General features: G+C 69.5%; 52 protein-coding genes and 3 tRNA genes (2 of these 55 only partly in view). 25 read left to right on the top strand and 30 right to left on the bottom strand.

Annotation, left to right across the window (positions count from 1 at the left end):
* The 8 genes from DEJ05_RS01425 to rpmH all read right to left on the bottom strand — a co-directional run.
* Positions 1–767, bottom strand: the 5' portion of a protein-coding gene (locus tag DEJ05_RS01425) for a ParB/RepB/Spo0J family partition protein (protein ID WP_111109536.1). It extends 202 nt beyond the left edge of the window; only the first 767 of its 969 coding nucleotides appear in the window; it begins with the start codon at positions 765–767; its stop codon lies beyond the left edge, outside the window.
* Positions 767–1660 (bottom strand): ParA family protein, encoded by an 894-nt coding sequence (locus DEJ05_RS01430; protein WP_269149421.1) that lies wholly within the window; start codon positions 1658–1660, stop codon positions 767–769. Before DEJ05_RS01430 ends, DEJ05_RS01425 begins: the two co-directional genes overlap by 1 nt.
* A gap of 81 nt (positions 1661–1741) precedes the next feature.
* Positions 1742–2401 (bottom strand): 16S rRNA (guanine(527)-N(7))-methyltransferase RsmG, encoded by a 660-nt coding sequence (rsmG, locus tag DEJ05_RS01435; RefSeq protein WP_111109537.1) that lies wholly within the window; start codon positions 2399–2401, stop codon positions 1742–1744.
* Positions 2398–2898, bottom strand: a complete 501-nt coding sequence (locus DEJ05_RS01440; RefSeq protein WP_071248630.1) for a R3H domain-containing nucleic acid-binding protein — start codon at positions 2896–2898, stop codon at positions 2398–2400. The genes rsmG and DEJ05_RS01440 overlap by 4 nt, the downstream gene beginning before the upstream one ends.
* Positions 2899–3867: a membrane protein insertase YidC gene (yidC, locus tag DEJ05_RS01445; protein ID WP_111038690.1), complete on the bottom strand. Its 969-nt coding sequence runs from the start codon at positions 3865–3867 to the stop codon at positions 2899–2901.
* A gap of 8 nt (positions 3868–3875) precedes the next feature.
* Entirely contained in the window at positions 3876–4256 is a 381-nt protein-coding gene (yidD, locus tag DEJ05_RS01450) for a membrane protein insertion efficiency factor YidD (RefSeq protein ID WP_017887819.1), read from the bottom strand.
* Complete coding sequence (rnpA, locus tag DEJ05_RS01455; RefSeq protein ID WP_071404131.1) at positions 4253–4603, bottom strand: ribonuclease P protein component; 351 nt, start codon at positions 4601–4603, stop codon at positions 4253–4255. Before rnpA ends, yidD begins: the two co-directional genes overlap by 4 nt.
* Positions 4604–4650: 47 nt before the next feature.
* On the bottom strand, positions 4651–4788 hold the full coding sequence (gene rpmH, locus DEJ05_RS01460; RefSeq protein ID WP_022889115.1) for a 50S ribosomal protein L34: 138 nt from the start codon (positions 4786–4788) through the stop codon (positions 4651–4653).
* Positions 4789–5302: 514 nt separating this feature from the next.
* On the opposite strand from rpmH, the gene dnaA reads away from it, so the two are divergent.
* From dnaA to DEJ05_RS01510, 10 genes are all read left to right on the top strand, one after another.
* Complete coding sequence (gene dnaA, locus DEJ05_RS01465) at positions 5303–6757, top strand: chromosomal replication initiator protein DnaA (protein WP_071404155.1); 1455 nt, start codon at positions 5303–5305, stop codon at positions 6755–6757.
* Between the two features lie 407 nt (positions 6758–7164).
* A complete protein-coding gene (dnaN, locus tag DEJ05_RS01470; protein ID WP_027466916.1) occupies positions 7165–8310 on the top strand; it encodes a DNA polymerase III subunit beta in 1146 nt (381 codons plus the stop codon).
* A 71-nt stretch (positions 8311–8381) separates the two neighbouring features.
* Entirely contained in the window at positions 8382–9269 is an 888-nt protein-coding gene (gnd, locus tag DEJ05_RS01475) for a phosphogluconate dehydrogenase (NAD(+)-dependent, decarboxylating) (protein ID WP_071404132.1), read from the top strand.
* Between the two features lie 31 nt (positions 9270–9300).
* On the top strand, positions 9301–10596 hold the full coding sequence (gene recF / locus DEJ05_RS01480) for a DNA replication/repair protein RecF (protein ID WP_111109538.1): 1296 nt from the start codon (positions 9301–9303) through the stop codon (positions 10594–10596).
* Positions 10596–11096: a DUF721 domain-containing protein gene (locus DEJ05_RS01485; RefSeq protein ID WP_027466919.1), complete on the top strand. Its 501-nt coding sequence runs from the start codon at positions 10596–10598 to the stop codon at positions 11094–11096. The genes recF and DEJ05_RS01485 overlap by 1 nt, the downstream gene beginning before the upstream one ends.
* A 133-nt stretch (positions 11097–11229) precedes the next feature.
* The gene (gene gyrB / locus DEJ05_RS01490) at positions 11230–13233 is read left to right on the top strand and encodes a DNA topoisomerase (ATP-hydrolyzing) subunit B (protein WP_071404134.1); all 2004 of its coding nucleotides are present in this window, start codon (positions 11230–11232) and stop codon (positions 13231–13233) included.
* Between the two features lie 114 nt (positions 13234–13347).
* The gene (gene gyrA, locus DEJ05_RS01495; RefSeq protein ID WP_111109539.1) at positions 13348–16005 is read left to right on the top strand and encodes a DNA gyrase subunit A; all 2658 of its coding nucleotides are present in this window, start codon (positions 13348–13350) and stop codon (positions 16003–16005) included.
* Positions 15998–16405 (top strand): DUF3566 domain-containing protein, encoded by a 408-nt coding sequence (locus DEJ05_RS01500; protein ID WP_027466922.1) that lies wholly within the window; start codon positions 15998–16000, stop codon positions 16403–16405. The genes gyrA and DEJ05_RS01500 overlap by 8 nt, the downstream gene beginning before the upstream one ends.
* 75 nt (positions 16406–16480) lie before the next feature.
* Positions 16481–16557: transfer RNA gene (locus DEJ05_RS01505), tRNA-Ile, on the top strand.
* A 56-nt stretch (positions 16558–16613) separates the two neighbouring features.
* Positions 16614–16686 (top strand) — tRNA-Ala (locus DEJ05_RS01510).
* Positions 16687–17097: 411 nt separating this feature from the next.
* Here the strand turns inward: DEJ05_RS01510 and DEJ05_RS01515 are convergent.
* On the bottom strand, positions 17098–17673 hold the full coding sequence (locus tag DEJ05_RS01515) for a hypothetical protein (RefSeq protein ID WP_051597033.1): 576 nt from the start codon (positions 17671–17673) through the stop codon (positions 17098–17100).
* Positions 17674–17788: 115 nt separating this feature from the next.
* Here DEJ05_RS01515 and DEJ05_RS01520 point away from each other — a divergent pair, with 115 nt between their 5' ends.
* Together DEJ05_RS01520 and DEJ05_RS01525 are read left to right on the top strand one after the other, a co-directional pair.
* Positions 17789–18328, top strand: coding sequence for a peptidylprolyl isomerase (locus DEJ05_RS01520; protein WP_027466924.1), 540 nt, complete (start codon positions 17789–17791; stop codon positions 18326–18328).
* Between the two features lie 7 nt (positions 18329–18335).
* Complete coding sequence (locus DEJ05_RS01525) at positions 18336–19190, top strand: rhomboid family intramembrane serine protease (RefSeq protein ID WP_111109540.1); 855 nt, start codon at positions 18336–18338, stop codon at positions 19188–19190.
* A 349-nt stretch (positions 19191–19539) separates the two neighbouring features.
* On the opposite strand, the gene DEJ05_RS01530 is transcribed toward DEJ05_RS01525, so the two are convergent.
* Positions 19540–19794 carry a cell division protein CrgA gene (locus tag DEJ05_RS01530; protein WP_071404137.1) on the bottom strand — a complete coding sequence of 85 codons (255 nt, stop codon included), beginning with the start codon at positions 19792–19794 and terminating at the stop codon, positions 19540–19542.
* 81 nt (positions 19795–19875) lie between these two features.
* On the opposite strand from DEJ05_RS01530, the gene DEJ05_RS01535 reads away from it, so the two are divergent.
* Positions 19876–20520 (top strand): aminodeoxychorismate/anthranilate synthase component II, encoded by a 645-nt coding sequence (locus DEJ05_RS01535; RefSeq protein ID WP_111022494.1) that lies wholly within the window; start codon positions 19876–19878, stop codon positions 20518–20520.
* Between the two features lie 270 nt (positions 20521–20790).
* Here DEJ05_RS01535 and pknB read toward each other — a convergent pair whose 3' ends face one another.
* From pknB to DEJ05_RS01570, 7 genes are all read right to left on the bottom strand, one after another.
* Entirely contained in the window at positions 20791–22608 is a 1818-nt protein-coding gene (pknB, locus tag DEJ05_RS01540) for a Stk1 family PASTA domain-containing Ser/Thr kinase (RefSeq protein WP_258376062.1), read from the bottom strand.
* 121 nt (positions 22609–22729) lie between these two features.
* On the bottom strand, positions 22730–24496 hold the full coding sequence (locus DEJ05_RS01545; RefSeq protein ID WP_111109542.1) for a serine/threonine-protein kinase: 1767 nt from the start codon (positions 24494–24496) through the stop codon (positions 22730–22732).
* Positions 24493–25947: a penicillin-binding protein 2 gene (locus DEJ05_RS01550; protein ID WP_111109543.1), complete on the bottom strand. Its 1455-nt coding sequence runs from the start codon at positions 25945–25947 to the stop codon at positions 24493–24495. Before DEJ05_RS01550 ends, DEJ05_RS01545 begins: the two co-directional genes overlap by 4 nt.
* On the bottom strand, positions 25944–27389 hold the full coding sequence (locus DEJ05_RS01555) for an FtsW/RodA/SpoVE family cell cycle protein (RefSeq protein ID WP_071404142.1): 1446 nt from the start codon (positions 27387–27389) through the stop codon (positions 25944–25946). Before DEJ05_RS01555 ends, DEJ05_RS01550 begins: the two co-directional genes overlap by 4 nt.
* The gene (locus DEJ05_RS01560) at positions 27386–28738 is read right to left on the bottom strand and encodes a Stp1/IreP family PP2C-type Ser/Thr phosphatase (protein WP_071404143.1); all 1353 of its coding nucleotides are present in this window, start codon (positions 28736–28738) and stop codon (positions 27386–27388) included. Before DEJ05_RS01560 ends, DEJ05_RS01555 begins: the two co-directional genes overlap by 4 nt.
* Positions 28739–28744: 6 nt before the next feature.
* A complete protein-coding gene (locus tag DEJ05_RS01565) occupies positions 28745–29296 on the bottom strand; it encodes an FHA domain-containing protein (RefSeq protein WP_071404144.1) in 552 nt (183 codons plus the stop codon).
* On the bottom strand, positions 29293–29973 hold the full coding sequence (locus DEJ05_RS01570; protein WP_017887797.1) for a DUF3662 and FHA domain-containing protein: 681 nt from the start codon (positions 29971–29973) through the stop codon (positions 29293–29295). Before DEJ05_RS01570 ends, DEJ05_RS01565 begins: the two co-directional genes overlap by 4 nt.
* A gap of 86 nt (positions 29974–30059) precedes the next feature.
* On the opposite strand from DEJ05_RS01570, the gene DEJ05_RS01575 reads away from it, so the two are divergent.
* Positions 30060–30146, top strand: a tRNA-Leu gene (locus DEJ05_RS01575).
* A gap of 85 nt (positions 30147–30231) precedes the next feature.
* Here the strand turns inward: DEJ05_RS01575 and DEJ05_RS01580 are convergent.
* Positions 30232–30711, bottom strand: coding sequence for a hypothetical protein (locus DEJ05_RS01580; protein ID WP_071404146.1), 480 nt, complete (start codon positions 30709–30711; stop codon positions 30232–30234).
* Between the two features lie 90 nt (positions 30712–30801).
* On the opposite strand from DEJ05_RS01580, the gene DEJ05_RS01585 reads away from it, so the two are divergent.
* Complete coding sequence (locus DEJ05_RS01585) at positions 30802–31503, top strand: NUDIX domain-containing protein (RefSeq protein ID WP_111102876.1); 702 nt, start codon at positions 30802–30804, stop codon at positions 31501–31503.
* On the opposite strand, the gene DEJ05_RS01590 is transcribed toward DEJ05_RS01585, so the two are convergent.
* Positions 31486–32103 carry a TetR/AcrR family transcriptional regulator gene (locus DEJ05_RS01590; protein ID WP_181440621.1) on the bottom strand — a complete coding sequence of 206 codons (618 nt, stop codon included), beginning with the start codon at positions 32101–32103 and terminating at the stop codon, positions 31486–31488. The genes DEJ05_RS01585 and DEJ05_RS01590 overlap by 18 nt on opposite strands.
* A gap of 20 nt (positions 32104–32123) precedes the next feature.
* A complete protein-coding gene (locus DEJ05_RS01595) occupies positions 32124–33659 on the bottom strand; it encodes a PucR family transcriptional regulator (RefSeq protein ID WP_111109545.1) in 1536 nt (511 codons plus the stop codon).
* Positions 33660–33751: 92 nt separating this feature from the next.
* Between DEJ05_RS01595 and gabT the strand changes: the two genes are divergently transcribed.
* From gabT to DEJ05_RS17945, 4 genes are all read left to right on the top strand, one after another.
* Positions 33752–35113, top strand: coding sequence for a 4-aminobutyrate--2-oxoglutarate transaminase (gene gabT / locus DEJ05_RS01600; protein WP_111109546.1), 1362 nt, complete (start codon positions 33752–33754; stop codon positions 35111–35113).
* A 68-nt stretch (positions 35114–35181) separates the two neighbouring features.
* Positions 35182–36669 carry an NAD-dependent succinate-semialdehyde dehydrogenase gene (locus DEJ05_RS01605; RefSeq protein ID WP_111109614.1) on the top strand — a complete coding sequence of 496 codons (1488 nt, stop codon included), beginning with the start codon at positions 35182–35184 and terminating at the stop codon, positions 36667–36669.
* Entirely contained in the window at positions 36666–38036 is a 1371-nt protein-coding gene (locus DEJ05_RS01610) for an NAD(P)/FAD-dependent oxidoreductase (RefSeq protein ID WP_111109547.1), read from the top strand. Before DEJ05_RS01605 ends, DEJ05_RS01610 begins: the two co-directional genes overlap by 4 nt.
* Before the next feature lie 76 nt (positions 38037–38112).
* Positions 38113–38271, top strand: coding sequence for a hypothetical protein (locus DEJ05_RS17945; RefSeq protein ID WP_155896911.1), 159 nt, complete (start codon positions 38113–38115; stop codon positions 38269–38271).
* Between the two features lie 332 nt (positions 38272–38603).
* Here DEJ05_RS17945 and DEJ05_RS01615 read toward each other — a convergent pair whose 3' ends face one another.
* The 10 genes from DEJ05_RS01615 to DEJ05_RS01660 all read right to left on the bottom strand — a co-directional run bounded on the left by DEJ05_RS01615 (position 38604) and on the right by DEJ05_RS01660 (position 49892).
* Entirely contained in the window at positions 38604–39968 is a 1365-nt protein-coding gene (locus tag DEJ05_RS01615) for an NAD-dependent succinate-semialdehyde dehydrogenase (protein WP_111109548.1), read from the bottom strand.
* Positions 39969–39990: 22 nt separating this feature from the next.
* Positions 39991–41403 carry an APC family permease gene (locus DEJ05_RS01620; protein WP_111028824.1) on the bottom strand — a complete coding sequence of 471 codons (1413 nt, stop codon included), beginning with the start codon at positions 41401–41403 and terminating at the stop codon, positions 39991–39993.
* Positions 41404–41536: 133 nt separating this feature from the next.
* On the bottom strand, positions 41537–42547 hold the full coding sequence (locus DEJ05_RS01625; RefSeq protein ID WP_111109549.1) for an agmatine/peptidylarginine deiminase: 1011 nt from the start codon (positions 42545–42547) through the stop codon (positions 41537–41539).
* Positions 42544–43578: a nitrilase-related carbon-nitrogen hydrolase gene (locus DEJ05_RS01630; protein WP_111109550.1), complete on the bottom strand. Its 1035-nt coding sequence runs from the start codon at positions 43576–43578 to the stop codon at positions 42544–42546. The genes DEJ05_RS01625 and DEJ05_RS01630 overlap by 4 nt, the downstream gene beginning before the upstream one ends.
* 39 nt (positions 43579–43617) lie before the next feature.
* Complete coding sequence (locus DEJ05_RS01635) at positions 43618–44328, bottom strand: Abi family protein (RefSeq protein WP_181433006.1); 711 nt, start codon at positions 44326–44328, stop codon at positions 43618–43620.
* Positions 44329–44549: 221 nt separating this feature from the next.
* Complete coding sequence (locus DEJ05_RS01640; RefSeq protein WP_111109551.1) at positions 44550–45203, bottom strand: DUF1345 domain-containing protein; 654 nt, start codon at positions 45201–45203, stop codon at positions 44550–44552.
* A gap of 42 nt (positions 45204–45245) precedes the next feature.
* Positions 45246–46589, bottom strand: a complete 1344-nt coding sequence (locus tag DEJ05_RS01645) for an NAD(P)/FAD-dependent oxidoreductase (RefSeq protein ID WP_111109552.1) — start codon at positions 46587–46589, stop codon at positions 45246–45248.
* Positions 46589–47953, bottom strand: a complete 1365-nt coding sequence (locus DEJ05_RS01650; RefSeq protein WP_111109553.1) for an FAD-binding oxidoreductase — start codon at positions 47951–47953, stop codon at positions 46589–46591. Before DEJ05_RS01650 ends, DEJ05_RS01645 begins: the two co-directional genes overlap by 1 nt.
* 2 nt (positions 47954–47955) lie before the next feature.
* Entirely contained in the window at positions 47956–49413 is a 1458-nt protein-coding gene (locus DEJ05_RS01655; RefSeq protein WP_084740608.1) for an aspartate aminotransferase family protein, read from the bottom strand.
* Positions 49410–49892: an Lrp/AsnC family transcriptional regulator gene (locus tag DEJ05_RS01660; RefSeq protein ID WP_035809531.1), complete on the bottom strand. Its 483-nt coding sequence runs from the start codon at positions 49890–49892 to the stop codon at positions 49410–49412. The genes DEJ05_RS01655 and DEJ05_RS01660 overlap by 4 nt, the downstream gene beginning before the upstream one ends.
* A 133-nt stretch (positions 49893–50025) precedes the next feature.
* On the opposite strand from DEJ05_RS01660, the gene DEJ05_RS01665 reads away from it, so the two are divergent.
* From DEJ05_RS01665 to DEJ05_RS01690, 6 genes are all read left to right on the top strand, one after another.
* The gene (locus DEJ05_RS01665; RefSeq protein ID WP_111109554.1) at positions 50026–51480 is read left to right on the top strand and encodes an aminobutyraldehyde dehydrogenase; all 1455 of its coding nucleotides are present in this window, start codon (positions 50026–50028) and stop codon (positions 51478–51480) included.
* A gap of 24 nt (positions 51481–51504) precedes the next feature.
* Positions 51505–52692, top strand: coding sequence for an ABC transporter ATP-binding protein (locus DEJ05_RS01670; protein WP_111028815.1), 1188 nt, complete (start codon positions 51505–51507; stop codon positions 52690–52692).
* Positions 52689–53909: a PotD/PotF family extracellular solute-binding protein gene (locus DEJ05_RS01675; protein ID WP_220036989.1), complete on the top strand. Its 1221-nt coding sequence runs from the start codon at positions 52689–52691 to the stop codon at positions 53907–53909. Before DEJ05_RS01670 ends, DEJ05_RS01675 begins: the two co-directional genes overlap by 4 nt.
* A gap of 74 nt (positions 53910–53983) precedes the next feature.
* Positions 53984–54856 (top strand): ABC transporter permease, encoded by an 873-nt coding sequence (locus tag DEJ05_RS01680; RefSeq protein WP_071404408.1) that lies wholly within the window; start codon positions 53984–53986, stop codon positions 54854–54856.
* Complete coding sequence (locus DEJ05_RS01685; protein ID WP_111109556.1) at positions 54853–55731, top strand: ABC transporter permease; 879 nt, start codon at positions 54853–54855, stop codon at positions 55729–55731. The genes DEJ05_RS01680 and DEJ05_RS01685 overlap by 4 nt, the downstream gene beginning before the upstream one ends.
* A gap of 787 nt (positions 55732–56518) precedes the next feature.
* On the top strand, positions 56519–57433 hold the beginning of the coding sequence (locus DEJ05_RS01690) for a carboxylate--amine ligase/circularly permuted type 2 ATP-grasp protein (RefSeq protein WP_258376063.1). The gene runs 1692 nt beyond the window's last position; the window shows 915 of its 2607 coding nt (coding positions 1–915); the start codon lies at positions 56519–56521; its stop codon lies beyond the right edge, outside the window.

Consider the following 57433-nt stretch of genomic DNA (forward strand, 5'->3'; position numbering starts at 1 on the left):
GTCTTCGCGGAGAGTTGCTGCGCGATCGCCTCGGCAGCACGGACAGACAGGTCCTCGTTGACGATCTTCTCGGCCAGGTACTCCATCGCCTCGGCGTCCGGAGCGGCGAGGATGGCGCGCGCGTGTCCGGCAGAGAGGACGCCTGCGGCCACCCGCCGCTGCACGGGGGAGGGGAGGCGCAGGAGTCGGATGGTGTTCGTGATCTGCGGGCGCGATCGACCGATGCGCTGCCCGAGCTGTTCCTGGGTGATCCCGAAGTCGGCGAGGAGCTGCTGGTACGCCGATGCCTCTTCCAAGGGGTTGAGCTGCGCCCGGTGGAGGTTCTCGAGCAGCGCGTCGCGCAGCATCGCGTCGTCGGGGGTGTCCTTCACGATCGCCGGGATCGTGCTCAGGCCGAGTTCCTTCGTGGCCCGCAGACGGCGCTCACCCATGATGAGCTCGTACTGGGGCTCGGTGCCCGTCGCGTCAGGGATCGGCCGGACGACGATGGGCTGCAGGACACCGATCTCGCGGATCGAGTGCACGAGCTCCTGGAGCTCCTCCTCGCGGAACTCCTTCCGCGGCTGTTGCGCGTTCGGGATCACGTCCAGCGGATTGAGGTTTGCGAGTCGGGCTCCCGGCACGGCCACCAGCTCGTCTGCCGTTGGAGCGGATGCCGGCGATCCACCGGTCGGGAAGAACACGTCGACGGGACGGTCCTGCTGATCGGTCGCCGTCGGGATCAGGGCGCCGATGCCTCGGCCGAGTCCGGTTCGCTTCGGTGCCATCAGTGCTTCGCTCCTCGTGCTGCGATCTCGGCGGCCGCTTCCAGGTAGGACAGCGACCCGGTGGAGTTCACGTCGTACGCGACGACGCTCTGGCCGTAGCTCGGTGCTTCGCTCACGCGGACGGAGCGGGGGATCATCGCCTTGAGGACCTGGTCACCAAAGTGCTCCCGGACGTCGTTCGCCACCTGGTTCGCCAGGTTCGTGCGGCCGTCGTACATGGTCAGCAGGATCGTGGAGACCCGGAGGTTCGGATTGAGGTGTCGCTCGATCAACTCGATGTTCCGCAGCAGCTGGCTCAGTCCTTCGAGCGCGTAGTACTCGCATTGAATCGGGATGAGTACCTCCTGCGCGGCAACGAAGGCGTTGATCGTCAACAAGCCCAGCGACGGCGGGCAGTCGATGAAGACGTAGTGGTACGGCTCGTCCAGCGACTGCAGGTACATGTCGAGCGCGGTCCGGAGACGCTGCTCACGTGCCACCAGTGACACGAGCTCGATCTCGGCGCCGGCGAGGTGAATGGTGGCCGGCACACACCAGAGGGTGTCCGACTCGGGGGAGGCCTGCACGGTGTCGGCCATGGGTGCCTCGTCGACGATCACGTCGTAGATGCTCGCGACCTCGGCCTGGTGATCGACACCCAGCGCGGTCGAGGCATTGCCCTGCGGGTCCAAGTCGATGACGAGGACACGAGCGCCGCCATGGGCGAGGCCAGCGGCCAGGTTGACGGTCGTCGTCGTCTTGCCGACGCCACCCTTCTGGTTCGAGACGGTGATGATCCGTGTCTCAGAAGGGAGCGGGAACTGCTGCGTGGCGATCGCGCGCCGGCGGCGATTCAGGTCGGCGATCTCCCGAGCGAGCGGTGTCGACGCGTCGTAGTCGGTCGATGAACTCAACGAGTGCCTCTTCCCCGGTTCGATGTTTCACGTGAAACGCGGAGCCACTGGCGGCCGGATGACCCGGCCCGAGCCGCAGCGTCAGTCAACTGTAGCCCGGAAGACGCGGGTGGTCTCGTCGACCACACCTTCTCCGAGCTCGAGCACCTCGACATCAGAGAGGCGCTTCCGAAGGATGACCTTGCGGGCCTTCTCGATCTCTTCGTCGACCCGCGCACCCTTCATCAGGATGAGCTGGCCGCCGGAGCGAACCAGCGGCACGGTGAGAGGGATGAGCTTCGACAGGGCACTCACGGCGCGTGCGGTGACCTGGTCAACCACGACGTCGTCGGCTACGTCCTCAGCACGGCCGCGGAGCACCGTGACGTTCTGCAAGCCAAGCCGGTCAGACTCAGCGCGAAGCCAATCCGTCCGGCGCTCCATCGGCTCGATGAGGACGAACTCGACGTCCGGACGGGCGATCGCGAGCACGAGACCCGGCAACCCTGCACCGGAACCGACGTCGGCAACGCGACCCCGGGCCTCCAGGAGGGGTGCGAGCAACGCGGAGTTGAGGATGTGTCGCGTCCAGAGGCGGGGCAATTCGAGCGGGCCAATCAGGCCCAGCTCCTCACCCCGCCGCGCGAGCTCGTTGGTGAACGAGCGCGCGACCTCGATTTGGTCACCGAAGAGTGCTGCAGCCGCCGCGGGCTCAGCCTCGAGCACCGGTGCTGCCTCGGTCGGGACGGGTGCGTCCGTCATCGGGTGACGACCGTGTGGCGGTCCCGACCCTCACCCTCGGACTCCGAGTGGAAGCCCTTCTCAGCGACCAGGTCGTGCACGAGCTTGCGTTCGTACGACGACATCGGGGGGAGCGCAGCCGACGACGAACCGGCTTCGATGCGCTCGACAGCGGTGTCCACGAGCCGCTGCAGCTCGTCAGCACGGGCATCCCGCGAGCCACCGACGTCGAGGATGAGCCGGCTGAACTCGCCGGTCTCCGCCTGCACGGCGATCCGGGTGAGCTCCTGCAGCGCCGTCACGGTGTCGGGCTTCGACAGCACGCGGAGCGCCTCGCCGTCATCGGTGACCGACAGGTACACGCGACCGGCGCGTTCCTCGATCTCGATGTCGCCGTCGAGGTCGCAGATGTCGAGGAGTTCCTCGATGTAGTCCGCTGCGATGTCCGCTTCGTCGCGGGCATCCTCGGTCTCGGTGTCCGTCGTCTCGACGGCGCCTGCGGTGTCCTGCTCGGTCACTTACTTCTTCCCGTTCTTCTTCTGGCGCTGCTTGCCGACCGGCTGCTGACGCTGGGTGGTGACGCGCACGGGCTCGATCTCCGTCGCACCGGCGCCGGCACCGGCCTCGGCCAGGACCGGGGTGGCGGTGCCGCGACGCTGTGCCTTCTTGGCCAGGCGGGCTTCACGAGCCAGAGCGGCTTCGGAGCCGGGGGTCGGCATGCTGCGGATGACGAAGTACTGCTGCGCCATCGTCCAGAGGTTCGAGGCCAGCCAGTAGAACATGACGCCGAGGGGGAAGCTCAGACCCGAGATCACGAAGACCAGCGGGAGGATGTACAGCATCATCTTCTGCTGGCGGTACATCGGAGACTCCTTGGTCTCCGGCGACATGTTCTTGGCGACGAGCTGCAGCTGCGTGATGAACTGCGACGCCGTCATCACGACGATCATGAAGCCCGCGATCGCACGGACCTCCCACCCGGAGGCGTTCGTGAACGTCTCGTGCAGGGGCGCACCGAACAGGGCCGCGTTGCCGAACGACGCCGCGAGGTCGTTCGTCAGCAGGCCGATGCCCTTCTGGTTGATCTGGGCCTCGTGCAGCACCGAGTACAGCGAGAAGAAGATCGGCATCTGCAGCAGCAGCGGCAGGCAGGAGCTGAGCGGGTTGGTCCCGGTCTCCTTGTAGAGCGCCATCGTCTCGCGGCTCATGGCCTCACGCGAGAACTGGTCCTTCTTGCCCTTGTACTTGTCCTGGATCTTCTTCAGCTGCGGCGCGACCTCGAGCATGCGGCGCTGCGACTTGATCTGCCGGACGAAGATCGGGATCAGCGCTGCGCGCACCACGAACGTCAGGAAGATGATCGAGAGCACCCACGTGATGCCCTCGTTCGGGTCCATGCCGATGTTCTCGAAGATCCAGTGGAAGCCGACGAGGATGGCCGAGACCACCCATTTGAGCGGCCAGAGGACGAATCCGATGATGTCCATGGGGACGGCTACGCCTTTCGAGTGCGCTGGGGGAGCAGGACCGGCCGGGCCGTTCCGACCGCGGGGTGCGGCTGCTGCGGGATCGGCGCGAGGACGAACCCGAACCGGTTGACGACGAACGGGTGACGGCGTTCCTTGACGTCGTCGATGCCACCAGCAGCCCAGGGGTTGCAACGGGCGATGCGCCAGGCGCCCATGGCGGATCCGCGGACGACGCCGTACTGCTGGATCGCGTCGAGGGCGTACCGAGAGCACGACGGGTGGTAGCGGCAGACGTTGCCGTACAGCGGGGAGATCACCGCACGGTAGGCCCGGAGCACGACGACGCACGCGTTGCGTGGGAGCAACGCGATGACCCAGGCAAGCCGGGTCCACAGAGTGCGGTTCATGCTGCCTTCTCCACCCCGCGCGCGAAGGAGCGCGTGACGTCTTCGAGCAGGGTAGGCCATCCGGCCTGCGATGCGGCTGGCAGTACACGGACCACCACGTCGAAGCCCTGGGGGGTCTCGGCGAGCAGGTCGTGCGCGATCGCCTTGAGCCGCCGCCTGATCAGGTTCCGGGTCACGGCATTCCCCACCGTCTTCGCGACGATGAAGCCGAACCGCGTCGGTCCGTTGCGGTCGACCGGCTGACGGACCACGGACACGACGACGTGCGCCGTGGCGCTCTTGCGACCACGACGCACGACGTTCCGGTAGTCATCCCCGCGCACGATGCGGTTGGCGCTGGCCAACACTGCGACGCCGGGGTCAGACCGAGGACCGGATCAGGCGATGAGCCTGATCAGGCCGAGAGCTCGGTACGGCCCTTGGCGCGGCGCGCCGACAGGATGGCGCGGCCGGCACGCGTCCGCATGCGGAGGCGGAAGCCGTGCTTCTTGGCGCGGCGGCGGTTGTTCGGCTGGAAGGTGCGCTTGCTCATGATGTTCTCCACACGGCTGCTCGCGGCGAGCCGTCACGTATGTGTAGCCGTCCGGGTGTCGAACGACGCAGATGGGCGCGACCAAAGGGCCGCAGTCAACTGGTTAACGGTACGTGACAGCGGCGAGCAGGTCAAACCCCGCCCGGACCGGTTGCGTCGGCGCCGTCGGGTCTGCCGCTGCTCGAGCCCATTCTCCACATTGGGGACAACTTCCGTTCGGTGGGACTCGGTCCGGTCCTTTACAGTGGTGTGATCGATCGCCCCGATGGCCGGTACGACAGGGAAGTACTCCTGTCGCACGGCTCGAGGTGGTCGTGGACAACACTGTGGACAACCCTGTGGGAACCTCCGCGGCAACGAGGCGTCGACGAAGCCCCCGGAGCCACCGACGATCCGCCGGCGACGACCTGGTCCCGAGTGCGGTCGCCGAGGACGCCACGGCATGTCCGACCCCGCAGGACGCACTCTCGTCCGACAGCGAACGCACGACACGACCCCTGGAGACGAGCGCGACATGACGATGCCGGCCGACCCCGTCGAGGACCTCTGGTCATCCGTACTCGGACTCCTCGCCGAGGACCCCCGCATCACGCCGCAGCTCCACGGGTTCCTGAACCTGGTCGAGCCGAAGGGCGTGCTCGCCGGCACCCTGTACCTCGAGGTCCCGAACGACCTGACCCGGGGCATGCTCGAACAGCGCATCAGGATCCCGATCACGGAGGCGGTCGGTCGCATCGGTGACGACTCGGTCGCGAACTTCGCCATCACCGTCAACCCGGACATGGCGTCGGAGCCGCGGGTGGACCCGAACGTCCCCGAGTACGCCGAGCCCGTGCAGGAAGCCGTCGAGCAGAGTGCCGCACCGCGCCAGTACATCGAGGCGCCGTTCGTCCCGAGCCAGATCGACTCTCCCGGCACCAGCGGTCGGCCCGAGTCTCGACTCAACCCGAAGTACAACTTCGACAACTTCGTCATCGGGTCGTCGAACCGGTTCGCCCACGCCGCAGCGGTGGCCGTGGCCGAGGCACCGGCCAAGGCCTACAACCCGCTCTTCATCTACGGGGACTCCGGGCTGGGCAAGACCCACCTGCTCCACGCCATCGGGCACTACGCCGAGAGCCTCTACCCGGGGATCCGCGTCCGGTACGTGTCGAGCGAGGAGTTCACCAACGACTTCATCAACTCGATCGCGAACAACCGCTCGAACCAGTTCCAGCAGCGGTACCGCGACATCGACATCCTGCTGATCGACGACATCCAGTTCCTGCAGGGGAAGGACTCCACGCAGGAGGCCTTCTTCCACACGTTCAACACGCTGCACGACCACAACAAGCAGGTCGTCATCACGTCCGACGTCGCGCCGAAGCACCTGACCGGGTTCGAGGACCGGATGCGATCGCGCTTCGAGTGGGGCCTGATCACCGACGTGCAGGCGCCCGAGCTCGAGACGCGCATCGCGATCCTCCGCAAGAAGGCACAGTCCGACCACCTGCAGGTGCCCGACGACATCCTCGAGTTCATGGCGTCGAAGGTGTCGAGCAACATCCGCGAGCTCGAGGGCACCCTGATCCGGGTCACGGCGTTCGCCAGCCTGAACCGGACGGCCGTGGACATGGCCCTGGTGCAGACGGTCCTCAAGGACCTGATCACCCTCGACGAGGACAACGTCGTCGCGCCGACGGACATCATCAACCACACCGCGGAGTACTTCAAGCTCTCCGTCGACGACCTGTACGGGTCGTCCCGCTCCCAGGCGATCGCCACGGCACGACAGATCGCGATGTACCTGTGCCGTGAGCTGACGAGCCTGTCCCTGCCCAAGATCGGGCAGCTGTTCGGCAACCGCGACCACACCACGGTGATGTACGCGAACAAGAAGATCACCGAGCTGATGAAGGAGCGTCGGTCGATCTACAACCAGGTCACCGAGCTCACCAGCCGCATCAAGCAGGACCGCCGTTACCGCTGAGATCGGCCCGTTCCCGGCCCCATCCACCATCTGAGACGGTTCCATGGGCCGGACTTCTCACAGTGTGGATAGCCTGTGGATAACTGTGGAGGACACGCCGCCCGGTTGTACACAGGTGGGGGGTCACCTGTGGAGACTGGGGATGGAAGTGGATAGATGAGATCCATTCATCCCGTTAACGCTCACACACCGCTCACAAGTCACAAGCGTGTAGTTCCCTACTGCGGAGCGGGATGCACAGGGTTATCCACAGTGTGCACAGGCGTTAACACCATTACTCCTGGTTAACGATCAATCTCTGCGGGACAACCTTGTGGACGGCGGGATGACAAGAAATCCGGCCCCCGTCCGCCTGTGCCAGAATGGGGCGGCCGGACAGTCCAAGCCGATCGACAGGGGTTCCAGCTGTGAAGTTCGAGGTCAACCGGGACGTCTTCTCCGAAGCCGTCTCCTTCGCAGTGAAGCTCCTCCCGCAGCGCACGACCCTCCCGATCCTGTCGGGCGTCCTGATCCACGCCGACGGAGATCGTCTGACGCTCTCGTCGTTCGACTACGAGGTGTCCGCACAGACGTCCATCTCGGCCCAGATCGACGAGCCGGGCACGGTCCTGGTCTCCGGTCGACTGCTCAACGACATCGCGAGCCGGCTGCCGAACGCCCCCGTGTCGTTCACCACCGAGGACGCCAAGATCTCCGTCTCCTGCGGGTCGGCGCACTTCACGCTGCTCTCCATGCCGGTCGAGGAGTACCCGACGCTGCCGGAGATCGGCCCGCAGACCGGTGTGATCCCCGGCGACGCGTTCTCCGAAGCGGTGTCCCAGGTCGCCGTCGCCGCCAGCCGGGACGACGTCACCCCCGTCATCACGGGCGTGCAGCTCGAGGTCGGCGACAACGACCTCTCCCTCATCGCGACGGACCGCTACCGCGTCGCCGTCCGCACCATCGCGTGGGACTCCGGCCGAGTCGGCTCGGACCCCCTGCACGCACTGGTCCCGGCCCGCACCCTGCAGGAGGTCGGCCGCACGTTCGGTTCGGCGTCCACGGTGTCGGTCTCGATCAGCGGCAACTCCGACCGCGAGCTCATCGCGTTCCACGCCGACGACAAGACCGTGACGTCGTTGCTCATCAAGGGCAACTACCCGCCGGTCCGCCGGCTCTTCCCCGAGACCGTCAACGACCACGCGGTGATCAACACCGCGGAGCTCGTCGAGGCGGTCCGACGGGTCTCCCTCGTCCTGGAGCGCGAAGCGGCGCTCCGGTTCTCCTTCACGGTCGACGGGCTCACGCTCGAGGCGATCGGATCCGAACAAGCGCAGGCGTCAGAGTCGATCAGTGCGTTGTTGACCGGCGAGGAAACGGTGGTCTCGTTGAAGCCCGCCTTCCTCCTGGACGGGCTGAACGCGGTGCACTCCGAGTTCGTCCGCATCTCCTTCACCAAGACGGAGAACCCCAACAAGCCGGGCCCGGTGCTGATCACCGGCCAGACTTCGCAAGAGGCCGCAGCGACCGATGGATACCGGTACCTGCTGCAGCCGAACCTGCTGCTGCGATAGGCGCAACAGGCAACCTGCGCTGGCGCACACCACCGGCAGCATCAGCGCGACGACGAACAGAAGAGGAAATCATGCACATCGGTCTTGTCGGCCTCGGTCGCATGGGCAACAACATGCGTGCCCGTCTCCGCAACGCAGGGATCGAGGTCACCGGGTACGACGCCAACCCCGCCGTCTCGGACGTCGCCGACCTCGGCGCCCTCGCCGCTGCCCTCCCGGAGGGCAAGCGTCTCGTGTGGGTCATGGTCCCGCACGGCAAGATCACCGACGACGTGATCACCGACCTGGCCGGCGTCCTCGGCGAGGGCGACCTGGTCATCGACGGTGGCAACTCGAAGTGGCTGGACGACACCACGCACGCCGAGCAGCTCGCTGCGCGCGGCATCCGCTACATGGACGTCGGCGTCTCCGGTGGCGTCTGGGGCAAGGACAACGGCTACGGCCTCATGGTCGGCGGTGACGCCGCGGACGTCGAGTTCGCGATGCCCGTGTTCGACGCGCTGCGCCCCGAGGGTCCCCGTGAAGAGGGCTTCTCGCACGCCGGCCCGATCGGCGCCGGCCACTACGCGAAGATGGTCCACAACGGCATCGAGTACGCGATCATGCAGGCGTACGGCGAGGGCTACGAGCTCCTCGAGGCCAAGGACCTGATCACCGACGTCCCCGCCGTGTTCGCCGGCTGGCAGCGCGGAACGGTCGTCCGTTCCTGGCTGCTCGACCTGATGGTGCTCGCGCTGAACGAGGACCCGAAGCTCGACGAGCTCGAGGGCTACGTCGAGGATTCGGGTGAGGGCCGCTGGACGCTCGAAGAGGGCATCGAGCTCGCCGTGCCGATGCCGGCACTCTCGGCGTCGATCTTCGCGCGCTTCGTCTCGCGTCAGGGCAGCGCCTCGCCGACGATGAAGGCCGTCGCGGCGCTCCGCAACCAGTTCGGCGGTCACGCCGTCAAGAAGTCCTAGGACTTCCCGGGGGAACCCGGACTCGGCCCGCGTGCACGTCGACCATCTCCAACTGACCGACTTCCGGAACTACCGGGAGGCGGACGTCGACCTCGCACGCGGGCCGAACCTGTTCGTCGGGCGCAACGGACAGGGCAAGACCAACCTGGTCGAGGCGATCGGGTACCTCTCCACCCTCGGCTCGCACCGCGTCCCCACCGACGCAGCGCTCGTCCGTCAAGGATGCGACGCCGCGATCGTCCGGGCTCGACTCGCGCACGAGGACCGCAGCATCCTCGCCGAGGTGCAGATCAACCGCACCGGTGCCAACCGTGCGCAGGTGAACCGGTCGGCGATCAAGCCGCGGGAGCTTCCGCGCTACTGCACGAGTGTGCTCTTCGCCCCGGAGGACCTCGCCCTCGTGCGGGGCGAGCCGGCCGGGCGACGCCGGATGCTCGACGAGCTGCTCGGCCAGATCGCACCGCGGATGCAGGGCGTGCTCGCCGACTACGACCGCACGCTCCGCCAGCGGAACACCCTGCTGAAGTCGGCCCGTGCCACCGGCGCGAAGGCGAACGCCCTGTCGACGCTCGACGTCTGGGACGACCGGCTCGTCGGACTCGGCGCCGAGATCGTCGCAGCCCGTGACCACCTGACCCGGCGGCTCGCACCCTTCGTGGCCGAGGCCTACGCGACCGTCGCCGGCGAACACCACGACGCCTCGATCACCGGCGTCCTGTCCATCCGCGGTGGCGACCCCGAGTCCGCGGCGGCGACCGACCCCGTGCTCGGGACCCCCGACGAGCCCGTCACGGTCGCGTCGGCTGCCGAAGCGTTCGCGGCCGCCCTCGAGCGCCGTCGCCGGGACGAACTCGACCGCGGGCTCACCCTCGTCGGACCGCACCGGGACGACGTTCTGTTCCAACTCAACGGGTTACCGGCCCGCGGGTACGCGAGTCACGGCGAATCCTGGTCCTTCGCGCTGGCCATCCAGCTCGCGGGCGCATCGATCCTGCGCGCCGAGTCGAACCTGGGCGACCCGATCATCATCCTCGACGACGTCTTCGCCGAACTCGACGAATCGCGGCGGGAACGGTTGGCGAACGCCGTCGCCGACTACGAGCAGGTGCTCATCACGGCCGCGGTCTTCGGTGACGTGCCCGGGAAGCTGGCGGCGCACACCGTGCGGATCGAGGCGGGCACGATCGTGACCGACGAGGCGGACGCGACCCGGGCCTCCAGTCCGGCGACGGACGCGACGGACGCGACGGACGGGACCGACGCGATCGACGCGGCGGACGCGACCGTCGCGGACAGCAAGACGGACCCGACCGAAGCCGACGCCTGATGCCGAAGCCCCGCAAGCCCACCGAACCCTCGCAGGTCTACCGCCACCTGCGCGCGGTGTTCGGCGACCCGTCCAAGCGCGGCACCGATGCCCGCCGCCGCCGTGCCCGCGAGTTCGACGCCGACACCGTGCCGTACGGGCGCGGCCGCGAGCCGAAGGGCCTCGCGGACATCGTCGGTTCGCTCGCTCAGGAACTCGGTTGGACCGAACCCCTCGCCCGCTCCGAGCTCTTCGTGGACTGGCCGAGCGTCGTCGGCGAGGAGCTGGCGAAGCACTCCCGACCGGTCACCATCGAGGACGGCGCACTCGTCATCCGGTGCGACTCGACGGCCTGGGCGACCCAGCTCCGACTGATGCGTGCGACGGTCACGACGACCATCGCGGAACGGCACCCCGAAGCCGGGGTCGAGTCGATCAGGGTTTCCGGCCCGGACGCCCCCACGTGGAAACGCGGCCCCAGGACGGTCCAGGGGCGCGGTCCTCGCGACACCTACGGTTGAGGCGACGAAATCATCCTGGAGTGCCAGAAAAGCCCGTCTGCGGGGCAGATGAGCCCTCGAAAGAGGGGGCTCTGCGGTAGACTGGGAGGTGCAGTGCGCGGGCGTTCCGCGCGCAGGCAGGAGCACGCTCGACATGGCAGCAGAATCTGAAGACGACCGGCAGAACCCGCTCGGCGCGGAGACCCCGCAGAGCGAACCGTCCTACGGCGCAGACCAGATTCAGGTGCTCGAGGGGCTCGAGGCGGTCCGCAAGCGCCCCGGTATGTACATCGGTTCGACCGGCCCCCGCGGTCTGCACCACCTGGTCCAGGAGATCGTCGACAACTCCGTCGACGAAGCCCTCGCCGGGTACTGCGACACCATCGACGTGAGCATCCGTGAAGACGGTGGCGTCCGCGTCGTCGACAACGGCCGTGGCATCCCGGTCGACGTCCACGCGGCCGAGGGGGTCTCGACCCTGCAGGTCGTCCTCACCGTCCTGCACGCCGGCGGCAAGTTCGGCGGTGGCGGCTACGCCGTCTCCGGCGGTCTGCACGGCGTCGGTTCGTCCGTCGTGAACGCGCTGAGCTCCGAGCTCGACGTCGAGGTCCGTCGCCAGGGCCACGTCTGGCGCCAGAGCTACACCGACGGTGTCCCCGTCGCGCCAGTCTCCAAGGACGAAGAGACCGACGAGACCGGCACGACGATCACGTTCTGGCCGAACGCCGAGATCTTCGAGTCCGTCGTCTTCGACTACGAGACCCTGCGCACCCGGTTCCAGCAGATGGCCTTCCTGAACAAGGGCCTGCGGATCAACCTCCGCGACGAGCGCGCCCCGGAAGAAGGGGAAGAGGCCCGCAACGACACCTTCATGTACGAGCGTGGTCTCGCCGACTACGTCGAGTACATCAACGCGCAGAAGAAGGCCGACCTCGTCCACCCGGACGTCATCGGCTTCGAGTCCGAGGACCCGGAGCGCAAGATCGCGCTCGAGGTCGCGATGCAGTGGAACACCTCGTACCAGGAGAGCGTCCACACCTTCGCGAACACGATCAACACGCACGAGGGCGGCACCCACGAAGAGGGCTTCCGTGCCGCACTGACGACCCTCGTCAACCGCTACGCGCGCGAGACGAAGATCATCAAGGAGAAGGACGACAACCTCACGGGTGACGACATCCGCGAAGGGCTGACGGCCGTCATCTCCGTGAAGCTCGGCGAGCCGCAGTTCGAGGGGCAGACGAAGACCAAGCTCGGCAACACCGAGGCGAAGTCGTTCGTGCAGCGCGTCGTCGGCACCGAGCTGACCCACTGGTTCGAGAGCAACCCGACGCAGGCACGCGACGTCGTCCGCAAGGCGATCCAGGCGTCGCAGGCGCGGCTCGCTGCCCGCAAGGCGCGCGAGACCACCCGCCGCAAGGGCCTGCTCGAGTCGGGCGGCATGCCCGGCAAGCTCAAGGACTGCCAGTCGAAGGACCCGACCGTGTCGGAGATCTTCATGGTCGAGGGTGACTCCGCCGGCGGTTCCGCCGTGCAGGGCCGCAACCCGATGACCCAGGCGATCCTGCCCCTGCGCGGCAAGATCCTGAACGTCGAGAAGGCCCGGCTCGACCGCGCCCTCGCCAACCAGGAGATCCAGTCGATGATCACGGCGTTCGGTGCCGGCATCGGTGAGGACTTCGACCCGGACAAGGCCCGGTACCACAAGATCGTGCTGATGGCCGATGCCGACGTCGACGGCCAGCACATCACCACGCTGCTGCTCACGCTGCTGTTCCGCTACATGCGTCCGCTCATCGAGCACGGCTACGTGTACCTCGCGCAGCCGCCGCTCTACCGCCTGAAGTGGTCGAACTCGGCGCACGAGTACGTGTTCAGCGACCGGGAGCGCGACGCCCTGATGCAGGCCGGCCTCGCAGCCGGCAAGCGGATCCCGAAGGACAACGGGATCCAGCGCTACAAGGGCCTCGGCGAGATGGACTACAAGGAGCTCTGGGACACCACCATGAACCCGGACACCCGCACGCTCCTGCAGGTCACGCTCGAGGACGCGGCTGCGGTCGACAGCACCTTCTCGACCCTGATGGGTGAGGACGTCGACGCACGTCGCCAGTTCATCCAGCAGAACGCCAAGGACGTCCGCTTCCTCGACATCTAACGGCCAGGAGGCGCGGCGTGAGCCGCGTCGACCAGTCCTGACCACCTGTGGTCGCGCCCGGCGCGACCAACGGAACCACAGCCTCCAGGCTGTCCAGAAAGGGAACGAAGCCACATGGCTGACGACAACGAGAACGGCGCCGACGAGCAGCCCGAGATCGTCCACGGCGACAGCGGGGACATCGTCGTCTCCGGTGACCGCATCTCGCAGGTCGACCTGCAGCTCGAGATGCAGCGCTCGTACCTCGACTACGCGATGTCGGTCATCGTCGGTCGTGCCCTGCCGGAGGTCCGCGACGGCCTCAAGCCGGTGCACCGCCGTGTGATCTACGCGATGTTCGACGGCGGCTACCGCCCGGACCGTGCGTTCTCGAAGTGCTCCCGCGTCGTCGGTGACGTCATGGGCCAGTTCCACCCGCACGGTGACTCGGCGATCTACGACGCCCTCGTCCGCCTGGTGCAGCCGTGGTCGCTCCGGTACCCGCTCGCGCTCGGCCAGGGCAACTTCGGTTCGCCGGGCAACGACGGCGCCGCCGCTCCGCGGTACACCGAGACGAAGATGGCGCCGCTCGCGCTCGAGATGGTCCGCGACATCGACGAGGACACCGTCGACTTCCAGGACAACTACGACGGCCGCACCCAGGAGCCGGCGATCCTGCCGGCCCGGTTCCCGAACCTGCTCGTCAACGGCTCGGTCGGCATCGCGGTCGGCATGGCCACGAACATCCCGCCGCACAACCTGCGCGAGGTCGCCGAGGGCGCCAAGTGGGCGCTCGACAACCCCGACGCCACCCGCGAAGAGCTGCTCGCCGCGCTCATGCAGCGCATCAAGGGCCCGGACTTCCCGACCGGTGCACAGGTGCTCGGTACCAAGGGCATCCAGGACGCCTACCGCACCGGCCGTGGTTCGATCACGATGCGTGCCGTCGTCTCGGTGGAGGAGATCCAGGGTCGCACCTGCCTCGTCGTCACCGAGCTGCCGTACCAGGTCAACCCCGACAACCTGGCGATCAAGATCGCGGAGCTGGTCAAGGACGGCAAGCTCGCCGGTGTCGCCGACATCCGTGACGAGACCTCCGGCCGCACCGGGCAGCGCCTGGTGATCGTGCTGAAGCGTGACGCCGTCGCCAAGGTCGTGCTGAACAACCTGTACAAGCACACCCAGCTGCAGGAGAACTTCGGCGCGAACATGCTCGCGATCGTCGACGGGGTGCCCCGCACCCTGCCGCTCGACGGCTTCATCTCGGCGTGGGTCGCCCACCAGGTCGACGTCATCGTCCGCCGCACGCAGTTCCGTCTGCGCGAGGCCGAGAAGCGCGCCCACATCCTGCGTGGCTACCTGGCTGCGCTCGACGCCCTCGACGAGGTCATCGCGCTCATCCGTCGCTCGCCCGACGTCGAAGAGGCCCGCACCGGCCTGATGGACCTGCTGTCCGTCGACGAGATCCAGGCGCGCGCGATCCTCGAGCTGCAGCTCCGTCGTCTCGCCGCCCTCGAGCGTCAGAAGATCCACGACGAGGCCGAAGAGCTCGAGCGCAAGATCGCCGACTTCCAGGACATCCTCGGATCGGAGAGCCGCCAGCGCTCGATCATCCGCGACGAGTTGAGCGAGATCGTCGACCGCTTCGGCGACGACCGCCGTACCGAGATCATGTTCGGCTATGACGGCGACATGTCGATGGAAGACCTGATCCCCGAAGAGGAGATGGTCGTCACCATCACCCGCGGTGGCTACGTCAAGCGCACGCGCAGCGACCAGTACCGCTCGCAGCACCGTGGCGGTCGAGGTGTCCGCGGGGCCCAGCTCCGCGCCGACGACATCGTCGAGCACTTCTTCGTCACGACGACGCACCACTGGCTCCTGTTCCTCACCGACCAGGGCCGGGTCTACCGCGCCAAGGCGTACGAGCTGCAGGAGGCCGGCCGCGACGCGAAGGGCCAGCACGTCGCGAACCTGCTCGCGATGCAGCCCGACGAGCAGATCCAGCAGGTGCTCGACATCCGCGACTACGAGGTCGCGCAGTACCTCGTCCTCGCGACCGAGCACGGTCTGGTCAAGAAAACCGCGCTCACCGAGTACGACACGAACCGCACCGGCGGCATCATCGCGATCAACCTGCGCGACGGCGACAAGCTCCGGCAGGCGCTGCTCGTCGACGAGCACGACGACCTGCTCCTGGTGTCCCGCCAGGGCATGTCGCTCCGGTTCACGGCGACGAACGACACCCTGCGTCCGATGGGTCGCTCGACCTCGGGTGTGAAGGGCATGTCCTTCCGCGACGGCGACTCGCTGCTCGCGGCCCGGGTCGTCTCCGACGACGGCTTCGTCTGGGTCATGACCGAGGGCGGCTACGCCAAGCGCACCGCGGTCGACCAGTACCGGGTGCAGGGCCGTGGTGGTCTGGGCATCAAGGTGGCCAAGTTGGCGCTCGACCGAGGCGATCTTGTGGGCGCTCTCATCGTCGGCGAGGACGACGAGGTGCTCGTCGTGCTGCAATCGGGCAAGGTGGTAAGGTCTGCCGTGGCCGAGGTCCCTGCCAAGGGCCGTGACACGATGGGCGTCGTCTTCGCGAGGTTCGCGGAGAACGACCGGATCATCGCGGTGGCCCGGAACACCGAGCGGAACCTGGACGACCAGGACGACGCCGAGATCGAGCCCGCGGGCCCGGTGGAGACGGTCAGCCCAGCCGAAGCGGCCCCGGATTCCACTGATCCCATCGACACCGCGCCCGTCGCAGACGAGGCCGGAGAGGACCAGTCAAGCAATGAGTAGTGTCGCCGAGAAGCTCCAGAAGAAGGCGAAGCGACCCGTCGGCACCCGCCAGGTGCGGTTGCGACTGGTCTACGTCGACTTCTGGTCGATGGTGAAGCTGAGCTTCCTCATCGCCCTGGCCGGCAGCATCGTGATCGTGGTCGCCACGGCACTGGTGTGGGTCATCCTCAACCAGACGGGTGTGTTCACCCAGGTCGACGCCCTGTTGAAGGACGTCACCGGGCAGAACAGTTACTCGATCATGGACCAGTTCTCGCTGGGCCAGGTCCTCGGGTTCTCCATCGTCGTGGGCATCCTCAACGTGGTCGTCGGCACCGTGCTCGGCGCCATCGTGAGCGTGCTCTACAACCTCAGTGTTCGGATCACGGGCGGTCTGCTCGTGGGCTTCACGAACAACTGACACACCCGGGCCGGATGGGCCCACTGCTCGATTTCGTTCCGGCGGGATCGTACGGTAGGCTTTCATCCGGTCTGAGGGGCTATAGCTCAGGCGGTTAGAGCGCTTCGCTGATAACGAAGAGGTCCAAGGTTCAAGTCCTTGTAGCCCCACCAGTTCTCCGGAACAGCACGACAATTCCATCCCGTCGCCGATCACCTCGGTGGCACTCGGGGCCTTAGCTCAGTTGGTAGAGCGCCTGCTTTGCAAGCAGGATGTCGGGAGTTCGATTCTCCCAGGCTCCACTCGCATCAGCCCCTGGTTGCCGACTCCGTCGTCTGCCCAGGGGCTTCGTTCTGTGCCCATGCGCGCCGCCGCCCCTGCGGCGCGGTCGTCGCGGGCGGCTCGGTCGGCCAATCTGCCTGCGGCCGGCATCTTCTCGAGTGGTCGCGACATGCCGCGTGTGGTTCGCCGGGGTGGCTGGAACTGTTGTCGGCGCGTCCTCCGGACGACAGGTTGTGACCTTTCGGCGGCGTCCCCGGGGCGCGTTGTGCGAGCGCATGGCGGACGGGAGGCACGGTGCCAGGTCGGCGCGAGCCTCCAGGTCCGTGGATGGGCGCGTTCAGAGCAGTCGGCCGGCCCGTGCACTCAGCGTGTGCCCGGAGAACGACGAAGGGCCCCGGCAGCAGCCGGGGCCCTTCGTACGAACCGGGAGGTCAGGCGGCGGGCTTCTCCGCCGTGTCAGCGTCGTCGGCGACCCACAGGTCGTCGTCGGCGCGGAGCGTCTGGTACGCGGCGTACGCAGCACCGGCGACGGCGACGACGCCGACGATGATGAGTGCGACTCCGCCGAAGCCGAGACCCTTCTTCTGCTGCGACGGGACGTACTTCGCGGCAGCCTTCTTCGCGCTCTTGCTCTTCTTCTGCGCGTTCTTCACGATCTTCTTGACCCGGGGGTCCTTCGCGAGGTCGGTCACGCTCAGCACCGAGCCAGCGGTCGAGACGAGTCCGGGGACCACCTCGGACTGGAACTTGTGCGAAGCGCTCTGCGCTGCCGAGGTGGCAGCGTGCACGCCAGTGGCGAACGCGGGACGGATCCCGTTGTCGATCGCGTTCTGCACGCGGGGTGCGATGTCCTTGCGAGCTGCGTCCGCGGCGTTCGACCGGGCCTCAGCCAGGATCGCGTTCGCGTGCTCGAGGACCTTGCGCTGCTCGCCGAGGAGCGAGGCGGTCTGGCCCTTGAGCTTCTTGATCTGCTTCCGACGCTTTCGCGGGATCTCGATCGTCGTCATCTGGTACCTCCATCGGATCGGCGTGACCCCATCCTGCCACCACACTGCCTGACAGGTCACGGAACCGCAGCTGTGCAATCCGTCCGCGGTCAGGAGTACATGCGAGAATCGGAACATGTCTCTGCACACCGCTGTCGCAACGATCCACACCAACAAGGGCGACATCCGCGTCAACCTGTTCGGCAACCACGCACCGAAGACCGTCAAGAACTTCGTCGACCTCGCCACGGGCCAGCAGGAGTGGACCCACCCCGGCACGGGCAAGGTCTCGACCGACAAGCTCTACGACGGCGTGATCTTCCACCGCATCATCAAGGACTTCATGATCCAGGGCGGCGACCCGCTCGGCCAGGGCATCGGTGGCCCCGGGTACCGCTTCGACGACGAGATCTCCCCGGAGCTCACGTTCCAGAACCCCTACATCTTCGCCATGGCGAACGCCGGCATCCAGGGCGGCCGCGGCACCAACGGCTCGCAGTTCTTCATCACCACGGTGGCGACGCCGTGGCTGCAGGGCAAGCACACCATCTTCGGTGAGGTCGCCGACGACGAGTCTCGCGCGGTCGTCGACGCGATCGAGGGCGTCCCGACCGACGGTCGTGACAAGCCCGTCGAGGACGTCGTCATCCAGAGCATCGACGTCGAAGGCGTCTGACCCGCACGTGACCGACCAGGCGTACAACCCGAACAACACCTGCTACCGGCATCCGGACCGGCAGAGCTTCGTGCTCTGCCAGCGCTGTGGGCGGACGATCTGCCCGGAGTGCCAGACGCCGGCGGCGGTCGGGGTGCACTGCCCGGAGTGCGTGCGTGAACAGCGAGCACAGTTCGCAGCGAACCGCCGAGCGTCCGGAGCCCCCAGTGGGTTCACGGTCGCTCGGCGGCGCTTCGCCATACTCGACCAGAAGGGCACGACCGTCATCGTGGCGATCACGGTGGCGATCTGGTTGCTCGACCAGGTCAGCGGGCGGTTCTTCACGAGCTTGCTCGCCTACAACTCGTTCCTGCTGCCGACGCAGCCCTGGCGTGTGGTGACCTCGCTGTTCGTGCACTCGGGCATCTTCCACATCCTGTTCAACATGTGGGCGCTCTGGATCTTCGGTCGGATGCTCGAGAACATGCTCGGCACCTGGCGGTTCGTGGCGCTGTACTTCATCACGGGGATCTTCGGGTCCATGCTCGTCACCTTCCTGGCGCCGGGGACGACCGTGCTGGGTGCTTCGGGTGCCATCTTCGGGCTGTTCGCCGCGTTCTTCGTGCTGCAGCGCAGCCTGGGGAACAACGCCGTGCAGCTCCTCGTGCTCATGGGACTGAACCTGGTCATCGGGTTCCTGCCCGGCGTCAACATCTCGTGGCAGGCGCACGTGGGCGGGATCATCGGCGGCTTCCTGATGGGCTTCGTCTTCGCACAGACGCGCAACATCCGGAAGCGTCCGCTGCAGATCGCGCTGATCATCGGCGCGGCGGTGCTCGGCATCGCGCTCACCGCTGTCGGGTACGCGGTCACGATCGGCTGACGCGGCCACAACGCTCCCCGAACGCCCCGTCGCACTGCGGCGGGGCGTTCGTCGTTCCCGGGGTAGGCCGCGTCCTGTTCATCCACAGCTGTCCACAGCGGCTCTGGGAGTTATCCACAGGTGTGGAGAAGTCGGTGAGTTACACCAGTGTGATTATCCCCACTGTGGAATCGGTTGTGGATAACTCCGGGGTCTGGATGTGGATGACGGTGTGGAGAGTGGGGAAAAGTGTGGAGAACGGTGGGATCCTCGAGGATGTGCGTTCCAGGAGTGCTTGAGCTTGTGGAGAACGACGACGCCCGCCGCACCTTGCGGTGCGACGGGCGTCGGGAGAACAGCGGGCTGAGGGTCAGCGCCAGCGGGTGGTCATGAGGAAGCCGACGAACATGATGCCGAAGCCGACGACGATGTTCCAGGAGCCGAGGCTCGGAACCGGCAGCGTGGCGTTCGATATGTAGAAGACGATCACCCACACCAGACCGATGAGCATGAAGCCGAACATGACCGGCTTGAACCACACCGGGTTCGGGGCGTCCCCCGCGGTGTCGACCGAGTCAGCTCGGGTCGTCCGGGCGGGCTTGGTGCGGTCCTTGTCCTTGGCCATGGCCGGTATCCTACCGTGACCACGTGTGTGGATCGGCCCGCGGACCGCCGCACACATCCCCCACGAGTACGGTGAACCGCCATGACCAGGATCCTCGTCGTCGACAACTACGACAGCTTCGTCTACACGCTCAACGGGTACGTGCAGCAGCTCGGCGCCGAGACCGACGTCGTGCGCAACGATGCCTTCCCCGAGTCCGAGATCGCCGACCGCATCGCGGAGTACGACGGCGTGCTCCTGTCGCCCGGTCCGGGAACACCGGCGGCTGCCGGCGTCTCGATCCCCACGGTGCACGCGGCCATCGCCGCCGAGACCCCGCTGCTCGGTGTCTGCCTGGGGCACCAGGCCATCGCGGAGGCGCTCGGCGCCACGGTCACGCACGCCGAGGAGCTCATGCACGGCAAGACCTCCGAGGTCGACCACGACGACAGCGCGCTCTTCGCCGGCGTCCCGCACCCCTTCACGGCCACGCGGTACCACTCGCTCGCGATCGTCGACGGCACCGTCCCCGACGAGCTCACCGTGACCGCGCGGACCGAGGGCGGGGTCATCATGGGCGTGCAGCACCGCGCGCACCCCGTGTTCGGCGTGCAGTTCCACCCGGAGTCGGTCCTGACCGAGGGCGGGTACCGCATGGTCGGCAACTGGCTCGAGACCACCGGGCTGTCGGGAGCCGCCGAACGCGCCGCCGACCTCGGGCCGCTCATCGCGACGCACCGCGCCTGACGAACCCCCGCGGCGGCAGACGCCGTCGTGTCATCGAGACGCCGCCGGATCCGGCGGCGTCTCGTGCGTTCCGGGGCGTCGTGCCGACACGACGGCGTCTTCCGGCACTGGACCGCACCGTCTGCGTGACGTGCCGTCGGTTGCGGGCGTGCGCCGTGCCTCCAGGCCGTCAGGAGCGGAGGCGACGAGCGGACCTGCCTGTGGGCACGGAGGACGGACGGGAGGCCCGTCACCCGTCCGTCAGGACGGTCGCGTCAGGAGACGGTCGGCTCAGCGGCCGTCGTCACCCCGGTCGTCACCGCGATCGTTGTTCCCGTTGCTGCCGCCGCTGTCGTTGTTGGACGAGGGTGCCTTCGGCGGCGCCGCAGCTCGTGCGCAGTAGGTGAGCGTGACGGCGCTGCCCTGGGCGACGTCTCCGGCAGGGGTGTCCTGCTGGGTCACGAGTCCGCCGGTGCACGAGTAGGACGGCGCCGGGTTCACGGTGAGCCCGAGCTGCTCGACGGTGGCCTTCGCCGCCGAGTACTGCTGCTGCGTGACGTCGGGCAGCTGCACCTTGCCGTTGGAGATCGTGAGGTTGATCACGATGCCCTTGGTGTGCAGGGAACCCGACTCGGGGTCGGAGCTCAGCACGGTGCCCTCGGGGACGTCGGCCGAGTAGTCGCTCGAGATCGCGCCGAGACGGAATCCGGCGTCGTCGAGGGACTGTTGCGCAGCCGCTTGCGACTGCCCGTTGAGCTCGGGCACGGGGACGCGTTCCGGGCCGAGGGAGACCACGACGTTGACGTTCTGGTTGCGCCCGACGTTCACGCCGGAGCCCGGATCCGTCCGGATGACCGTGCCCTTGTCGACGCTGTCGGAGTTCTCCTCGACCTTGACGGGCTTGAGGTCCTTCTTGTCGAGGGCGCTGGCCGCGGCGCTGTAGGTCGACCCCGCCACGTTGGGCACGCTGACCGAGGACGACACCGGCGGCTTGCCCGGCTGCAGGTTGGCGACGAAGAACACCACGGCGACGATGACCGCGACGGTGAGCAGGATGCCGACCCAGATCCACGCGACCGGGGGCCGGTTCTGCGTGCGCTGAGGTCGGTGCTCGGCGGTGTCGTCGTCGAGTTCGCGGAACGCCGATGCGGCGTTGGTCGTCGTGCGGGGGTCGACGCCGAAGAGCACGGTCGAGGCGTCGTTCGCCGCGTTCTGCTGCTGCTTCTTCGTCGACGCGGGCACCCGGCCGGCTGCGGCCTGCTGCAGGTCCGAGCGGAACTCGGCCGCGTTCTGGAACCGGCGCGTGCGGTCCTTGACCAGGGCGTGGAGGGTCACGGCGTCGAGCGCCGGGGACACGTCGGGCGAGATCGTCGACGGTGCGACCGGCTGCTCGCTGACGTGCTGGTAGGCGACCGCCACCGGGGTGTCCCCGAGGAACGGTGCGCGACCGGTGAGGAGCTCGAAGAGCACGACGCCGGTGGAGTAGAGGTCGGTGCGGGCGTCGACGGTCTCGCCGCGGGCCTGCTCCGGTGAGAAGTACGAGGCGGTGCCGAGGATCGACGTGGTCTGCGCGACCGTCGCCGAGGTGTCGGTGATGGCCCGGGCGATGCCGAAGTCCATGACCTTGACCTGGCCGGTGTGGGTGACCATGACGTTGGCGGGCTTGATGTCGCGGTGGACCACGCCCGCACGGTGCGAGTACTCGAGCGCGGTGAGGATGCCCTCGGTGATGCGCACGGCTTCGTCCGGGGCGACGGCGCCCTCGGCGATGATGTCGGAGAGTGGACGGCCCTCGACGTACTCCATGACGATGAAGGGGACCTGCACCTCGGCGCCCGACGGCTCGGACACCGTCTCTTCGCCGGCGTCGTACACGCGGACGACGGTGGGGTGGGCCATGCGTGCAGCGGCCTGGGCTTCCTGCCGGAACCGCGTGCGGAATGCCGGGTCGTTGGCGAGGCTCGGCTTGAGGAGCTTCACCGCGACCTTGCGGCCGAGGCGGGTGTCGTTGCCGAGGTGCACGGTCGCCATGCCGCCCCGACCGATGACGTCACCGATCTCGTAGCGATTGGCGAGGAGCGTGATCCCCGCGGTCACACCTTCTGGCACGTACTCCTCCGTCTGTTCGTCCGGGCTAGTGTACGGCAGCACCACCTGGTGAGACGCTGGTCAGGGAGGGGTCGACCGAACCGTTACCGAACGGTGTCGACAGTCCCCGTCCGGGGGTCGTTCACAGGTCGTCTTGCGGGGTCTCGGTCGGGTTGATCCCGTCGTCCGGGTTGGTCGTCTCCTGGTCCGTGGGCTCGGTCCACTCGACCTGCGCGCCCGGCGAGGACGCGGAGACCACCGAGGAATCGGACTGCGGCGACTTGCAGGTCACCTTGTACGACAGGGTCACCTTGCCGTACTGGGCGCCGGCGACGGTCACCGCAGTACCGGAGGTGGAGCCGGAGCTGCTGCCGTTCGAGGGGACGGTGCCGTTGTCGATCGTGTACGTGTAGCTGACGTCCGAGTACCCGGCGGGGCAGCTCGTGTACGCGGGCCAGCTGAAGGTCACACGACCGGACTCGCTGACGGTCCCGCCGGTGGCACGCTCGGGCGCCGCTGCGGTCAGCACGTCGCCGAACGCCTTGACGGTGACGAGGGTGCCGGGGGCCAGGCTGCCCTCGGGGCTGAGCGACTCGACGGTCCCGACCTGGTCGGACGACGTGGCGTTCGACCCGGCGACGACCTCGGCCTGCAGGCCCCGGGCGCGGAGCTGGTTCGCGACCTGCTCGGCGTTCTGCCCCTGGTAGTCCGCCGCCGAGACCGTGACGCGGGTCTCGGTCGGTTCGGGGGACGGGGTCTGCGTGGGCGTGCGGGTCGGCTTCGGCGCGCTCGAGGACTTCGTGGGCTCGGGTTCCGGGGCGTTGTTCGCGTTCAGGGCGTACGCGGCGCCGGCGGCGATGGCGAGCACGACGATGATGCCGACGACCCACCAGATCCAGGCGCGCTTCTTCTTCGGTTCCTCGGGCTCGTCGGAGACGGGGGAGCGGGGGGTGCCCGGTCCGCCGGCCATCGCTCCGGCCTGGGCGCCGAGGAGTGCGGTCGCGGCGTCGTTCCCCTGGCCCTGCGGCGGGTTGAACGCGACGGTGCCGTTCTGCGCGATCGCGGGGACGGCCACGGTGGCTGCGGCGACGTCACCACGACGCAGCGCCTGTGCGGCGCGTGCGAGGTTCGCGGCCGTCGCGGGACGGTCGGCCGGCTTCTTCGCGATGCACGAGATGACCAGGGCCGAGACGGGCTCGGGGATGTCCCCGGGCAGCGGCGGCGGCTGCTCGTTGATGTGCGCCATCGCGATCGCGACCTGCGACTCACCGGTGAACGGACGACGACCCGCCAGGGCCTCGTACGCGACGATGCCGAGCGAGTAGATGTCGGTCGACGGCGAGGCGGGGTGGCCGCTCGCCTGCTCGGGCGACAGGTACTGCACCGTGCCCATCACCTGACCGGTCGCGGTGAGCGGGACCTGGTCGGCGATGCGGGCGATGCCGAAGTCGGTGATCTTGACGCGGCCGTCGGGCGTGATGAGCAGGTTGCCGGGCTTGATGTCGCGGTGCACCAGGCCGACCGCGTGTGCGGCCTGCAGGGCGTTCGCGGTCTGCGCGACGATGTCGAGCACCTTGTCGACCGGGAGCGTGTGCTCGCGCTCGATCATGGTCGACAGGGCTTCGCCGGGGACGAGCTCCATCACGAGGTAGGCGCTGCCGTCCTCCTCGCCGTAGTCGAAGACGTTGGCGATGCCCTCGTGGTTGACGAGGGCGGCGTGCCGGGCCTCGGCGCGGAAGCGCTCGAGGAAGCCGGGGTCACCGAGGTACTCGTCCTTGAGGATCTTGAGTGCGACGGTTCGGCCGATGACGAGGTCGGTCGCCTGCCACACCTCGCCCATGCCGCCGATGGCGACCCGGGAGGAGAGCTGGTACCGCCCACCGAAGGTGAGTCCGCTGGTGGGTCTCATTTGTTCAGCACCGCCTCCATGACTTTCTTCGCGACCGGGGCCGCGACCGTGTTGCCGACTCCGGACTGCCCGAGCCCGCCGCCGTTGCCGACGACGACCGCGACGGCCACCTCCGGGTCCTTGGCGGGGGCGAACCCCGTGAACCAGAGCGTGTAGGGATCGCCGGTGCCACCTTCGGCCGTGCCGGTCTTGCCGGCGACGTCGACACCGTCGATCTTGGCATTGGTACCGGTCCCCGCGCTCACGACGCTCTGCATGGCCTCGGTGAGGTCAGCGGACTCGGAGGACGACAGCGGATCACTGTACTGCTTCGGGGAGAAGGACTCGACCGTCTTCAGGTCGCTCGTGGTGATCGAGTCGACGAGTGAGGGCTGCATGACCTTGCCGCCGTTCGCGATGCCGGCCGACACCATCGCCATCTGCAGCGGGGAGACCCGGACGCTCGCCTGGCCGAAGGCGCTCAGCATGAGCTGGGCCGTCGAGTCGACGTCGGGGTACTGGCTGGCGGTCGCTGCCATCGGGATCTCGATCGCGTCGCCGAAGCCGTACTTGTCGGCCATCCTCTTGATCGCGTCGTACCCGAGCTTCTGGCCGAGTTCGGCGAAGGGGATGTTGCACGAGTACTGGATGGCTGTGCGGAGCTTGACCTTGTCGCCGCCGCCGCACGTGCCGCCCTCGGCGTTGTTGATGTACGAGCTCGTGCCGGGCAGCTGCAGTCGCGACGGGTTCGGGAACGTGGAGTCGAGGTTGTACTTGCCGCCCTCGAGTGCCGCCGAGGCCACCACGAGCTTGAACACCGATCCGGGGGTGTACAGGTCGCCGCCGATGGCACGGTTCTGCAGCGGGGCGGTGTCGGCCCCGAGCAGCGCGTCGTACTGCCGCTTGACCTCGGCCGTGTCGTGCGAGGTGAGCGAGTTCGGGTCGTAGCTCGGCTTCGACACCATCGCGAGGATCTTGCCGGTCTTCGGCTGGATCGCGACAACGGCGCCGCTGTTGGTGCCGAGTGCGTCGTACGCGGCCTGCTGCACGTCCGGGTCGATGGTCAGGTTGACGTTGTCGCCCTGGACGTCCTGGCCGGTGAGGATCGAGTTGAGGTTCTGGAAGAACGAGGCGTCCGAGTTGCCCGAGAGCACGGTGTTCTCCGCGCTCTCGATGCCGGTGTTGCCCTGCCCGATCGTGAAGTACCCGGTGACCGCGGAGTACAGGTCGCCGTTCGTGTACTTCCGCTGGTACTGGTACTGGTCGTCCACCGGGGTCGACTCGGCGATCGGGCTGCCGTCGACGAGGATCGCGCCACGCTTGGTGGAGTAACTGTCCAAGATGGTTCGGGAGTTCCGGGAGTCGGCGCGCAACGAGTCGGCCGCGAAGAACTGGATCGACGTCGTCGACACGAAGAGTGCGACGAACATGAGCACGATGACGGTCGAGACACCGCGGAGCTGTCGGTTCATCGACGACGCTCCTTCCTGGTCGCGCGCGCAGACCGCCCGCTCGCGGCGGGGATCGCGCCCTGCTGGACGCGTTGTTCGGCTGGGATGGAATCGGTGAGTCGCAGCAGCATCGCGGCGATGATCCAGTTGGCGATGAGCGAGGAACCACCGGCGGCCATGAACGGCGTGGTCAGACCGGTCACCGGGATGATCCGGGTGATGCCACCGACGACGACGAACACCTGCAGGGCGATGATGAAGCCGAAGCCGACCCCGAGCAGCTTGCCGAAGTCGTCCTGCGCCATGAACCCGACGCGGATGCCACGCGAGGCGAACACGATGAAGAGGGCGAGGATCGCGAAGACGCCGATCAGGCCGAGCTCTTCACCGAGCGACGCGACGATGTAGTCGGCGTTGGCGACCGGCGTGATGTACGGCCGGCCCTGCCCGAGCCCCGTGCCGGTGATCCCGCCGTTCGCGAAGCCGAACAGGCCCTGCACCAGCTGGTAGCTCGCCTGGGTGTCGCGGCTGAAGACCTCTTGGTTGAACGGGTCGAGCCACTGTTCGAAGCGACCGCGGACGTACTCCAGGACGCTCTGCGCGACGAGGGCGCCACCGATGAACAGCGTGAGACCGATCGCGACCCAGCTGATCCGTGCCGTGGCCACGTAGATCATCACCAGGAACAGGCCGAAGTAGAGCAGGGCGGTGCCGAGGTCGCGCTGGAACACCAGGACGGCCATCGCGGCGCCCCACATGACCAGGATCGGGCCGAGGTCACGGGCACGCGGGAACGTCATGCCGAGGAACTTCTTGCCGACGATCGACAGCGAGTCGCGGGCGGTGACGAGGTACCCGGCGAAGAACAGCGCCATGGTGATCTTCGCGAGCTCACCGGGCTGGAACGAGAACGGGCCGATCTTGATCCAGACCCGCGCGCCACCGATGTTCGTGCCGATCCCCGGCAGCATCGGCAGGAGCAGCAGGACGATCGTGAGCGCCATGAAGATGTACCGGTACCGCTGCAGGAACCGGTGGTTCCGGACGGCGACGAGCGTGATGATCGCCAGGACCATCGCGAGCATCGTCCAGACGATCTGCTTCACGCCGATGGCGTCCCAGCCGGACAGGCCGTTGTGGACGTCGATGCGGTAGATCTCGGCGATGCCGATGCCGTTCAGGACGAGCGCGATCGGCAGGATGAACGGGTCGGCGTTCTTGGCGACGACCCGCAGCACCACGTGCATGACCAGCGCGAGGCCGAGGATGCCGCCGCCGACCCAGAGCACCGACTGGTCGAACAGCCGGCCCTTGGTGCCGAGCTGCACGAGCACCATCGCACCCGCGCAGATGCCGCACGCGATGACGAGCAGGAAGAGCTCGAGGTTCCGCGCGCGAGCGGGCTCTCGGAGCTTGATCGTGATCGCCTGGGTGAAGGACTGGGCGGCCGTGGCGTTGCTCATCGCGGGCTCCGCGTGGGGCTCGGCGACGGCGATCGGGTCGGCGAGGGCGACGGGGACGAGCTGGCGTCGCCGTCCCCACCGGTGCCGGCCTGGTCCTCACCGGTCGCGGCGGCCTTGCGCAGGCGCTCGACGATGTCCCGTGCGTCGGAGAGCGACTGCGCGTTGATCGTGGAGCGGACGTTCTCGCGGGTGTAGTCCGGCAGCGACGAGACCGTGATGTCGCTGTCCTCGTACACGTCCGACAGGGCCAACGGCCCGATCGACTGCTGCACGCCCTTGTAGATCGCGACGGTGCCCCGGTCGGTACCGACGTAGTAGTGGTCCTGCGTGATCCGCCAGCCGACGAACACCGCGCCGACGAGCACGGCGACGGCGACCACGAGCGCGACGGTCCAGGACACCCGACGACGGATGCGGCGTCGGCGGTCCTCGGCGATGAGCTCGGCGAAGAACTGGTCGGACTCCGGTTCGAAGTGCGAGTCCTCGGGGGCGGTGGTGACCTTGAGCGGGTGCAGCAGGATCGTGGGGAGGCGGATCGGCTTGCGGCCGGTCGACGCCTCGAAGGTGAGCGGTGCCGCGGCGGAGCCGACCGTGGTGGCCGCGTCGTCGTCGTCCTCGGGTTCGGTGTCCGTGACATCCATCACCACGACGGTGACGTTGTCGGGGGCGCCGTGGTCGAGCGTCTCCTTCACCAGGCGCTGCGTGACCTGGTTGGCGTCCATGTTCGAGGCCAGGGCGTGACGGATGCGCTCTTCGGCCAGGTACGAGGACAGGCCGTCGGAACAGAGCAGCCAGCGGTCGCCCGGCTGGATGTCCATGATGGCCGTGTCGACCTCGGGTGCAGCATCGACGTCGCCGAGCACGCGCATCAGCACGGAGCGACGCGGGTGGACCGCGGCTTCCTCCGGCGTGATCCGGCCGCTGTCGACCAGCCGCTGGACGAAGGTGTGGTCCGACGTGATCTGCTGCAGCTCGCCGTCGCGGTGACGGTAGATGCGGGAGTCGCCGATGTGCGCGATCGCGATCTGCTCGCCGACGCGGATCATCGCGGACACCGTGGTGCCCATGCCGGTGAGCTCCTGGTGCTCGAACACGGTCTCGGTGATCAGCTGGTTCGCCGCGATGAGCGCCGACTGCAGCGCGAACTCGGCGTCGTGCGCCGACGGGAACTCGCGGTCGACCTCGCGGATGCGTCGGATCGCGATCGCCGAGGCGACGTCACCGCCGGCGTGGCCGCCCATGCCGTCCGCCACCGCGAACAGGTGCGCCCCGGCGTAGCCGGAGTCCTGGTTGTTCGCGCGGATGCGCCCCACGTGGGACACAGCGGCGCTCAGCGTGCGAGCGGTCATGCCGGGTTACCGCCGCAGCTCGAACGTCGTCGTCCCGATCGTGATGGGCGTGCCCTCTGCCACGAGGACGGGAGCGCTCACCTTCTGACCGTTGACGAAGGTGCCGTTCGTGGACTCGAGGTCGGTGAGGAGCCAGCCGTCGGCGCGGAGGTCGAGGCGGGCGTGGTTGGTCGAGGTGTAGTCGTCACGGATCACGACGTTCGACTCGCTCGAACGCCCGATCGTGATGGGGCCGCCACCCAGCGGCATCTCCATGCCCTCGCGCGCACCCTCGGTGATGACGAGTCGGGCCGCTGCCGGCGAGGCGGGCCGTTGCCCACTGCTCGGTTGACCGATCACGTCGGTGAAGGCACCGCTCGAGGCGGGCCCGGGGGCCGCCGCAGCGGGGACGGTGGGGGTGCTGGGCCCGGACGGCGCCGACTTGGGATCGGTCGGGATCGTGCGGACGCGCTGGCCGAAGAGATCGCTGCGCAGGGCGAACACGATCACGAAGACGAACAGCCAGAGCACCGCGAGGAACGCGAAGCGCAGGACGAGCAGGGTCAGGCCTGTGGTCATCGAGCACCTCCGTCGTTCTCCGGGATCACCCGGAACACCATACGGGTACGACCGATCTCGATGGTGGAGTCCGGCTCAACGATCGCCTGCTGGAAGTGCTGACCGTTCAGTTTCGAGCCGTTCGTGGAGCCGAGATCGGTGGCCTGGGCGTGCTTGCCGTCCCACAGCACCTCGACGTGCTTCCGGCTCGTCCCGGTGTCCGCGATGGTGATGTCCGCGTCGCTTCCGCGCCCGATCACCGTGCGCCCGCGGTGCAGTCGGTGTCGCTGCGAGCCGATGTCGAGCACCGGGATCCAGGCCACGTCGCGCTGCACGGTGGTGGAGTCGACCTGCAGGATGCCCGTCGAGAGCGTGCCGTCCTGCTGGAGCCGGATGGTGACCGGGCCGGAGAACGAGTAGTTCTGCGCGACGGCGTGTTGGTGCACCATCTGGGTCAGTTCGTCGATGAGCGGGCGACCGACGTCGTTCATGCGCGTGCAGTCGGGCGGTGCCAGGCGCACGGTGAACTCGTTCGGCACGAGGATGCGTTCACGGGAGACCACCGCGGCCTTCGTGTCGAGCTCGCGCCGCAGGGCGCTCGAGATCTCGACGGGCTGCACCCCGGAGCGGAAGGTCTTCGCGAACGCGCCGTTGACGGCGCGTTCCAACCCTCGCTCGAAGTTGTCCAGCAGGCCCATGCGTCTCCCGTGTCGTCGGTCGTCAACCACTGCATGGTAGTGGTTGGCGTTGACACCCGTCTGTGCGTGGTAGTGTTTCGGGGCTGGCGCGAGTGGCGGAATTGGTAGACGCGCACGGTTCAGGTCCGTGTGCTGGAAACGGCGTGGGGGTTCAAGTCCCCCCTCGCGCACCAGGCGAAAACAGGAAAGGCCCCGGAGGAATCCGGGGCCTTTCCTGTTTCTCGGGCCGGGCCGGGACGGCCGTCGACGCTTCCGGCCTCAGCCCCGGTCGGCGTCCGTCGTGTGGTCGGCATCCGGCCTGGAGGCACGGCTCGGCCCCGACACGCCGGTTCCGTCGAACCCGTGGTCGGCTCTCCGGGCCTGCTGCGGGGCGAAGAACGGGCGCGCGCTGGGCAGGAACAGCAGGACCGCGGCGACGACCGACAGCGCGATCGTCAGGACCGCGAGTTCGCCGCCGGTGACGCTCAGGAGCGCGCGGAAGGCCGCGACGACGACGAGCACGATGCGCGCGACGCGGGAGCCCGCGGCCATCCGGAACACCGCCCACGTCACCAGGGCCCAGAGCACCAGGGCGACGATCCCGGCGAGGACCGGCGCCTGGCCGACCGCCGCGTCCGTCGCGAAGAACTGGAGCACCGTGGCCGCGACGCAGGCTGCCACCCACACCAACCACAGCACGAAGGACACGGTGACCACCTGCGGTCGGTCCGGTCGTCGGAGGATGAACGTCCTGGTCATGCTGCACCGTCCTCTGCCGCTCCCTGGTGCGGCACGTCGAGCGTACCGAGCGGACGGAGTCCTGCCGAGGTGCCCCGCTACGGTGACCGGGTGACCGACGAACGCACCACCGTCCAGCGTCCCGGAGTGGACGTCCCCGACGACCGTGGTCGGACGGGCCTCGACGCCGTGGGCCGTGCCCTCGACCGCAACCCCGACGTCGTCGTGCGGGACGTCGAGGTGGTGTCGAACGGGTGGCACGTGCTCCGCCGCACGACCCTCGACGTCCGGCGCCGTGACGGTCGGTGGGACCGGCAGCAGCGCGAGACCTACGACCGCGGCAACGGCGCGACGGTGCTGCCGTACGACGCCGAGCGCGGCACCGTCCTGCTCACGCGGCAGTTCCGGTGGCCCGCGTACGTGAACGGACACCCGGACGGCATGTTGATCGAGGCCGCGGCGGGACTGCTCGACGAGGACGACCCCGAGACCGCGGTGCGGCGTGAAGCGGTCGAGGAGCTCGGCATCCGGCTCGGTGCGCTCGAGCACCTGGGCGACGTGTTCATGAGCCCCGGTTCGGTCACCGAGCGGGTGCACTTCTACCTCGGCGCGTACACCCCGGCCGACCGGGTCGAGGCCGGCGGCGGCATCGAGGACGAGGGCGAGGACATCGAGGTGCTCGAGGTGCAGCTCGACGAGGCGCTCGCGATGGTGGCGGACGGTCGGATCGCCGACGGCAAGACGATCATGCTGCTGCAGTGGGTGGCAATGCGGTCAGTGGCACTGCGGCGGGTGTCACCCCGACAGGGCTGACCCGTCCAGGCCCACCGCTCGTGCGATCGTCGTGCGGACCAGGCCCTCGCGGGTCGGGCGGTCGAGGTAGTCGACCAGGGCGTACCCGTTGGTGGCGTCGACGAGCGCGAAGAGCAGCCGTCCGACGCCGTCCGGGTCGTCGGTGTGCAGTACCCCCGCGCGCACCCCGTCGACGACGACCGTGGTGGCGAGGAGCTGCCAGTCGTCCATGGCGTCCCGTGCCGCGGTCGCCAGTGCCGCGTTCGTGCGGCCGATGCTCCACGCGTCGGCCCACAGGGTGGCGACGTCGTCGCGGGCGGGGTCGGCGATGCAACCGAGCAGGGTGCGGAGGCCGGAGACGGGGTCGGGCGCAGCGGCGACGATCGCGCGGACCTCAGCGACCTCGGCGTCCGCGACGGTGCGGAACGTCTCGCCGACCAGGTCCTCCATGCTCGGGCGGTAGTGGGCGACGAGCGAGGGTGCGACCCCGATCACGGCGGCGACCCCGCGGAGCGTCACCGCCGCGAGGCCCTCGGCACGCGCCAGTTCGACGGCGGCTGCCGTGATCTGGGATCCGCGTTCGGCCGGGCTCAGGCGCCGGCGGGCCGGTGTCGACGGCATCGTCCCACCGTATCCGCGCATCACGCGCCCTCGACCACGAAGGCTGCCCAGAGGTCGGCCCGGGTCGAGAAGACGGAGAGGTCACGGTCGAGGAGCCGACCGGCGTGCTCCACCCGGGCGCGGGCGGTGTGCCGGTGGATGCCGAGGACCCGTGCGGTGCGGTCGTACTCGCAGTTCTCCTGCAGCCAGGTCCGGACGGTGCCCGTGAGCTCGGTGCCGGCCGTGCGGTCGTGGTCGAGCAGCGGGGCGAGGAACGCGCGGGCGACGGCACCGGCGTCCACGTCGACGTGGGCGAGGTGGGCGAGCACCCCTTCTCGGGCGAGGTCGCCGAACTCGGTGGTGCCCGGGCGTCCTTCACGACGTCGGTCGAGTGCCTGCACGGCCTCGGTGCGGGCGCGCCCGAAGGACCGGTACGCGGCGCCGTCGGACAGGCCGGCGCGCAGGTCGAAGCGGTCGACGAGTTCGGCGACGATCCCGGTGTCGTCCGCGTTCACGCAGAGGAACACGGCGTCGTCGACCGCGAAGAACAGGTGCCCCGGACGCTCCTGCACCCACAGTTCGAGCAGGTCCACCACGGTGTCGAGGTCGTGGTCGGGGACGTCGACGGCCGCGATCCGGACGGGTTCGGCGGGCAGCGGCCCCCACACCTCGCGGGACGTCGCCTGCACCACCTCGGGTTCGCCGACGGACAGCATCGTGAGGAGTCCGGTCCGCAGGAGTCCCCGGGCACGGGCGAGCTCGCGGTTCTGCTGCAGGGCGAGGCCGGCCAGGGCGATCACGGCCGTGACGACCTCGCGTCCGGCCCGGTCGAGTGCTCCGCCGTTCGCGATCGCGAGCACGCCGCTCAGGTGCCCGCCGCTGCCGAGCGTCTGCAGGGTGTACCCGACGCCCCGGTCCGTGGCGACCGGCAGGCTCGCCCGCTGCCCGGAGCGCAGCAGCCGCAGCGCCTCGGTGCGCAGGAGGTCGAGGTCGGCGGCGGGCAGCCCGTCGGCGGGGTGTCCGCGGTCGAGCCGCCCGGAGACGTCGAACAGGCCGACCCACCCGTCGAGCTGCCGGGACAGCTCGGCGATGGTCGCGCCGAGTCCGTCCGGTCGCATCGCGGCGAGCGAGATGGCGCGCTGCGCGGCGAGGGCCCAGGCGCCGCGCGCGTTGGCGTCCCGTGCGACCGCTTCGGCGTTGGCCTGCGCGACCGCGATGAAGGAGGTCTCGTAGGGCACCTCGAACAGCGGCAGTCCGTGCCGGGTGCAGGCGGTGACCAGGGCGTCGGGGGTGCCGGCGCGGACCACCTCGGTGCCGAACCCGAGCGCCACGACACCGCGGTCCACGAGCCGCCGGACGTAGGCATCGGCGACGTCGTCGCGGACGTCGGCTTCGGCACCGAACTGCGTGCCGGTCGTGAGCAGCCCCTGGCCTTCGGCGAGGAACGGGGTCGGGTCCTCGAGGTCCGAGCTGTGCAGCCAGGACAGCGGGGCATCGAGGGCGTGCTCGTCCGCGTCGGTGAGCGGGCGCAGGTGGAGTCCACCCCGGTGCAGCAGGGAGCGCAGCGTTGCGGGCATGCCGTCACCCTATCCACCGGGTCGATCCGCCCGGGTGTCGATGTACGCCGTGGACAGTACGAGTGTGCGGTGGTGGCTCCTACCATCGCGGCATGTCCTCCACCGCAGCGTCCGCGAACCGAGCGACCACCGGCGGCCCGTCGCTGCCCCAGGAACGACGGCTCGTCACGGCCGTCCCCGGCCCGCGATCGCAGGAGCTGCTCGCCCGGAAGGCCGGCGCCGTCGCGGCCGGGGTCGGCGTCGCCGTGCCCATCGCGGTCGTCGCGGCCGGTGGCGGCGTGGTGGTCGACGCCGACGGCAACTCGTTCGTCGACCTCGGGTCCGGGATCGCCGTGACGTCGGTCGGCAACGCCCACCCCGGCGTGGTCGCCGCCGTCACCGAGCAGGTCGCGGCCTTCACGCACACGTGCTTCACCATCGCCGCCTACGACGGGTACGTCGCCGTCGCCGAGGCGCTCAACCGGCTGACCCCCGGCGACCACGAGAAGCGGACGGCGCTGTTCAACTCCGGGGCCGAGGCCGTCGAGAACGCCGTCAAGATCGCCCGGAAGCACACCGGTCGGCAGGCCGTCGTCGTCTTCGACCACGCGTACCACGGCCGCACGAACCTGACGATGGCGCTGACCGCGAAGAACCAGCCCTACAAGAACGGCTTCGGGCCGTTCGCACCCGAGGTCTACCGCGTCCCGATGTCGTACCCGTTCCACGACGGGCTGTCGGGGCCCGAAGCGGCGAAGCGTGCGATCAGCCAGATCGAGAAGCAGGTCGGCGCCGAGAACACCGCCGCGGTCCTGATCGAACCGATCCAGGGCGAGGGCGGCTTCGTCGTCCCGGCACCGGGGTTCCTGACCGCGCTGTCCGAGTGGACCGCCGCCAACGGCGTCGTGTTCATCGCCGACGAGGTGCAGACCGGGTTCGCCCGCACCGGCGCGATGTTCGCCAGCGAGCACGAGGGGATCGTGCCCGACGTCGTCACGACCGCGAAGGGCATGGCCGGCGGACTCCCGCTGTCCGGCGTGACCGGGCGTGCGGCGATCATGGACTCCGCCCACGTCGGTGGCCTCGGCGGGACCTACGGCGGCAACCCGATCGCCTGCGCCGCAGCCCTCGCGGCCATCGACGCCTTCGAGCACGACGGACTCGTCGAGCGCGCCGGGGCGATCGGCACGGTCCTGCTCGACGCCCTGCGCAGCGCCCAGGCCGACGACCCCCGCATCGGCGACGTCCGCGGTCGCGGTGCGATGGTCGCGATGGAGCTCGTCGACCCCGCCACCGGTGATCCCGACCCCGGGCTCACCGGACGGGTGGTGCGGCACGCGTTCGAGCACGGGGTCATCGCCCTCACGGCCGGCACGTACGGCAACGTCGTGCGCTTCCTGCCGCCGCTGTCGATCGACGACGACCTGCTCCGCGACGGCCTGACCGTCGTCCTCGACGGGCTGGCCGCGTCGTGAGCGCGACCATCCCCACGACAGCCTGGCCCAGCGTCCCCGACGCCACCGGACCAGCCGCCGAACAGGCGGTGCTCGACCGCGTCCCCACGGGCCTCCTGGTCGACGGTGTCTGGCAGCCGGCGGCCGACGACGCGACCTTCGCCGTCGTCGACCCTGCGACCGGCGAAACACTCCTGCACATCGCCGACGCCTCACCCGAGGACGGCCGGAAGGCGCTCGACGCCGCCGTCGCCGCACGGCACGGCTGGGCGGCGACGCCGCCGCGGCAGCGCGCCGAGGTGCTGCGCCGCGCGTTCGACCTGCTGCAGGAGCGACGCGAGGAGTTCGCGCTCCTGATGACGCTGGAGATGGGCAAGCCCCTGGCCGAGGCCCGCGGCGAGGTCGCGTACGGCGGCGAGTTCCTCCGCTGGTTCTCGGAGGAAGCGGTCCGGATCGGCGGTTCGTACGGCACCAACCCCGAGGGGACCGGCCGCGCCACCGTCTCGCACAAGCCCGTCGGGCCCGCGTTCCTGATCACGCCGTGGAACTTCCCGTTGGCGATGGCGACCCGGAAGATCGCGCCGGCGCTCGCCGCCGGCTGCACCGTCGTCGTGAAGCCGGCCGAACTGACGCCGCTGACCACCCTGCTGTTCGCCGACCTGCTCGTCGAGGCCGGCGTGCCCGCCGGCGTCGTCAACGTCGTCCCGACCACCCGGGCGGCCGACGTCTCCGCGCCCGTGATCGCCGACCCCCGCCTGCGGAAGCTGTCGTTCACCGGTTCCACGCCGGTCGGACGCACACTGCTCGGCCAGGCGGCGCAGAACGTGCTCCGGACGAGCATGGAGCTCGGGGGCAACGCCCCGTTCCTGGTGTTCGCCGACGCCGACCTCGACCTGGCGGTGGAGGGCGCACTCGCCGCGAAGTTCCGGAACACCGGCCAGGCCTGCACCGCCGCGAACCGGTTCCTGGTGCACGAGGACGTCGCCGACGAGTTCACGCGCCGGGTCACCGAACGGGTCGCCGCGATGCGGGTGGGCCGGGGGACCGAGGACGGCGTCGCCATCGGGCCGCTCATCGACGCCCGCGCCGTGGACAAGGCGCACCGCCTGGTCACCGACGCGGTCGAGCGCGGGGCGACGGTCCGCACCGGCGGGCACCCGGTCGACGGGCCGGGCACCTTCTACGCGCCGACCGTCCTGATCGACGTGCAGCCCGGCAGCGCGATCCTCGACGACGAGATCTTCGGGCCGGTGCTCGCGATCCGCACGTTCCGCTCCGAGGACGAGGCCGTGGCCGCCGCGAACGACACCGAGTACGGTCTGGTCGGCTACGCGTTCACCGAGGACCCGGCACGCGGGCAGCGCCTGATGGAGCGGCTCGAGACGGGCATGCTGGGGCTGAACACCGGGGTCGTGTCGAACGCCTCGGCACCGTTCGGCGGCGTGAAGCAGTCCGGCCTCGGTCGCGAGGGCGGCGGCGAGGGCATCACCGAGTACCTCGAGACCATGTACACGCTCACCCCGGACCCGTTCCGGCACACCGACAGCACCACGACCGCACAAGGAGCAGCTCGATGATCGAGAAGGACGTCGTCGTCATCGGAGCCGGTGTCGCCGGTCTCACCGCCGCGGACCGCCTGCGGGCCGCCGGCCTGCGGGTCGCCGTGCTCGAGGCCCGCGACCGCGTGGGGGGCCGCACCTGGACGAACGACATCGACGGGGTGACCCTGGAGATCGGCGGGCAGTGGGTCTCGCCCGACCAGACCGCACTGCTCGAGACCCTCGACGAGCTCGGCCTGCAGACGTACGACCGGTACCGCGAGGGCTCCAGCGTCTACATCGACGCCGACGGCACCCGGACCGAGTACACCGGCGACATATTCCCCCTGCCCGAGGCCACGGCGAACGAGATCGAACGGCTCGTCACCGTCGTCGACGAGTACGTCGCGAAGGTCGACCCGGCGCGCCCCTGGGAGACCCCGGACGCGGCCGCCCTCGACGAGGTCTCGTTCCGCGCCTGGCTGCACGACCTGAGCCCCGACCGGGTCGCGACCGACAACGTCGAGCTGTTCATCGCCGGCGCCATGCTCACGAAGCCCGCGCACGCGTTCTCGGCGCTGCAGGCCCTGCTGATGGCGGCGTCCGCCGGCAGCTTCACCAACCTGGTCGACGCCGACTTCATCCTCGACAAGCGGGTCGTCGGCGGCATGCAGCAGGTGTCCGAGCGGCTCGCCGAGCGCCTCGGCGACGACGTGCACCTGAACGCGCCGGTCCGGACGCTGCGCTGGAGCGACGACGGGGTCGTCGCCCTCGCCGACGGCGGGATCGAGGTGCACGCCCGACAGGCCCTCGTCGCGGTGCCGCCGCCCCTGTACTCGCGGATCTCGTACGAGCCGCCGCTGCCCCGACGCCAGCACCAGCTGCACCAGCACCTGTCGATGGGCTTCGTGATCAAGGTGCACGCCGTCTACGACCGCCCCTTCTGGCGTGCGGCGGGCCTGTCCGGCACCGCGTTCAGCCCGTACGAGGTCGTGCACGAGGCGTACGACAACACCTCGCACGGTTCCGAGCAGGGGACCCTGGTCGGGTTCGTCTCCGACCAGCACGCCGACGACCTGTTCGCGCTGTCGACCGAGGAACGGCGGGCCCGGGTGCTCGCCTCGCTGGCGCACTACTACGGTGACGAGGCCCTGTCGCCGGTCGTCTACTACGAGAGCGACTGGGGCACCGAGGAGTGGACGCGCGGCGCCTACGCGGCGAGCTTCGACCTGGGCGGGCTCGTCCGCTACGGCGCCGACCAGCGTGCCGCCGTCGGTCCGATCCGGTTCGCGTCGAGCGACCTGGCCGGGCAGGGGTACCAGCACGTCGACGGTGCCGTGCGCATCGGTCGCGAGGTCGCCGAGGAGATCCTGGCGGTCGTTCCGCAGACCGCTGCGATGCGGTAACCGCCTCGGTGGGTCACGGCTGAGTGACCTGTCCAGGTACTGACGTACCCAGGCGCTCGCGCGTACCGTCCGGGCCATGAGTGACGCAGCGAACGGGTCCAGCGACCCCACGAAGGACCAGGAGCAGTACACCGAGGACCTGCCGGACGGGTCGCCCACGGGCGACGCGACGGAGGACCCGCAGCAGGACAGCGACACGGACTCCGGCGGCGAGCCCGCCGACCCGCAGCAGTAGCGGCGACCCACGGCGGCGCGGTGGTGCGGCGGCGCGGCGGCGTGAGACGCCGGCGTGTTCGCTCGACGCCTCCACGTCAGCGAGACGCCGCCGGATCCGGCGGCGTCTCGCGCGTTCCGCGGCGTCGAAGCGTGACGACGGCGTCTTCCGGTGGCGACGTGGGAGGGGCGACCGACGAGCGTACGGGAGGCGCGGCACCAGCTGGAACCGCGCCTCCCGTCCGTCGTGGGTCCGGCTGCAACACACCGGCGTCTTGATCGGACGCCGTCCCGTCGGCGAGACGCCGCCATGTTCGGCGGCGTCTCGCGCAGACGCCGGCGTCTCCGCGCCGGTCAGCCGATGCGGATCAGCTTCTTGTTCACGAACTCGTCGGCCCCCAGGGGGCCGAGCTCGCGGCCGAAGCCGCTGCCCTTGACGCCACCGAACGGCAGCTCCGGGCTGTCCGCGCCGACGATGTTCACGTAGACCATGCCGGCCTCGATCCGGTCGGCGACCCGGAGCGCCTGGTCGGCGTCGGTGGTGAACAGGTAGGAACCGAGGCCGTACGGGGTGTCGTTGGCCAGGGCGATCGCCGCGTCCTCGTCGGCGACCCGGTACACGGCGGCGACGGGACCGAAGAACTCCTCGCGGTAGGCGTCGTTGTCCGGTGTGACGTCGGTCAGGATCGTCGGCAGGAAGGCGTTGCCCTGGCGGTCGCCTCCCGTGACGACGGTCGCACCCTGCGCGACGGCGCCAGCGAGCTGTTCCTGGAGCCGGTCGGCCGCGGCCGGGGACGACAACGGACCGAGTTCGGCACCGGGCACGCTCGGGTCCGTCGGTTCGACCGCCGACATCGCCGCGGTGAACTTCGCCAGGAAGTCGTCGTACAGGCCGTCGACCACCAGGAACCGCTTCGGGGCGTTGCAGACCTGGCCGTTGCCCTCGAGCCGGGTGGCGACGGCGGACTCGACGACGGCGTCCAGGTCGTCGGTGGACAGCACGATGAAGGGGTCGGAGCCGCCGAGTTCGAGCACCACCTTCGTCAGGTTCCGGCCGGCGATCTCGGCGACCGCGGCACCGGCGCGTGCCGAACCGGTGAGCGAGACGCCCTGCACCCGCGGGTCGGCGATGACGTCGGCGACCTGGTCGTTCGTCGCGAACACGTTCGTGTAGGCCCCGGCCGGGAAGCCAGCGTCCTGGAAGATCCGCTCGATGGCCAGGGCGGACTCCGGGCACTGCGGTGCGTGCTTGAGCAGGACGGTGTTGCCGATGACCAGGTTCGGGCCGGCGAACCGGGCGATCTGGTACGCGGGGAAGTTCCACGGCATGATGCCGAGCACGACGCCGATCGAGGCCTTGCGGATGAACGCGGACCCCTCGGACCCGTCAGCCAGGGTGATCGGCTGGTCGGCCAGGAACTCCTCGGCGTGGTCGGCGTAGTAGTCGTAGATGTCGGCGCAGAAGTCGACCTCGCCCTCGGCCTGGTCGACCGGCTTCGCCATCTCGCGGACGATCGTGGCGGCGAGCTCGGCGTGCCGCTCCCGGTACAGGTCCGCGACCCGGTGGAGCAGTGCTGCACGGTCGGCGACCGTCGTCGTCCGTGACCACTCGGTGTGCGTGCGGTCGGCGGCTGCGACGGCGTCGCGCAGCTCCGCGTCCGTGATGGTCGGGTAGGTCTCGAGGGTCGTGCCCGTGGTGGGGTCGGTGACGGCGTACATGGCGTCCTCTCGTGGTGGCCGGTCAGGCCTGGTCGGTCAGCTGCTTGTTCACACCGGTGACGGGCTGGTTCTCGTCGAAGCCCTTCGGTGCGACCCGGAAGCCCTTGGTGATGACGAGCAGGTAGACGAACCCGATCGCCGCCCACACTCCTCCTGCGATCAGGGCGTCGGCATGGAGCTGTGACCAGAGCACCCCGGTCAGGAGCATCGCGACACCCGGCAGCACGATGTAGCGCCAGCGGTCGCCCGCCGTGTGACGGCGCCCGTTCCGGATCGCGAAGTGCACGATCACGGTGGCGTTGACGAAGGTGAACGCGATCAGGGCGCCGAAGTTGATGTAGGCGGCGATCGTGTCGAGCGAGAAGCTCATCGCCAGCAGGGTGACCGCGCCGACGAAGACGACGTTGAACACCGGGGTGTGCGTGCGGGGGTGCACGTAGCCGAAGACCCGCTTCGGCAGCACGTTGTTCCGGCCCATCACCATGAGCATGCGGGCGACGCTGGCGTGCGACGCGAGACCCGAGGCGAGTGCGGCGACGAACCCGGCCGACACGAGGACCGCCTGGAACACCGGACCGCCGACGAGCAGGCCGATCTGGGGGAGCGGGTCGTCGGTGAACTCGCCGAAGGGTGCGTTGGTGGGGAAACGGAGCTGGGCGAAGTAGGCGGAGACCAGGAAGATCGCGCCGCCGAGCAGGACGGTCAGCATGATCGCCTTCGGCATGATGCGGATCGACTTCGCCTCTTCCGTGTACATCGTCACGGCGTCGAAGCCGATGAACGAGAAGCACACCACCGTCGCTCCGGTGAGCAGGGCCGACATCGTCACGCCGTCGTGCACGAAGGGTTCGGCGCTGACGATCGTGCCCGCGCCGGCACCGTGGGTGAGCTCGATGACGGTGAAGACCACGAACGCGATCATCGCCAGGACCGCACCGATGAGCAGCACCATGTTCAGGTTCGACGTGCCGCGCATCGACAGGCAGATCACCGTCGTCACGAACACCGTGTACACGACGACGGTCACCCACGGGGGCAGCCCCGGGAACACCTGCTCCAGGTAGAGCCGGATGATCAGGGCGTTCACCATCGGCAGCAGCAGGTAGTCGAGCAGTGACGCCCAGCCCACCATGAAGCCGAGGTTCGGGTGCATCGACTCCCGGACGTACGTGTACGCGGAACCGGCCGCGGGGTAGACGCGCACCATCTTCCCGTAGCTGATCGCGGTGAGCGCCATGATGACGAGGGCGATCAGGTACGCGCTCGGCACCGCGCCGTCGGTCTGCTCGGAGACGATCCCGAAGGTGTCGAACACGACCGTCGGGGTCATGTAGCCGAGGCCGAGTCCGACGATCGCCCAGAGCCCGAGGCTCCGCTTCAGCGACCCGCCGCGCACCGGTGCTGCCGGCGCAGTGACCGCGATCGGTGATGCCATGTGACTTCCCTGCTCTTCGGGGCCGGGCAGCGTCGCCCGGATCAGTTCGGAGCACCATACCGACGGGTCGGCGGTGGGCGGACCGGCCGCGGTGTACAGGTGATCGGGACCCGCTGTACACCGCGGCAGTGGTTCAGGCCACCGGTTGCTGCTGCGTGATGCAGTGCAGCCCACCACCCCGCGCGAACACCTGTCGTGCGTCGATCGAGCGGACCCGTCGGCCCGGGTACGCCTCGGCGAGGATGCCCCTGGCGCGGTCGTCAGCGACCGGGTCGCCGAAGGCGCAGGCGATCACGGCGTCGTTCACCACGACGTGGTTCACGTAGTTCCAGTCCACCGGTCCACCGTCGTCCGACAGCGTCGACGGGGCCGGCAACTCGATGATCGTCGCGTCGGTCGCCTGCTCGAGCGCTCGCCGGATCTGGGGCATGACCAGGTGGTCCGGGTGGCCCGCATCCGGCTGGGCGTGCAGCAGGACCGTGCCCGGATCGGTGAAGGTCGCCACCATGTCGACGTGGCCCCGGGTGCCGAAGCCGTCGTAGTCGCGCGTCAGGCCGCGGGGCAGCCAGACCACCCGCGTGGCGCCGATCGTGCGCGCCAGCTCCAGCTCGACGCGCTCCCGGTCGGCGTACGGGTTCCGTCGCGGGTCGAGCTGCACCGTCTCCGTCACGAGCACGGTGCCGGCGCCGTCGACGTGGATCGCCCCGCCCTCGTTGACGAGCAACGACGGGATCCGCCTGGCTCCCGCAGCACCGGCGACCGTGGCGGCGACCGCGGCGTCACGCGTCCAGGTCGACCACGGGTTCGCGCCCCAGCCGTTGAAGACCCAGTCGACGGCACCGAGCGCACCCGTCACGTCGTCGACGACGAACGTCGGCCCGATGTCGCGCATCCAGAAGTCGTCGAGCGGCGCCTCGAGCACGTCCACGCCGGCCGACAGCAGGCGACCGGCATCCGCCCGTGCGACCGGGTCCACGACGACGGTCACCGGCTGGTGCTCGCTGATCGTGTTGGCCGTGGTCGCCCATGCCAGACGCGCGGCGTCGGCGCTCGCCGCGTCGTCGCCGAGCGTCAGGCCGGGGCGCGGGAACGCCATCCAGGTGCGTTCCTGCGGAGCCGTCTCGGGAGGCATCACCCACGTCATGCGTGCGCCTCGCGCCCGGTGGTGGCCGGTTCCACGGCCAGGGCTGCGTCGATCGCGTCGCGTGCGCCGTACGCGTGGCGTTCCTCGTCGACGGGTTCGACGAGTCCGGCGTACAGGTCGGGGCGCCGGGTCAGGTAGAAGGGGAACAGCCGGAGCCACTCCGTCCGGGCGTCGAGGTCGAGGTCGGCGACGAGCACCACGCTCGCGTCACGGCGAGCCTCGACGAGCACCCGGCCGAACGGGTCCGAGATGAAGGACGAGCCGTAGAAGGTGATGTCGCCCTCGTCGCCCCACCGGTTCGGCACGACCATGAACTGCCCGGCGGTGATGCCGTTCGCCACGATCACCCGCTGCCAGATCGGTGCGGTGTCGAAGTCGGGGAAGGTCGGTTCGGAGCCGATCGCCGTCGGGTACACGAGCACCTCGGACCCGGCGAGGCCGTAGGACCGGGCCACCTCGGGGAACCACTCGTCCCAGCAGGTCGGCAGCCCGAGGCGCGCGCCGAGTCCGGCGGGCTCGTACACCGGGAAGGCATCGTCGTCGGTCCCCGGGCGGAAGTACGTGTCCTCGTGGTAGCCGGCGCTGATCGGGATGTGGGTCTTCCGGGTCCGGCCGACCAGGGTGCCGTCGGGAGCGACGAGGACGGCGGTGTTGTAGCCGCGGGGGTCGTCGGGCTGGTCGTCGTCGTCCGGCCGCTCGTACAGCGAGGCGTGCACGAACACCCCGTGCTCGATCGCCTGGGCACGGGCGAAGGCGATGGTCGGGCCGTCCTGCAGCGACTCGGCGAGGTCCTTCGGGGTCCCGCTCGCCGGGGTGTCGCCCGGGTAGCGGCGCAGCGTGAGTTCGGGCAGGAACACCGCGGTGGCTCCGTGCGCTGCGGCGGTCGCGATGCCGTCGGCGAGCTGGGCCAGGTGCTCGTCCGGGTCGGGGAGCCACCGCATCTGCACCAGGGCGACGCGGAGCGATCGGCGGGGTGCCCCGGTGTCGGCGTGCAGCGGCGACGGGAGCGAGGGTGCGGTGACGACGTCCATGCGCCATTGTTGATCGCATGGTCAACGCGCGCAAGACCTTCACGCGGTTTGCCATTCACGCCGCGGGTCCTCCTTGATGAGCCGCCGTAACGGACTGCGGGCGGCCGCGAGCGCGGGGTAGTCCTGATCGAGGCTGGCAAGCAGGGCGAGCATGCCGTTGAGCCGGTGCCGGACGTCCACTTGCAGCAGGTTGTCGTGGTGAGCGACACGATTTCGGAGTCGGCGGAGCGTCTCGAGTTGGAGCCCGATCGTCTGCCGGCTGGAGTCGTTCGACGACGCACCGGGGAAGGCCGCAGACAGCGCGGCACCCCACAACAGCTGCTGGCGCGCAGGCGACTCGGATCGGGACACCGGGCGGATGAGCTTGACCCACGAACCGAACATGAGTTGAGCGACGACGTCGTCGTGGCTCGGGACGGTGCCGGATCGGGGGTGCTCCGCGTGACGGTCTGATGCCTCTTGAGCAGCTCGACTCCGGGCATCTGCCAGCTGCCGACGAAGCAACGCGTACAGCGGTTCGACCGTTGCACCCGCGGTGCTCCAATCCGGCGTGCTGCCCTTCCTGGCGTTCCACTCGGTCAACTGGAGGTCGAGAGCATTGCGCACGGCGATCTCGACGAACGCGATCTGGCCGTGGAGTGCCCCGGCCAGTTGTCCAGCCCAGAGGTACAGATCGCTCGCGCGGCCCAGATCACCGTCGGCGGCACAGAGGTAGGTCGCGAGTCGGGCAGGGCTGACCAGACGCTCCAACGCGCTCGGTTGACTGCCTGACGACGAGGCCCTAGCGTTGACGGCACGAGCGTCGGGCTTGGACCGACGTGCATACCCCGAGATCCCCCCGCTGAGCGGGGGGATCTCTGTTTCCCGGGGGTCTCGTTCCCAGGGGTCGCGGTGCATCCGGCAACGCTAGGGCTTCGGCACCACCGTGGGAATCGAACGTGCAATGGCGACGATGGTTCACGTCTCCGTGGTCAGCTGATGATGTTGACCGCGCGCGAGATGACCAGTGCCAGCAGGATGAACCCGCTGAGCGCCTGGTAGGCCATGATCATCTTCGCCCGGACGGTCATCGGCATCGTGTCCGTCGGGCTGAACGCCATCATGTTCGTCATCGCCACGTAGAGGTAGTCGAGGTAGACCGGCCGCCAGTCCGCGGTCTTCGGGTCGGTCTCCTGGGGGAACTGGAAGTCCGCCTCGGCCGTCGACCACAGTTCGGGGCGCCGCCGTGCCACCGGGCCCCCGCGGTCGAGCTCCCAGTAGACGAGCCCGAACACGATGATCGTGCTCACCCAGACCTGCAGCGCGGTGAGCAGCACGGCCGCACCGTCCGCGTGGCCGCCGAGCAGCTCGGTGATGGTCCGGATGACGGTGAGCTGACTGGCGACGGTGAGCAGGGCCGCCAGCGCGAACGACAGCCACCGTGACCAGGCGGTCTCGCGCGTCAGACGCCGCGGGTTGAAGACGATGAGCGGGGCGAGCAGCAGGACGCCCAGGACGGGCACCACCCACGACGGGAAGAACAGCACCTCGTCGGGCAGGAACAGGCTCAGTGCCAGGTTCACCAGGACCGCGACGGCGACCGGTGCCCGGTGTTCGTGTCGCGGTCGGGTCCTCGTCGGGGTCACGGAGCGAGTGTCGCACGGGCCGACACCCCCGGGGTGTGGCGCTCAGGGCCTGGACAGCGGGTCGGCGAGCGAGAGCGGTTCGACCTGGGCGCCGAGCAACCGCCCGGCTGCCCGCAGCCCGGACAGCAGCGCACCGTGCACCGTCGCCGGGTCGTCGCTCCAGGTGGCCTCGCCGGCGAGCTGCACCCGGCCGGACGGGGTGCCGAGCAGGTCGTGGTCGTCGGGTGACGCCCCGACGTGGAGGTACGAGTACGAGCCCCGCGAGAACGGGTCCTCGGCCCACCGGGTGATCCGGAACGCCTCGGGCTGGGGGACGGACGGGCCGAACATCTTCCGCAGCGCCGCCACCCCCTCGTCGACGACCATGGCGTCCGGCAGGGTCTCGAGCCGACGGGCTCCGGCGCCACCGACCAGGGCGGCGAGCACCGGCGCACCGGTCACCCGGGACATGTCGTACCAGGAGTGCCAGTCGACACCGGCGGACCCCTGCTGCCGGACCACCCACGAGTCGCCCCAGAACCGTGTGGGGAACCGCAGGAACACCTTGTCGTAGGTGCCCATCCCGAGCCGGTCGAGCGCTCCGGTCACCGGCGCGGACAGGGGCGGGTCGAAGACAACGTCGCCAGCCTGCAGCGCCCCGAGCGGCACCGTGACGACGACCTGCGGGGCGGCGACGGTGGTGCCGTCGGCGAGCCCCACGGTCACGGATTCGCCGGCCTGGGTCACCGACCGCACGACCGACGACAGCCGGACGTCGAGACCCTCGGCCAGCGTGCGGGCGTACTGGGCGTAGCCGCCGGGGAACACCACCTCGTCACCGGGGACGTGCTCCTCGTCGAGGCCGTGCGCGTCGAGGACGGTCACGGGGGCACCGCAAAGGTCCTCGGAGCGGTGGGCCGTGTACTCGCGGACGCGTGCGGCTCGGTCGCCCTCCCACCGCAGCGAGCGGAGCACGGTGTCGACGGCGGCCGCGTAGGTCGAGGGCGGGGGAGCATGCGCGACGACGGCGTCGAGGGCCGCGTCGACGGTGTGCAGGTCCGCGACGAACGCCGACGCGTCCTCGGCGGAGAGTGCGGCGCCGGACGGGTCGTGCCAGGCGATCGGCCGGCCGTCGAACTGGAAGCTGCCGACCGTGAACTCGACGGTCTCGATGCCGAACCGGGGTGCCAGGGCCCAGAGCGGGTTGCCGTCGACCCCGTGGATCCACGAGGCACCGAGGTCGACCGGCACCCCGAGTGACGCATCGGTCCAGGTGCGCCCGCCGATCCGGTCGCGGGCCTCGAGCACGACGACCCGCTGCCCGCCGAGTGCGAGCGCCCGGGCGGCGGCGAGCCCGGCGATCCCCGCCCCGACGACCAGGACGTCGGCGTCGAGACCAGCAGCCATCAGTGTCCTCCGGTCAGCGGTGCCATCAGCCGGGCCGCCAGACTCGGCCGCCCGGTCAGTGCTTCCTCGCGGTCGGCCAGGTCGGTCGCGACGAGTCCCGCGTTCGCGCCGAGGAACCGCAGCGGCTCGGGCTCCCAGTCGGGTGATCGGTGGTTCACCCAGGGCAGCGCGGTCAGTGCCGTCGACTCCCCGCGCACGAGGTCGGCAAGGGTCCGTCCGGCCAGGTTCGTCGTCGACAGGCCGTCCCCGACGTACCCGCCGGCGCTGCCGACGTGTCCGTCCCAGGTCACCGAGGCGCACCAGTCGCGCGGCACCCCGAGCGGGCCGCCCCACGTGTGGGTGACCGAGGCGTCCGCGACGACGGGGAACAGGTCGACCAGGGCCCTCCGCAGGTGCTCGAAGACCCGCGGCACGCGGTCGTACCCGGGCGTGATCGAGGACCCCCAGTGGTAGCGGGCTCCGCGGCCGCCGAACGCCAGCCGGTCGTCGGCCGTGCGCTGCCCGTACACGAGCAGGTGCCGGTAGTCGGAGAACGTCTGCCCGTGCTCGAGCCCGATGCGCTCCCACGCGGACGCCGGCAGCGGGGCCGTGGCGATCATGAGCGAGTACAGCGGCAGGATCCGCCGCTTCGTCTGCTCCAGCTGGGCGCCGTAGCCCTCGACCGCGATCACCACGGCGCCCGCCGTGACGGTGCCGCGCGACGTGACCACACGCCCGCGATCCCAGGACGAGACGGGCGTGTGCTCCGCGATGCGGACGCCACGGGCCTCCAGGGCGGCCGCGAGGCCACGCACCAACGCGGCGGGCTGCACGCGCGCGCAGTCCGGGGTCCACGCGACCCCCGCCGATCCGGCGGCGTCACCCGGTCGAGCGGCCCGCCACGTCACGTCGTCGCCCCATGTCGCGGAGGACGCGACCTCGTCGTGGGCGGCGCGCTCCTGCACGGCGGAGCGTGCGTACAGGACGGTCCCGCCCTTCACGTAGTCGCAGTCGACCTCGGCTTCGGCAGCTGCGCGGCCGACCTCGTCGACGGTGTCGCGCATCGCTGCGCGGAGCGCGAGGGCGGCGTCCCGCCCGTGCTCCTCGGCGATCGCCGAGGCGGACCGCGGGAACAGCGCCGAGCACCAGCCGCCGTTCCGACCGGACGCGCCGAAGCCGGCGATCTCGCGTTCCAGGACGACGATCTGGAGGCCCGGGTCGGCCTGGTGCAGGTACCACGCGGTCCAGAGACCCGTCAGTCCACCGCCCACGATCGCGACGTCGGCCGTCGTGTCGCCGTCGAGCGGCGGCCGGGGCGTCAGGTCGTCGCGTCCGGTGGACGCGAGCTGGTCGAGCCAGAACGAGACGCCCCGGTAGCCGCTCACGGTCAGATCTTCGTCCAGGCCTCGGACAGGACGCTCCGCAGGATCGACGTCATCTCGCGGAACTCCGGCTGCCCGATCGTCAGCGGCGGTGCGAGCTGCACGACGGGGTCACCGCGGTCGTCGGCCCGGCAGTACAGCCCCGCGTCGAACAGCGCCTTCGACAGGAACCCGCGCAGCAGCCGCTCGGACTCGTCGTCGTCGAAGGTCGTCTTGGTGGCCTTGTCCTTGACGAGCTCGATGCCGTAGAAGTAGCCGTCACCGCGGACGTCCCCGACGATCGGCAGGTCGAGCAGGGTGTCGAGCTCGGCGCGGAAGAGCGGGGCGTTCTGCTGCACGTTGGCGAGCAGCCCCTCTTCCTCGAAGATGTCGAGGTTCTCCATCGCGACGGCGGCCGACACCGGGTGCCCGCCGAACGTGTAGCCGTGGTAGAAGGTCGTGTCCCCCTTGGAGAACGGCTCGAACAGCCGGTCGCTGATGATCGTCGCGCCGATCGGGGAGTACCCGGAGGTCATCGCCTTGGCGCACGTGATCATGTCCGGCACGAAGCCGTAGGTGTCGCAGGCGAACATCGTGCCGATCCGGCCGAAGGCGCAGATGACCTCGTCCGAGACGAGCAGCACGTCGTACTCGTCGCAGATCTCGCGCACCCGCTGGAAGTACCCGGGCGGCGGGGTGAAGCAGCCGCCGGAGTTCTGCACCGGCTCGAGGAACACCGCGGCGACGGTGTCGGGGCCCTCGAACTCGATCATCTCGCGGATCCGCTCCGCCGCCCAGAAGCCGAACTGCTCCTCGGTGCCCCCGGGGAAGCCCATCTCCTCGGCGCGGTACGAGTTCGTGTTCGGCACCCGGAAGCCGCCGGGGGTCAGGGGCTCGAACATCTCCTTCATCGCCGGGATGCCGGTGATCGCCAGGGCGCCCTGCGGGGTGCCGTGGTAGGCGACCGCCCGGGAGATCACCTTGTGCTTCATCGGCTTGCCCTGGAGCTTCCAGTAGTACTTCGCGAGCTTGAAGGCCGTCTCCACCGCCTCGCCGCCGCCCGTGGAGTAGAAGACCTTGTTGAGGTCACCGGGGGCGTGCTCGGCCAGCCGGTCGGCGAGCTCGATCGCGGCGGGGTGCGCGTACGACCAGATCGGGAAGAAGCTCAGCGTCTCCGCCTGCTTCGCGGCCATCTCGGCCAGGCGCTTCCGCCCGTGTCCGGCGGCGACGACGAACAGGCCGGACAACCCGTCGATGTACTCCTTGCCGTGGCTGTCGTAGACGTGGTGGCCCTCACCGCGCACCATGATCGGCACGTCGGCGCCGGCCTGGTTCGCACCGTGCCGGGCGAAGTGCATCCACAGGTGGTCCCGGGACTTCCGCTGCAGGTCGGCGTCGTCGACCGGTGCGAACGGGTCGTAGGAGTGGAGGCGGGCGGCCGGGCCCGTCGTGGTCCGGCCTGTGGCCTGTTCGGAGATGGTCATCGCGTTCCCCAGTCGTAGAGCTGTTTGCGGAGTTGCAGGTAGACGAAGGTCTCGGTGCCGGCGACGCCCGGGATGGCCCGGATGGTGCCGTTGAGCAGTTCGATCAGGTCGTCGTCGTCCTCGCACACGACCTCGACCATCAGGTCGAAGCTGCCGGCGGTCATCACGAGGTAATCGACCGCCGGCAGCTGTTCCAGGGCATCGGCGACGGTTCGGGTGTCGCCGCTGACCCGGATGCCGATCATCGCCTGGCGGTGGAAGCCCAGTTGCATCGGGTCGGTGACCGCGACGATCTGCATGACGCCGGTCTCGGTCAGCTTCTGCACGCGCTGCCGGACCGCCGCTTCACTGAGACCGACGGCCTTGCCGATCTCGCCGTACGGGCGACGCCCGTCCGCCTGGAGTTGTTCGATGATCCGCTTCGAGGTGTCGTCGATCGGTCCCGGACGTCGTGGTGCTGCCGCCATGCCGGACAGCATGGCAGCGAGGTTCGGGGTGCGCAAGGGATTCCGTTGTGAACTCCGTGTTTCGCGACGATTTCCGTTGTTACAGTTCTCCACAACCTCCGGATCCTTCTTCCGCGCCGCCGGAATCCGTGTCAGGATCACCGCCATGCTGGACGCACAGAGCACGGCGACGGCGGACACCGACACCCGGGTCCTGCGGAACTTCGTCGGTGGTACCTGGGTCGAGTCGACCGCCGACACCACGTTCGACCTGGTCGACCCGACCGACGAGCACGTCTACGGCACGTCCCCGGTGTCCACCCCCGCCGACGTCGACGCCGCCTTCGGTGCGGCCGCGACCGCGTTCGAGACCTGGCGCCGCACCACCCCCGGCGAACGGCAGCTCGCCCTGTTCCGGATCGCCGACGCGATGGAGCAGCGGGCGTCGGAGTTCGCCGACCTCGAGTCGCTCGACACCGGGAAGCCCCGCGCCACCCTGGTCGAGGACGAGATCCTGCTGTCCGTCGACCAGATCCGCTTCTTCGCCGGGGCCGCCCGGAACCTCGAGGGCCGGAGCGCCGGCGAGTACCTGGCCGACCACACCTCGTTCGTCCGGCGTGAGCCCATCGGTGTCGTCGCCCAGGTCACCCCGTGGAACTACCCGCTCAACATGGCGGTGTGGAAGTTCGCGCCGGCGCTCGCCGCGGGGAACACCACCGTGCTCAAGCCGAGCGACACGACGCCCCTGTCGACCCTGCTGCTCGCCGAGGTCGCCGCCGAGTTCCTGCCGCCGGGGGTCCTGAACGTCGTGGTGGGGGACCGCACCACCGGCGCAGCGATGATCGACCACCCCACCCCGCAGCTCGTGTCCATCACCGGCTCCGTCCGCGCCGGCATGGAAGTCGCCCGTGCCGCCGCGGGTGACCTCAAGCGCACCCACCTGGAGCTCGGCGGCAAGGCACCCGTGATCGTGTTCGACGACGCGGACATCCCCTCGGCGGTGGCCGGGATCGTCGCCGCCGGGTTCTTCAACGCCGGACAGGACTGCACCGCCGCCACCCGGCTGCTCGTGCAGGACGGCATCCACGACGAGTTCGTGGTGGCGCTCGCCGCAGAGGCACGGCTCAACGCGCGAACCGGGTCGGACGGCTACTTCGGCCCCGTCAACAACGCGAACCAGCTCGGGCACGTGCAGTCGTTCCTGGACACGCTGCCCGACCACGCGACGATCGAGCTCGGCGGGGCACGACAGGGTGACCGCGGGTACTTCCACGAGGCCACGATCGTCGCCGGCCTGCGCCAGGACGACCGGGCCGTGCAGCAGGAGATCTTCGGCCCCGTGCAGACCGTGCAGCGGTTCTCGACGGAACAACAGGCCCTGACGTGGGCGAACGGCGTCGAGTACGGCCTGGCGAGTTCGGTGTGGACGACCGACCACGCGCGGGCGATGCGCTTCGCCCGTGACCTGGACTTCGGCTGCGTGTGGATCAACACGCACATCCCGATCGTCGCCGAGATGCCGCACGGCGGGTTCAAGCACAGCGGGTACGGCAAGGACCTGTCCCAGTACGGCTTCGACGACTACACCCGCATCAAGCACGTCATGTCCTACATCGGCTGAGGCCGACCACCCCCTGGAGGCACCATGGCAATGACCGGAACGTTCGCCGAATCGGGAGCCGATCTCCGGCTCGACCAGATCACGAAGTCCTTCCCCGGCCACACCGCGGTGGACAGCCTCGACCTGACGGTGCCCGCCGGCTCGTTCTTCGCGTTGCTCGGCCCGTCGGGCTGCGGCAAGACGACGACCCTGCGGCTCGTCGCCGGGCTCGAGGAACCCACGAGCGGCACCATCACCATCGGCGGCCAGGACGTCACCGACACGAAGCCGTACCAGCGGCCCGTCAACACGGTGTTCCAGAACTACGCGCTCTTCCCGCACATGAGCGTGCTCGACAACGTCGCGTTCGGGCTGAAGCGGCGCCGGATCCCGGACCCGATGACGAAGGCCACGGAAGCGCTGCGGCTCGTCGAGCTCGAGGGGTCGGCGTCGAAGCGGCCCGCCCAGCTCTCCGGTGGCATGCAGCAGCGCGTCGCCCTGGCCCGCGCGATCGTGAACCGGCCGGCCCTGCTGCTGCTCGACGAGCCCCTCGGCGCCCTCGACCTGAAGCTCCGCCACCAGATGCAGCTCGAGCTGAAGACGATCCAGGCCGAGGTCGGGCTCACGTTCCTGCACGTCACCCACGACCAGGAAGAGGCGATGACGATGGCGGACACCGTCGCCGTCATGAACGGCGGCCGGATCGAGCAGATGGGCAGCCCGCAGGACCTGTACGAGCTGCCTCGCACCGCGTTCGTCGCGAACTTCCTCGGCCAGTCGAACCTGCTCGAGGGCGAGGTGCGCGGCACCGACGCCGGCCTGCTCGTCGTCGCCACCGCGGCCGGTTCGATCGCGGTGCCGGCCGACCGAGCCGTCGCCACGACCGGGCGCGTCGTCGTCGGCGTGCGGCCCGAGAAGCTCAAGATCCGCACCGCCGAACCGACCCCCGAGGCCGGACGGAACATCCTCGGCCCGGGTCGCGTCGTGGACGTCTCGTTCTCCGGCGTCAGCACCCAGTACCTGGTCGACGTGCCGGGTGCCGGTCGCGTCTCGGTGTTCGCGCAGAACTCGAAGGGCGGGCCGCGGATCGCGACCGGCACCGAGGTCTGGCTCACGTGGGGCGTCGACCACGGTTTCGGTCTGGAGGCGCACCCCGCGTCCGACGCGACCGTCACCACCCAGGACGACCCGGGCCTCCAGGCCGTCCCCGCCACGGCAGGATCGCTCGCGTGACCGGCGCGGTGCCCGGTCCGGACCTGCTGCGCGGGCTGACGTCGGCGCGCGTCAGCCGACGCGGCCTGCTGGCCAGCGGCGGTGCCGCCGCGCTGGCCGCCCTGCTCACCGGTTGCAGCATCAAGGGCTCCGCCGCCGCCGGCGCCGAGGACACCGTCGACTGGGCGGCGTTCTGGAAGGACGCGAAGGCGACCGGCACCCTGAACTTCGCGAACTGGCCGCTGTACATCGACTCCGACCACGGCAAGTCCGAGTCCCTGGCGCTGTTCAAGAAGGAGACGGGCATCGCGGTCGACTACCAGGCGGTGATCCAGGACAACGCGACCTTCTACGCGACCGTCTCACCGATCCTGCGGGCGCACGGTGCGACCGGCTACGACCTCGTCGTCATGACGAACGGGTTCGAGCTGACCCAGATGATCAAGAACGGGTTCGTGTGCGAGCTCGACCACTCGCGGTTGCCGAACTTCGCCGCGAACGCCTCGGACTCCGTGAAGGACCCCATCTACGACCCGGGCAACAAGCACTCCGTCGTGTGGCAGACCGGGTTCACCGGGCTCGCCTACAACCCGAAGTACACCGGGCGGAAGATCACCTCGCTCAAGGACCTGCAGGACCCGGCGTTCAAGGGCCGCATCGGGCTGATGAGCGACAACACCGAACTCGGGTCGCTCGGACTGCTCGCGCTCGGCATCGACCCGGAGACCTCGACGCCCGCCGACTGGCGGAAGGCCCAGGCCTGGCTGCGCGAACTGCGGCCGAGCGTCACCGGCTTCTACGACCAGAGCTACATCAACCGGTTGGAGAACGGCGACACCTGGATCACCCAGGCGTGGTCGGGCGACGTGTTCCAGGCGCAGCAGTCCGGGTTCCCCGACCTGGAGTTCGTCACGCCGGAAGAGGGGCAGATGACCTGGCACGACAACATGCTCATCCCACGGCAGGCCGAGAACCCGGTGTCGGCGCTCGAGTGGATGAACTTCTACTACACGCCGAAGATCGCCGGGATCGTCGAGGACTGGGTCAACTACGTCTGCCCGGTGCCCGCTGCCGAGGACTACGTGCGGGACGAACTCGACGACGCCACCGTGGCGGACAGCCCGCTCGTGTTCCCCTCTGCCGACGTGCTGGAGCAGTCGCACGAGTTCCGGGTGTTCGAGAACTACGACGAGTACTCGGAGTGGAACGGCATCTTCAACGCGGTGGTGCAGTCGTGAGCGCGGTCGGGGTGGCACCGGGGGTCGGTCCCGGTGGTCCCGGTGGTTCCGCCGGTCCGTCCAGTTCCGCGCCGGTGCGGCGGGGACGCCGTCGGAGCACGCCGTTCTTCCTGGCGCTCGTCGGCACCGCGTACCTCTGCGTGTTCTTCGTCATCCCGCTGGTGTCCGGGCTGATCGTCTCGCTCATGACCGGCAACCCGGACGACGGCTACACGTTCACCTGGAACTTCGGGATCTACGGCTCGCTGTTCGTCGACCCGCAGGTGCCCTACCTGACGTTCCTGCTCCGGTCGCTCTGGTACGGCGCCGCCGCCACGATCGCCTGCATCGTCGTCGGGTACCCGGTGGCGTACTTCATCGCGTTCCGGGTCTCCCCGCGGTGGAAGAACCCGCTGCTCATGCTCGTGTTCATCAGCTTCCTGGTGTCGTTCATCATCCGGACCGACATGTGGGCGTTCGTGCTCGCGTCGCAGGGGCCGGTCGTCACGACGCTGCAGGCGCTCGGGTTGGCCGGCAAGGACTTCCACATCCTCGGCACCGGCGGCGCGGTGATCTTCGGCGACGCCTACAACGACCTGGCCTTCATGGTCCTGCCGATCTACGCCGCCCTCGAGCGCATCGACCCACGACTCGGCGAGGCCGCGAACGACCTGTACGCCGGCAAGTTCCGGGCGTTCTGGCACACCACGCTGCCGCTGTCCCGCTCGGGCATCTTCGCCGGGGTGCTGCTCGTCTTCATCGACAGCGTCGGCGACCCGGTGAACTCGGCCCTGCTCGGCGGCACGAACACGTACACGATCGGTCAGGCGATCCAGGACGCCTACTCCGGCAACCAGCAGTACAACGTCGCCGCAGCCCTGTCGACCGTGCTCATGGTCGTGCTCGGCATCATCCTGTTCATCTACGCCCGCGTCTCCGGCACCGACGACCTCGAGGACCTCGTATGACCGCCGTCGCACCGTCCCGATCCGCCGCCGCTCCGGCCTCGCCCGTGACCGGTTCCGTCGCCGGCCGTCCGCGTCGTCACGGCGTGAACCGTCGTGGGCCCTGGCTCGCCATCGTGTACTGGGTGACGATCGCGATCACCCTGGTGCCGATCGTCTACATGATCGTGTACTCGTTCAACGACGCCCCCACCAACCGGCTGTCGTTCGCCTGGAACGGTTTCACGACCTACTGGTACGCGAACCTGGTGAACGTGTCCGGGCTCGGGGCGGCGTTCCTCACCTCGGTGCTCGTCGCGTTCCTCGCCGCGGTCATCTCCGTCGCGATCGGGCTGCCCCTCGCGCTGGCGCTGGAGCGGTACCGGTTCCCGGGTCGCGGAGTCGTGAACACCGTCGTGTTCGCCGACATCGCTGCGCCGTCGATCGTCGTCGGTTCCGCGTCGCTCTCGTTCTTCCTGTCGGTGGGGCTCGGCACCGGGTTCCTGACCGTGCTCATCACGCACGTGGCGTTCGACGTCGCCTACGTGGTGGTCGTGCTGCGGGCTCGGATCGCGGGGACCTCGCGGGCGCTCGAGGAGGCCGCGGGTGACCTCGGGGCGACACCGTTCCAGGCCTTCCGGCTCGTCACCCTGCCGCTGCTGGCGCCGGGCATGCTCGCCGCCGGGTTGCTGGCGCTCGCCATGTCGATCGACGACTACGTGATCACCTCGTTCGTCGCCGGGCCCGCGGTCACCTTCCCGCTGTTCGTCTACGGCGCCGCGAAGGCCGGGATGCCGCCGCAGGTGCTGTGCTTCGGGACGCTCGTGTTCGCGGTGGGGCTGCTCGTCGCGCTGCTGAACGGGGCGCTGAACCGGCGGTTGGCTCGGACGCGGGGGTAGGGGCCCGCGCGCGCTGGCACCGGCACGGTGCGGGGTGCGTGGGCTGGTGCGCGGTTGGCCGCGTGGTGCGCGCTTGTAGCGGCGCACGGTGCGTGGAACTTCGCACGGGGTGAAGAGGTGCGCACGGTGCGGACGGGAGGCGCGTGGCGGGCTGGCGCCGTGCCTCCCGATGGCGGGTGGTGCGTCCACCGCACGGTGCGGGGTGCGTGGGCTGGTGCGCGGTTGCGCGCGTGGTGCGCGCTTGTGGCGGCGCACGGTGCGTGGAACTTCGCACGGGGTGAAGAGGTGCGCACGGTGCGGTCGGGAGGCGTGTGGTGGGCTGGTGTCGTGCCTCCCGTCCGCCTGTGCGTGGCGTCCACAGCACGGTGCGGGGTGCGTGGGCTGGTGCGGGGTTGCGCGCGTGGTGCGCGCTTGTAGCGGCGCACGGTGCTTGGAACCTCGCACGGGGTGAAGAGGTGCGCACGGTGCGGACGGGAGGCGCGTGGTGGGCTGGTGTCGTGCCTCCCGACTGCGGGTGGTGCGTCCACAGCACGGTGCGGCTTTCGCGGGCTGGTGCGGGGTTGGCGCGGGTCGCACGGTGCGGGGTGCGCGGGCTGGTGCGGGGTTGCGCGCGTGGTGCGCGCTTGTAGCGGCGCACGGTGCGTGGAACCTCGCACGGGGTGGCGCGCCTCGCACGGTGCGGGCGGGAGTTCAGTGCTCGTGACGCTCGGTGGACGTGCGTGTTACGGGCACGAGTCAGGCGGTGTGCCGCGGTGCGCACCACAGCCGCCGCGCGTAGGTTCCAGCCATGAGTGCAGAGCTGACGCTCGGCGCCGAGGAAGAGCTGCACCTCATCGACCTCGAGTCCGGCCGACTTTCCGCGAAGGCCCCGCGCCTTCTGCCCAAACTGCCCACCGACCGCTTCGGCGCCGAGCTGCAGCGCACGACGATCGAGACGAACACCCCGGTGGTGCGGACCCTCGACGACCTGCGGCGGGTGATCGTCGACCTGCGCAGCGAGCTCAGCGCCGCGATCGCTCCGGCCGGGGTCACCATCGCCGCCGTCGGCACCGCGCCGAGGTCGGAGTACGCCGACTTCGAGCTGAGCTCCGGCGGTCGGTACGGCCGGATGCAGGAGCAGTACCGGATGCTCGTCGACGAACAGCTCATCTGCGGCCTGCAGGTGCACGTCGGGGTGAGCGACCGCGACCTGGCGGTGCTGATCGCCCAGCGGGTGGCGCCGGTGCTCCCGGTACTGCTCGCCCTGAGCGCGTCGAGTCCGTTCTGGAACGGGCAGGACACCGGGTACGCCTCGTTCCGCAGCATCATCTGGCAGCGGTGGCCGTCGGCCGGCAGCTTCGGTCCGGTGGAGGACGCCGCCGAGTACGACCGGGTGCTCGACGACCTGATCGCCTCGGGCGTGATCGCCGACAAGAAGATGGCCTACTTCGACGTGCGGCCGTCGTCGCACGCACCGACGCTCGAGCTGCGGGTCTGCGACGCGACCCCGGTGGTGGACGACGCCGTGCTCATCGCCGGACTCTTCCGCGCCGCCGTACGCAAGGCGGAGAAGTCGGTCGTGTCGGGCGCCGAGTGGCACCCGCGCAGTGAACCCCTGCACCGTGCAGCGATGTGGCAGGCCGCCCGCTCCGGGTTGAGCGGGGAACTCGTCGGCCTCGGGCAGCACCCCGAACGGCTGCCCGCCGAGGTCGCGGTGCGCCAG

Origin of the sequence: Curtobacterium sp. MCLR17_045, assembly GCF_003234405.1 — a bacterium.
Taxonomy (GTDB): domain Bacteria; phylum Actinomycetota; class Actinomycetes; order Actinomycetales; family Microbacteriaceae; genus Curtobacterium; species Curtobacterium flaccumfaciens.

Bases quoted from the DNA above. Each gene is read 5' to 3' on its own strand.
- rsmG (WP_111109537.1), bottom strand. From the start codon at position 2,401: ATGACGGACGCACCCGTCCCGACCGAGGCAGCACCGGTGCTCGAGGCT.
- yidC (WP_111038690.1), bottom strand. From the start codon at position 3,867: ATGGACATCATCGGATTCGTCCTCTGGCCGCTCAAATGGGTGGTCTCG.
- yidD (WP_017887819.1), bottom strand. From the start codon at position 4,256: ATGAACCGCACTCTGTGGACCCGGCTTGCCTGGGTCATCGCGTTGCTC.
- rpmH (WP_022889115.1), bottom strand. From the start codon at position 4,788: ATGAGCAAGCGCACCTTCCAGCCGAACAACCGCCGCCGCGCCAAGAAG.
- dnaA (WP_071404155.1), top strand. From the start codon at position 5,303: ATGACGATGCCGGCCGACCCCGTCGAGGACCTCTGGTCATCCGTACTC.
- gnd (WP_071404132.1), top strand. From the start codon at position 8,382: ATGCACATCGGTCTTGTCGGCCTCGGTCGCATGGGCAACAACATGCGT.
- DEJ05_RS01485 (WP_027466919.1), top strand. From the start codon at position 10,596: ATGCCGAAGCCCCGCAAGCCCACCGAACCCTCGCAGGTCTACCGCCAC.
- gyrB (WP_071404134.1), top strand. From the start codon at position 11,230: ATGGCAGCAGAATCTGAAGACGACCGGCAGAACCCGCTCGGCGCGGAG.
- gyrA (WP_111109539.1), top strand. From the start codon at position 13,348: ATGGCTGACGACAACGAGAACGGCGCCGACGAGCAGCCCGAGATCGTC.
- DEJ05_RS01500 (WP_027466922.1), top strand. From the start codon at position 15,998: ATGAGTAGTGTCGCCGAGAAGCTCCAGAAGAAGGCGAAGCGACCCGTC.
- DEJ05_RS01515 (WP_051597033.1), bottom strand. From the start codon at position 17,673: ATGACGACGATCGAGATCCCGCGAAAGCGTCGGAAGCAGATCAAGAAG.
- DEJ05_RS01520 (WP_027466924.1), top strand. From the start codon at position 17,789: ATGTCTCTGCACACCGCTGTCGCAACGATCCACACCAACAAGGGCGAC.
- DEJ05_RS01530 (WP_071404137.1), bottom strand. From the start codon at position 19,794: ATGGCCAAGGACAAGGACCGCACCAAGCCCGCCCGGACGACCCGAGCT.
- DEJ05_RS01535 (WP_111022494.1), top strand. From the start codon at position 19,876: ATGACCAGGATCCTCGTCGTCGACAACTACGACAGCTTCGTCTACACG.
- DEJ05_RS01545 (WP_111109542.1), bottom strand. From the start codon at position 24,496: ATGAGACCCACCAGCGGACTCACCTTCGGTGGGCGGTACCAGCTCTCC.
- DEJ05_RS01550 (WP_111109543.1), bottom strand. From the start codon at position 25,947: ATGAACCGACAGCTCCGCGGTGTCTCGACCGTCATCGTGCTCATGTTC.
- DEJ05_RS01555 (WP_071404142.1), bottom strand. From the start codon at position 27,389: ATGAGCAACGCCACGGCCGCCCAGTCCTTCACCCAGGCGATCACGATC.
- DEJ05_RS01560 (WP_071404143.1), bottom strand. From the start codon at position 28,738: ATGACCGCTCGCACGCTGAGCGCCGCTGTGTCCCACGTGGGGCGCATC.
- DEJ05_RS01565 (WP_071404144.1), bottom strand. From the start codon at position 29,296: ATGACCACAGGCCTGACCCTGCTCGTCCTGCGCTTCGCGTTCCTCGCG.
- DEJ05_RS01570 (WP_017887797.1), bottom strand. From the start codon at position 29,973: ATGGGCCTGCTGGACAACTTCGAGCGAGGGTTGGAACGCGCCGTCAAC.
- DEJ05_RS01580 (WP_071404146.1), bottom strand. From the start codon at position 30,711: ATGACCAGGACGTTCATCCTCCGACGACCGGACCGACCGCAGGTGGTC.
- DEJ05_RS01590 (WP_181440621.1), bottom strand. From the start codon at position 32,103: ATGCCGTCGACACCGGCCCGCCGGCGCCTGAGCCCGGCCGAACGCGGA.
- DEJ05_RS01595 (WP_111109545.1), bottom strand. From the start codon at position 33,659: ATGCCCGCAACGCTGCGCTCCCTGCTGCACCGGGGTGGACTCCACCTG.
- gabT (WP_111109546.1), top strand. From the start codon at position 33,752: ATGTCCTCCACCGCAGCGTCCGCGAACCGAGCGACCACCGGCGGCCCG.
- DEJ05_RS01610 (WP_111109547.1), top strand. From the start codon at position 36,666: ATGATCGAGAAGGACGTCGTCGTCATCGGAGCCGGTGTCGCCGGTCTC.
- DEJ05_RS17945 (WP_155896911.1), top strand. From the start codon at position 38,113: ATGAGTGACGCAGCGAACGGGTCCAGCGACCCCACGAAGGACCAGGAG.
- DEJ05_RS01615 (WP_111109548.1), bottom strand. From the start codon at position 39,968: ATGTACGCCGTCACCGACCCCACCACGGGCACGACCCTCGAGACCTAC.
- DEJ05_RS01620 (WP_111028824.1), bottom strand. From the start codon at position 41,403: ATGGCATCACCGATCGCGGTCACTGCGCCGGCAGCACCGGTGCGCGGC.
- DEJ05_RS01625 (WP_111109549.1), bottom strand. From the start codon at position 42,547: ATGACGTGGGTGATGCCTCCCGAGACGGCTCCGCAGGAACGCACCTGG.
- DEJ05_RS01630 (WP_111109550.1), bottom strand. From the start codon at position 43,578: ATGGACGTCGTCACCGCACCCTCGCTCCCGTCGCCGCTGCACGCCGAC.
- DEJ05_RS01645 (WP_111109552.1), bottom strand. From the start codon at position 46,589: ATGGCTGCTGGTCTCGACGCCGACGTCCTGGTCGTCGGGGCGGGGATC.
- DEJ05_RS01655 (WP_084740608.1), bottom strand. From the start codon at position 49,413: ATGACCATCTCCGAACAGGCCACAGGCCGGACCACGACGGGCCCGGCC.
- DEJ05_RS01660 (WP_035809531.1), bottom strand. From the start codon at position 49,892: ATGCTGTCCGGCATGGCGGCAGCACCACGACGTCCGGGACCGATCGAC.
- DEJ05_RS01665 (WP_111109554.1), top strand. From the start codon at position 50,026: ATGCTGGACGCACAGAGCACGGCGACGGCGGACACCGACACCCGGGTC.
- DEJ05_RS01670 (WP_111028815.1), top strand. From the start codon at position 51,505: ATGGCAATGACCGGAACGTTCGCCGAATCGGGAGCCGATCTCCGGCTC.
- DEJ05_RS01685 (WP_111109556.1), top strand. From the start codon at position 54,853: ATGACCGCCGTCGCACCGTCCCGATCCGCCGCCGCTCCGGCCTCGCCC.